At 65.5% G+C, this 57,671-nt stretch carries 45 protein-coding genes (2 of these 45 cut by a window edge); 25 read left to right on the top strand and 20 right to left on the bottom strand.

The window, feature by feature from the left end:
- From DND132_RS13315 to aprB, 4 genes are all read right to left on the bottom strand, one after another.
- On the bottom strand, window positions 1-1,133 hold the 5' portion of the coding sequence (locus DND132_RS13315; protein ID WP_014323275.1) for an FAD-dependent oxidoreductase. The gene continues 1,135 nt to the left of window position 1, outside the view; 1,133 of the gene's 2,268 nt are visible here — the first part of the coding sequence; the start codon lies at window positions 1,131-1,133; its stop codon lies beyond the left edge, outside the window.
- Window positions 1,134-1,136: 3 nt separating this feature from the next.
- A complete protein-coding gene (locus tag DND132_RS13310) occupies window positions 1,137-2,417 on the bottom strand; it encodes a CoB--CoM heterodisulfide reductase iron-sulfur subunit A family protein (protein ID WP_274377778.1) in 1,281 nt (426 codons plus the stop codon).
- Window positions 2,418-2,536: 119 nt separating this feature from the next.
- Window positions 2,537-4,534: an adenylyl-sulfate reductase subunit alpha gene (gene aprA / locus DND132_RS13305; RefSeq protein ID WP_014323273.1), complete on the bottom strand. Its 1,998-nt coding sequence runs from the start codon at window positions 4,532-4,534 to the stop codon at window positions 2,537-2,539.
- Between the two features lie 62 nt (window positions 4,535-4,596).
- Entirely contained in the window at window positions 4,597-5,097 is a 501-nt protein-coding gene (gene aprB, locus DND132_RS13300) for an adenylyl-sulfate reductase subunit beta (protein ID WP_014323272.1), read from the bottom strand.
- Window positions 5,098-5,711: 614 nt separating this feature from the next.
- Here aprB and sat point away from each other — a divergent pair.
- The 3 genes from sat (at window position 5,712) to DND132_RS13285 (ending at window position 8,793) form a co-directional block, all read left to right on the top strand.
- Window positions 5,712-6,998 (top strand): sulfate adenylyltransferase, encoded by a 1,287-nt coding sequence (sat, locus tag DND132_RS13295; protein WP_014323271.1) that lies wholly within the window; start codon window positions 5,712-5,714, stop codon window positions 6,996-6,998.
- 257 nt (window positions 6,999-7,255) lie between these two features.
- Window positions 7,256-7,852 carry a tetratricopeptide repeat protein gene (locus DND132_RS13290; protein ID WP_190275287.1) on the top strand — a complete coding sequence of 199 codons (597 nt, stop codon included), beginning with the start codon at window positions 7,256-7,258 and terminating at the stop codon, window positions 7,850-7,852.
- Between the two features lie 98 nt (window positions 7,853-7,950).
- The gene (locus tag DND132_RS13285) at window positions 7,951-8,793 is read left to right on the top strand and encodes a DMT family transporter (RefSeq protein ID WP_014323269.1); all 843 of its coding nucleotides are present in this window, start codon (window positions 7,951-7,953) and stop codon (window positions 8,791-8,793) included.
- Here the strand turns inward: DND132_RS13285 and DND132_RS13280 are convergent.
- Complete coding sequence (locus tag DND132_RS13280; protein WP_014323268.1) at window positions 8,732-11,416, bottom strand: chemotaxis protein CheW; 2,685 nt, start codon at window positions 11,414-11,416, stop codon at window positions 8,732-8,734. The genes DND132_RS13285 and DND132_RS13280 overlap by 62 nt on opposite strands.
- Window positions 11,417-11,640: 224 nt before the next feature.
- The gene (locus DND132_RS13275) at window positions 11,641-12,081 is read right to left on the bottom strand and encodes a glycine zipper domain-containing protein (RefSeq protein WP_014323267.1); all 441 of its coding nucleotides are present in this window, start codon (window positions 12,079-12,081) and stop codon (window positions 11,641-11,643) included.
- Window positions 12,082-12,316: 235 nt separating this feature from the next.
- Between DND132_RS13275 and DND132_RS13270 the strand changes: the two genes are divergently transcribed.
- From DND132_RS13270 to DND132_RS13255, 4 genes are all read left to right on the top strand, one after another.
- Window positions 12,317-14,125, top strand: coding sequence for a chorismate mutase (locus tag DND132_RS13270; RefSeq protein WP_014323266.1), 1,809 nt, complete (start codon window positions 12,317-12,319; stop codon window positions 14,123-14,125).
- The gene (locus tag DND132_RS13265; RefSeq protein WP_014323265.1) at window positions 14,094-14,399 is read left to right on the top strand and encodes a hypothetical protein; all 306 of its coding nucleotides are present in this window, start codon (window positions 14,094-14,096) and stop codon (window positions 14,397-14,399) included. Before DND132_RS13270 ends, DND132_RS13265 begins: the two co-directional genes overlap by 32 nt.
- Window positions 14,400-14,515: 116 nt before the next feature.
- Complete coding sequence (locus DND132_RS13260; protein WP_014323264.1) at window positions 14,516-16,438, top strand: aconitate hydratase; 1,923 nt, start codon at window positions 14,516-14,518, stop codon at window positions 16,436-16,438.
- A 66-nt stretch (window positions 16,439-16,504) separates the two neighbouring features.
- Window positions 16,505-18,406, top strand: a complete 1,902-nt coding sequence (locus DND132_RS13255; RefSeq protein WP_014323263.1) for a SurA N-terminal domain-containing protein — start codon at window positions 16,505-16,507, stop codon at window positions 18,404-18,406.
- Window positions 18,407-19,121: 715 nt separating this feature from the next.
- On the opposite strand, the gene DND132_RS13250 is transcribed toward DND132_RS13255, so the two are convergent.
- From DND132_RS13250 to DND132_RS13240, 3 genes are all read right to left on the bottom strand, one after another.
- On the bottom strand, window positions 19,122-19,691 hold the full coding sequence (locus DND132_RS13250) for a class I SAM-dependent methyltransferase (protein ID WP_014323262.1): 570 nt from the start codon (window positions 19,689-19,691) through the stop codon (window positions 19,122-19,124).
- A gap of 86 nt (window positions 19,692-19,777) precedes the next feature.
- Entirely contained in the window at window positions 19,778-21,118 is a 1,341-nt protein-coding gene (locus tag DND132_RS13245) for a trypsin-like peptidase domain-containing protein (protein ID WP_014323261.1), read from the bottom strand.
- A 1-nt stretch (window position 21,119) separates the two neighbouring features.
- A complete protein-coding gene (locus DND132_RS13240; protein WP_014323260.1) occupies window positions 21,120-21,965 on the bottom strand; it encodes a zinc metalloprotease HtpX in 846 nt (281 codons plus the stop codon).
- 224 nt (window positions 21,966-22,189) lie between these two features.
- Here DND132_RS13240 and DND132_RS13235 point away from each other — a divergent pair, with 224 nt between their 5' ends.
- From DND132_RS13235 to DND132_RS13215, 5 genes are all read left to right on the top strand, one after another.
- Window positions 22,190-23,518, top strand: coding sequence for an ATP-dependent 6-phosphofructokinase (locus DND132_RS13235; RefSeq protein ID WP_014323259.1), 1,329 nt, complete (start codon window positions 22,190-22,192; stop codon window positions 23,516-23,518).
- Between the two features lie 115 nt (window positions 23,519-23,633).
- Window positions 23,634-24,947 carry a cytochrome ubiquinol oxidase subunit I gene (locus DND132_RS13230; protein WP_014323258.1) on the top strand — a complete coding sequence of 438 codons (1,314 nt, stop codon included), beginning with the start codon at window positions 23,634-23,636 and terminating at the stop codon, window positions 24,945-24,947.
- 24 nt (window positions 24,948-24,971) lie between these two features.
- Window positions 24,972-26,021, top strand: a complete 1,050-nt coding sequence (gene cydB / locus DND132_RS13225) for a cytochrome d ubiquinol oxidase subunit II (RefSeq protein ID WP_014323257.1) — start codon at window positions 24,972-24,974, stop codon at window positions 26,019-26,021.
- 433 nt (window positions 26,022-26,454) lie between these two features.
- Window positions 26,455-27,021: a TRAP transporter small permease subunit gene (locus DND132_RS13220; protein ID WP_014323256.1), complete on the top strand. Its 567-nt coding sequence runs from the start codon at window positions 26,455-26,457 to the stop codon at window positions 27,019-27,021.
- Window positions 27,022-28,347 carry a TRAP transporter large permease gene (locus DND132_RS13215; RefSeq protein WP_014323255.1) on the top strand — a complete coding sequence of 442 codons (1,326 nt, stop codon included), beginning with the start codon at window positions 27,022-27,024 and terminating at the stop codon, window positions 28,345-28,347. It begins immediately after the preceding gene.
- Between the two features lie 546 nt (window positions 28,348-28,893).
- Here DND132_RS13215 and DND132_RS13210 read toward each other — a convergent pair.
- Window positions 28,894-30,039, bottom strand: coding sequence for a TRAP transporter substrate-binding protein (locus DND132_RS13210; RefSeq protein ID WP_014323254.1), 1,146 nt, complete (start codon window positions 30,037-30,039; stop codon window positions 28,894-28,896).
- A 233-nt stretch (window positions 30,040-30,272) separates the two neighbouring features.
- Here DND132_RS13210 and DND132_RS13205 point away from each other — a divergent pair, with 233 nt between their 5' ends.
- Window positions 30,273-30,734: a LexA family protein gene (locus tag DND132_RS13205; RefSeq protein ID WP_014323253.1), complete on the top strand. Its 462-nt coding sequence runs from the start codon at window positions 30,273-30,275 to the stop codon at window positions 30,732-30,734.
- A gap of 210 nt (window positions 30,735-30,944) precedes the next feature.
- Here DND132_RS13205 and DND132_RS13200 read toward each other — a convergent pair whose 3' ends face one another.
- Together DND132_RS13200 and DND132_RS13195 are read right to left on the bottom strand one after the other, a co-directional pair.
- Window positions 30,945-31,277: an STAS domain-containing protein gene (locus DND132_RS13200; protein ID WP_014323252.1), complete on the bottom strand. Its 333-nt coding sequence runs from the start codon at window positions 31,275-31,277 to the stop codon at window positions 30,945-30,947.
- A 19-nt stretch (window positions 31,278-31,296) separates the two neighbouring features.
- Window positions 31,297-33,891, bottom strand: coding sequence for a SpoIIE family protein phosphatase (locus DND132_RS13195; RefSeq protein WP_014323251.1), 2,595 nt, complete (start codon window positions 33,889-33,891; stop codon window positions 31,297-31,299).
- 163 nt (window positions 33,892-34,054) lie between these two features.
- Between DND132_RS13195 and DND132_RS13190 the strand changes: the two genes are divergently transcribed.
- Both DND132_RS13190 and DND132_RS13185 read left to right on the top strand, forming a co-directional pair.
- Window positions 34,055-36,583, top strand: coding sequence for an ABC transporter ATP-binding protein/permease (locus tag DND132_RS13190; protein WP_014323250.1), 2,529 nt, complete (start codon window positions 34,055-34,057; stop codon window positions 36,581-36,583).
- Window positions 36,584-36,824: 241 nt separating this feature from the next.
- Complete coding sequence (locus DND132_RS13185; RefSeq protein ID WP_014323249.1) at window positions 36,825-37,154, top strand: carboxymuconolactone decarboxylase family protein; 330 nt, start codon at window positions 36,825-36,827, stop codon at window positions 37,152-37,154.
- A gap of 198 nt (window positions 37,155-37,352) precedes the next feature.
- Here the strand turns inward: DND132_RS13185 and DND132_RS13180 are convergent, their stop codons facing one another.
- Together DND132_RS13180 and DND132_RS13175 are read right to left on the bottom strand one after the other, a co-directional pair.
- Window positions 37,353-38,915 (bottom strand): glycosyltransferase family 2 protein, encoded by a 1,563-nt coding sequence (locus DND132_RS13180; protein ID WP_014323248.1) that lies wholly within the window; start codon window positions 38,913-38,915, stop codon window positions 37,353-37,355.
- Window positions 38,896-41,028: a glycosyltransferase gene (locus tag DND132_RS13175; RefSeq protein WP_014323247.1), complete on the bottom strand. Its 2,133-nt coding sequence runs from the start codon at window positions 41,026-41,028 to the stop codon at window positions 38,896-38,898. The genes DND132_RS13180 and DND132_RS13175 overlap by 20 nt, the downstream gene beginning before the upstream one ends.
- 155 nt (window positions 41,029-41,183) lie before the next feature.
- Here DND132_RS13175 and DND132_RS13170 point away from each other — a divergent pair, with 155 nt between their 5' ends.
- Window positions 41,184-42,614: a sigma-54-dependent transcriptional regulator gene (locus tag DND132_RS13170; protein WP_014323246.1), complete on the top strand. Its 1,431-nt coding sequence runs from the start codon at window positions 41,184-41,186 to the stop codon at window positions 42,612-42,614.
- An 85-nt stretch (window positions 42,615-42,699) separates the two neighbouring features.
- Here DND132_RS13170 and DND132_RS13165 read toward each other — a convergent pair whose 3' ends face one another.
- Window positions 42,700-43,872, bottom strand: coding sequence for a pyridoxal phosphate-dependent aminotransferase (locus DND132_RS13165; RefSeq protein WP_014323245.1), 1,173 nt, complete (start codon window positions 43,870-43,872; stop codon window positions 42,700-42,702).
- 442 nt (window positions 43,873-44,314) lie between these two features.
- Between DND132_RS13165 and DND132_RS13160 the strand changes: the two genes are divergently transcribed.
- From DND132_RS13160 to DND132_RS13150, 3 genes are all read left to right on the top strand, one after another.
- Entirely contained in the window at window positions 44,315-46,564 is a 2,250-nt protein-coding gene (locus tag DND132_RS13160; protein WP_014323244.1) for a vitamin B12-dependent ribonucleotide reductase, read from the top strand.
- Window positions 46,565-46,848: 284 nt separating this feature from the next.
- Window positions 46,849-48,327, top strand: coding sequence for a metal-dependent hydrolase family protein (locus tag DND132_RS13155; RefSeq protein WP_014323243.1), 1,479 nt, complete (start codon window positions 46,849-46,851; stop codon window positions 48,325-48,327).
- A gap of 167 nt (window positions 48,328-48,494) precedes the next feature.
- Window positions 48,495-49,508, top strand: coding sequence for a DUF362 domain-containing protein (locus tag DND132_RS13150; RefSeq protein ID WP_014323242.1), 1,014 nt, complete (start codon window positions 48,495-48,497; stop codon window positions 49,506-49,508).
- 136 nt (window positions 49,509-49,644) lie between these two features.
- Here DND132_RS13150 and DND132_RS13145 read toward each other — a convergent pair whose 3' ends face one another.
- Window positions 49,645-50,976: a M48 family metalloprotease gene (locus DND132_RS13145; RefSeq protein WP_014323241.1), complete on the bottom strand. Its 1,332-nt coding sequence runs from the start codon at window positions 50,974-50,976 to the stop codon at window positions 49,645-49,647.
- Between the two features lie 162 nt (window positions 50,977-51,138).
- Here DND132_RS13145 and DND132_RS13140 point away from each other — a divergent pair, with 162 nt between their 5' ends.
- A complete protein-coding gene (locus DND132_RS13140; RefSeq protein WP_014323240.1) occupies window positions 51,139-51,855 on the top strand; it encodes a glutamine amidotransferase in 717 nt (238 codons plus the stop codon).
- Here DND132_RS13140 and DND132_RS13135 read toward each other — a convergent pair.
- The gene (locus DND132_RS13135) at window positions 51,837-52,637 is read right to left on the bottom strand and encodes a type 2 periplasmic-binding domain-containing protein (protein ID WP_014323239.1); all 801 of its coding nucleotides are present in this window, start codon (window positions 52,635-52,637) and stop codon (window positions 51,837-51,839) included. The genes DND132_RS13140 and DND132_RS13135 overlap by 19 nt on opposite strands.
- Before the next feature lie 121 nt (window positions 52,638-52,758).
- On the opposite strand from DND132_RS13135, the gene DND132_RS13130 reads away from it, so the two are divergent.
- The 4 genes from DND132_RS13130 (at window position 52,759) to era (ending at window position 56,125) form a co-directional block, all read left to right on the top strand.
- Window positions 52,759-53,151, top strand: coding sequence for a 3D domain-containing protein (locus DND132_RS13130; RefSeq protein WP_014323238.1), 393 nt, complete (start codon window positions 52,759-52,761; stop codon window positions 53,149-53,151).
- Between the two features lie 93 nt (window positions 53,152-53,244).
- Entirely contained in the window at window positions 53,245-53,469 is a 225-nt protein-coding gene (locus tag DND132_RS13125; RefSeq protein ID WP_148266999.1) for a hypothetical protein, read from the top strand.
- Window positions 53,470-54,796: 1,327 nt separating this feature from the next.
- A complete protein-coding gene (locus DND132_RS13120) occupies window positions 54,797-55,207 on the top strand; it encodes a DnaJ family domain-containing protein (protein WP_014323235.1) in 411 nt (136 codons plus the stop codon).
- Between the two features lie 9 nt (window positions 55,208-55,216).
- A complete protein-coding gene (gene era / locus DND132_RS13115) occupies window positions 55,217-56,125 on the top strand; it encodes a GTPase Era (protein ID WP_014323234.1) in 909 nt (302 codons plus the stop codon).
- Window positions 56,126-56,206: 81 nt separating this feature from the next.
- Here the strand turns inward: era and DND132_RS13110 are convergent, their stop codons facing one another.
- Entirely contained in the window at window positions 56,207-56,464 is a 258-nt protein-coding gene (locus tag DND132_RS13110) for an EF-hand domain-containing protein (protein ID WP_014323233.1), read from the bottom strand.
- A 26-nt stretch (window positions 56,465-56,490) separates the two neighbouring features.
- Window positions 56,491-56,784 (bottom strand): metal-sensitive transcriptional regulator, encoded by a 294-nt coding sequence (locus DND132_RS13105; RefSeq protein ID WP_014323232.1) that lies wholly within the window; start codon window positions 56,782-56,784, stop codon window positions 56,491-56,493.
- A 100-nt stretch (window positions 56,785-56,884) separates the two neighbouring features.
- Between DND132_RS13105 and DND132_RS13100 the strand changes: the two genes are divergently transcribed.
- Window positions 56,885-57,499 carry a TorD/DmsD family molecular chaperone gene (locus tag DND132_RS13100; RefSeq protein ID WP_014323231.1) on the top strand — a complete coding sequence of 205 codons (615 nt, stop codon included), beginning with the start codon at window positions 56,885-56,887 and terminating at the stop codon, window positions 57,497-57,499.
- On the opposite strand, the gene DND132_RS18880 is transcribed toward DND132_RS13100, so the two are convergent.
- A protein-coding gene (locus DND132_RS18880; RefSeq protein WP_014323230.1) for a rhodanese-like domain-containing protein crosses the window boundary here: on the bottom strand, window positions 57,496-57,671 show its 3' portion. It continues 832 nt past the right edge of the window; 176 of the gene's 1,008 nt are visible here — the last part of the coding sequence; its start codon lies off the right edge, out of view; its stop codon occupies window positions 57,496-57,498. The two genes, DND132_RS13100 and DND132_RS18880, sit on opposite strands and share 4 nt — an antisense overlap.

Genomic DNA, 57,671 nt, shown 5'->3' with positions numbered 1-57,671 from the left:
ATGTAGGCCACGGCGTCGGGGGCGAGCTCACGAACGTAGTTGGCCTGCTTCAGGGCGACCAGGGAGGTCAGCTCCGAGGAGTAGGCCAGGTGCTTGGCGGATTCCTTGTCCTTGTAGACGAAGCCCTCGCAGGCCTCCTCGTCGGAGTTCTCGTCGCAGGGCAGCTCTTCCTCGCAGGCCGCGCCGCAGGGATCGTAGGAGATGCCCTTGGTCAGCAGGGAGGTATCCACGATGAAGGCCACGGAGGACGGGGTCCGGCCGTCGGCGGTCTTGATGCCGCCGTTCTTGGCCATGGCCTCGAACTCGGCGGTGGTGACCACGTTCTTGATGGAGCCGTAGCCCAGCGGGGCCAGGAACTTGCCCTTGCCCGGGACCCAGCCGGTGGCCATGACCACCGCGCCGATCTCGTATTCGGTGCCCGCGATGGTGGCCTTGTACTGGGCCGGGGCGCCGGCCAGGGATTCCAGGACCGACCCGGTGAGGACCGAGATCTTGTCGCTGGCCTCGACCTTGGCGATCAGGTCGTTGATGTTGATCTCCTGCTCACGCTCGGAATAGGGCGCGCCCAGGGGGAAGGACTTGTACATGGTGGCGGCCTTGCCGCCCAGGGTCTCGGCCTTCTCGACCAGGACCACCTTGTAGCCCAGGCTGGCGGCGTTGAGGGCCGCATTCAGGCCGGTGAAGCCGCCGCCCACGACCAGCACGGTCTTGAAGGCGTCGGGCAGCTCCGGCTGGGGAATCCGGCTGTTGACCAGTTTGGTCATGCCCATGTTGCAGTAGTCTTTGGCGATGATTTCCATCTGGCCGGGGAACTGGGGGTCCTCCTGATAGGACCACACACACTGCTCGCGCAGGTTGACCCGCTCCACCTGGACCTTGTCGCCGAACTTGAACACGTCCCACTTGGCGCGGGGCGAGCAGGCGCAGACGACCACGCCGTCCAGGCCCTGTTCGGCGATGTCGGCCTCGATCATGGCCTTGCCTTCCGGGCTGCACAGCACCGGGTTGGACTTGGCCGAAGCGACAACGGAGGAGTGTTTGCCGTTGGCGCAGAACTGGGCCAGTCCTTCGACATCCAGGTTGGCCCCGATGTCGCAGCCTCCACAGATATATACTCCAAGCTTTTCAGCCATTGCTTACCTCCCTACCACGGTTTGAATCGCCTTCATCGCGGCTGCGGTGCCGGACTGGGCGGTCTTCATGACATCGAGCGGCTGCTTGGCGCAACCGGCGGCGATGATGCCCTCGCCGTCGATGACGAAACCGTCGGCGTCGATGGCCCCGGCCGGGACTTGCAGACCGGCGCAGCTGGCCTGCATGCCGGTGGCGAGCACGACCATGTCGAACTTCTCGTCGGTCTTGATGCCGGTCAGGGCATTTTCCACGGTGACGATGGGGTTGCCGGCGGCGTCCTCGACGATGGCGGCCACCTTGCCCTTGACCAGGCTGAGCTTGTCATCGGCCTCGGTCAGGGTCTTGAACTTGTCGTACCGGCCCGGCGTGCGCAGATCGATGTAGAAGATCGTCGCGGCCGCGTCGGAGCGCTCGCGCACGTAGCGGACGTGCTTCAGCGAGGCCATGCAGCAGATGTACGAACAGTAGTTCAGGTGGTTCTGGTCGCGGGAACCGGCGCACTGCACGAAGGCGATCTTCTTGGGCTCGGCGCCGTCGGAAGGCCGCTTGATCTTGCCGTTCGTCGGGCCGTTGGGCGCGCACAGCCGCTCGAACTGCATGTTGGTGACCACGTTCTTGAGCTTGCCCCCGCCCAAGTTGGTCAGGTTGGCCACGTCGTAGGGCTTCCAGCCCGTGGCCACGACGATGGCGCCGACGGCCAGGTCGATGGTCTTGGACGCGTCGTCCAGGTCCACCGCGTCGTACGGGCAGGCGTTCTTGATGGCGGCCAGCTCGGTCTCGGAGGCGTTCTTAGCGTCCACCACGTAGCGCATGGGGAACATGAAGGGATGGGTCTTGTAGGCCAGGCCGCGGGTACCGGTACCGAAGTCGAATTCGGAGCTGACACGGGTCTTGGTGGCCTTCTCGCAGTCGCCGCAGGCGGTGCATTTTTCATTCACGTAGCGCGGGCGCTGCGTGATCTTCACGTCGTAGTTGCCGGCGGAACCGGAAACCGACGTGACGTCGGCCATGGTGATGACCTTGACGTTGGGGTTGTTTTTGATGCGCTGAAACTGAATCTCCAGACCGCAGGAGGGGGGGCACAGCTTGGGGAAATACTGATTCAGCTGCGCAACCCGTCCACCGAGGTAGGGATTGGTTTCAACGATGTACACCTCGTAGCCGACTTCGGCGGCTTCGAGGGCGGCGGTGATTCCTGCGAACCCTCCGCCTACTACGAGAATACTGTTATTCGACATTCTCTTAACTCCTCCCGAATAAAGTTGAGGCTCAAGCCAAAAAATGGCCTAAACCCGGACCGGGAGCGGTTTTCCCGGCCCGGATTCAGACCATTTTAGCCCCGGTATTTTTAAGAGAGCGCGGGTCCGGGGACCCGCGCTCTCGGGGTGATCATTACCTAAGCTTAGGCGTCGGGGATGATCTTGACGTAGGGCTTCTTGAAGACGGTGGTCACGCCGGTGGCGGGATCGTAGGTGGAGTTACAGAAGCACTTCCACTTGGAGTCGTCCAGGCCCATGAAGTCGCCGCGGTAGTAGAAGCCCGGGTAACGGGATTCCTCGCGGAACTCGATGTGCTGCATGTGCAGGCGGACGGTCCACAGGCGGTGGAACTGCTCCCAGCAGCGCATCAGCTCGTGCAGGTCACGGGCGGCGAGCTTCTTGGAGTCTTCTTCCATCATGCCGAGCAGCCAGAAGCCGGTGTTCAGCAGAGCCTTGGAGGTCATGTACAGGGTGCCGACGCCTCCGCCGTATTCATCGGTGCACTTGATGAGGCGCATCATGAAGTTGTGCGGGGTGATGTAGGCCGGGTTCACGACGGGATCGGTGGAACCGCCCTTGTTCTCCAGGTAGGTGTACATCGGCTGGTAGATTTCCTTAGCCATGTCGGCCGGGGTTTCCTTCAGCGCGGGCTTGAAGTCCTTGTGGTCCACGCACCAGCGCACCATCTGCTTGCCGACGATACGGCCTTCAGCGTGGGAACCGGAGGAGAACTTGTGGCCGGAAGCGCCGACGCCGTCAGCGCAGGTGAACAGACCGTTGACGGTGGTCATACGGTTGTAGACCTTGCCATTGTCGGCCTTGACTTTGTAGATCTCGGGGACCCAGGCTTCGTCCGGACCGGAAACCCAGATGCCGCAGCAACCGGAGTGGGAACCCAGGAGGTAAGGCTCGGTGGGCATGATCTCGGAACCGCGATCCTCGGGAGCGCAGTTGGTGGCGGCCCACAGGTTGGCCTGGCCGACGCACATGTCGAGGAAGTCTTCCCAAGCTTCGGACTCGAGGTGCTTCCACTCGGGGCCGGACAGGTCGCCGTTGACGGTCTGCAGCAGAGCGGTTTTGGTGTCCATGAAGATCGGGCCGCGGCCTTCACGCATTTCACGGAGCATCATGTGGTTGCGCAGGCAGGTGGGGATGATGTGACCCTTGGCGTAGCCGCGATCCTCGTAAGGCTTCAGCATGGCGCGGTTGGTCTCGCAGTAGTCCTCACCCTTGTAGTTGGTCGCCTTGGCCTTGAAGAGCAGGAACCAGGCGCCGACCGGGCCGTAACCGTCCTTGAAGCGGGCGGGGACGAAGCGGTTTTCCATCATGGTCATCTCGGCGCCGACCTGAGCACACATGGTGTAGGTGGAACCGGCGTTCCAGACGGGGTACCAGGCGCGGCCCATGCCCTCACCGGTGGAGCGGGGGCGGTACACGTTGACGGCGCCACCGCAAGCCACGACAGCGGCGTTGCAGGTGAAGACGTACACTTTGTTTTCACGGGTGGAGAAGCCGACGGCACCGGCGATGCGGTTGGGCTCGTTGGCGTCCAGCAGCATCTTGACGATGAAGACGCGCTCCACGTAGCGGTCCTCGCCCAGGGCGTTCTTCGCGGCCTCGGCGACGATGCACTTGTAGGACTCACCGTTGATCATGATCTGCCAGCGGCCGGAACGGACGGGATCGGAACCGGTGCGGATGGCCAGGCCCTCGGCCTTGGCTTTGGCGCCGTCGAGGTTCTTGCCGTCTTTCTTGACCCAGACGGGGAGGCCCCACTCTTCGAAGAGGTGGACGGAATCGTCAACGTGGCGGCCCAGGTCGAAGATCAGGTCTTCGCGGACGATGCCCATGAGGTCGGTGCGGACCATGCGGACGTAGTCGTCGACATCGTTCTGACCCATGTAGGTGTTGATGGCGGACAGGCCCTGGGCAACGGCGCCGGAACGCTCGAGGGCGGCCTTGTCGCAGAGCATGATTTTCAGGGACGGATCGACCTTGTCGGCCCAGCGCACGGCCTCGAAGGCGACGCCGCAGCAGCCCATGCCGCCGCCGACCATGAGGATATCAGCGTGCTGTTCGATGATTTCCGGCTCGGCGAGAGCAACACCCTTGGAGGCTTCTTTGATGGGAAGCAGAGGCATAATATTTCTCCTAGTATTTGAAGTGATTCAAGTTGTCTTGGATAAGATTGCGCGAACCGGTCTTAGACCAGGCTGGCGTAGTCTTCCAGCTTCCACTCTTTCTTCAGGTCGGCATCAGTCACGGAAGCCTGCTCCATGATGGCGGCCTTGGGGGCGGCCAGGGCGGTCTCGGTGAAGAGGAGCTCGGAGTCCAGATCGCCGGGTTCGGGCTTGCCGTCGAAAGGCTTGATGGAACCTTCAGCGGTGGTGCGGATGGGGAACTTGAAGCGCTTCACGCTGCCATTACGGAATTTGATGGTCCACATGATGTCTTCAGCGGAACGCATCGGGATGGAGGTACCACCCATAGGGGCGAAGTCGGCGTACGGACGGGCTTCAATAGCGCCCTGGGGGCAAATTTTCACGCAGGAGTAACATTCCCAGCAGGCGGACGGTTCCTGGTTGTAAGCCTTCATTTCGGCGGGATCCAGGATCATCAGATCGTTGGGGCAAATGTACATGCAAGCGGTCTTTTCGCCACCCTTGCAGCCGTCACATTTTTCCGGGTTAACAAAGGTCGGCATAACTTCTCCTCCTAAATAGGGTTTTATTATTCACAATAACCGACATCCTCTACCTAAAAACAAAAATCGACACCCGTTGCAAACCGGGCGGAATTTGGGATTAGCAAGACGAAACACCCTTGTCAACGTGAAAGTGAATTTTTGAACAAGCGTACATCGTCAACCGTGTCTCGGGGATCGGCCCCATGGCCGGGAAAAGCCCGGCCAATAGGCCTTCCGACCCGGCGCGGACCGGCGCCAGGCAACGAAAAAACACCTGTTGAAACCTTTACCGTTTTTAGTTTAAACGAACAATCAATTGCAAGCCTTTTTTCATTTTATACGGTAATATTCTAGTGACAACACAATGTCCTGAAAAGACTGACCAAAAATATTCCCAGTACCCCCTAATTCTCTAGACTTTCTCCCGAAAAGGTCTACCCGGCCCCCGAAGGGACCGACCGGGTCCAAAATGTTGCGGGACGGGCGGAAAAAAGCGCTTGACACGACTTTCACAAACAGCCAATAAAGGCGGACCCTATAATTGGGAATTACTCATGGTTTTGCAAGCGGCCGAGGCGGCTCGCCATGAATTAAGGCAATGGAATCACTGACAAACTATTTAGGAGGCTTACATGTCCAACCTCGTAGCACCTCACGGTGGTAAAGGTCTCGTTTGCTGTCTGCTCGAAGGCGCAGCGCTGGAAGCTGAAGTCAAAAAGGCTGCTGGCCTGAAGACCATCGACATTTCCGACCGCGCCAAGGGCGACCTGATCATGATGGGTATCGGCGGCTTCTCTCCGCTGAACGGCTTCATGAAGAAGGCCGACTGGGCCGGCGTCTGCGAAAAGTTCCTCATGGCCGACGGCACCTTCTGGCCCGTCCCCATCACCCTCGACACCAATGACGATGACGTCAAGGTTGGTGACGAGGTGGCCCTGAAGGCCAAGGACGGCATCGTCTACGCGACCATGAAGATCGAAGAAAAGTACGAGATGACCGAAGCCGACAAGAAGTGGGAATGCGAACTGGTCTACAAGGGCCAGGGCGAAGATTCCGCCGACGACAAGTTCTGGGAAGTCGCCATGGAAGATCACCCCGGCGTCCAGATGGTCATGGCTCAGGGCAAGTACAACCTGGCCGGTCCCGTCAAGGTCCTGTCCGAGGGCGACTACGCCAAGCGTTTCCCGGGCGTCTACCTGACCCCCGCCCAGATCCGCGCCGAGATGGAAAAACGCGGCTGGTCCAAGGTCGCCGCTCTCCAGCTGCGCAACCCCATGCACCGCTCCCACGAGTTCCTGGCCAAGATCGCCATCGAAGTGTGTGACGGCTGCGTCATCCACTCCCTGATCGGCAACCTGAAGCCGGGCGACATTCCGGGCAGCGTGCGCATCAAGTGCATCCAGACCCTGATCGACGGCTACTTCGTGGCCGACAACGTCATCAACGCCGGTTACCCCCTCGACATGCGTTACGCCGGTCCCCGCGAAGGTCTGCTGCACGCCACCTTCCGCCAGAACTACGGCATCAACAACATGCTGATCGGCCGTGACCACGCCGGCGTCGGCGACTTCTACGGCCTGTTCGAGGCCCAGGAGATCTTCGATCGCATCCCCTACGCCAAGGAAGCCTGCCCCGAGCCCGGCAAGGCCCTGCTCTGCCAGCCGATGAAGATCGACTGGACCTTCTACTGCTACAAGTGCGACGGCATGGCCTCCATGCGCACCTGCCCGCACACCAAGGAAGACCGCGTCATCCTGTCCGGCACCAAGCTGCGCAAGGCCCTGTCCGAAGGCGCCGAGGTTCCGGATCACTTCGGGCGTGACGAAGTCCTGGTCATCCTGCGCGAATACTACGAAGGCCTGACCGAAAAGGTCGAGGTCAAAATGCAGAAGGCCGCTTCCGGTCAGGACATGAAGTAAGTCCGCCGGTCGGTTTTCGACTGACCATTCAAGGGGAGGTTGCGCGAGCAGCCTCCCCTTTTCGTTGGTCGGCGGAAAGCCGACCGGGCGGCGGCGCGGAATGCGGGCTCCCGATGCGTCGAGGGCCGCTGTCGCGCGCCAGCGGCGGCCGAATCGCTCAAGGGAGTGGCGACGGGAAGGCCTGGGGTGTTGCCGGGAGGGCCTGCGGGATGGTATCCCCTTGGGAAAACGGGTCATCACAACTCGACGTGGTCGCCATGAAGCTATTGATCCTGTGCCTGACATTGCTGTTGCCGTCCTGGGCCGTTGCTCAGGACATCCCCCGGGTATGTCGGGAGGCCGAGGCCCTGTCCACCGCGCCCGACGGCGACCCGGCCGAGGAATTGCGGCTGTACGAGCAATGCCTGGACCAAAACCCGGCCCCCAGAGTGCGCGCCTCGGCCCTGTTCAACATGGGCGTCACGTACCAGGACCTGGGACAGTGGCGTCAGGCCCTGGACCGCTACGCCTCGGCCGTGCGCGTAAATCCCGGGGACTATCAATCCTACAGCAACATGGCCTGGATTCTCGCCACCTGCGTCGACGACTCCGTCCGGGACGGCAAGCGGGCCCTGGAGTTCTCCCGCAAGGCCTGTTCCCTGTCGGCCGACCTGGGGACGCTGGACACCCACGCCGCCGCCCTTGCCCGCAACGGCCGGTTCGACGAGGCCGCCTCCCTGGAGCGACAACTCATCGAACAGGCGCGCAAGATCGAGGGATTCCCGGCGGAGCTCACAGCAGAGATGGAGCACCGCCTGGCCCTGTACGCCTCGGGCGCGCCCTACACCGAGGCGACGCGCTCCACGACCTACTGACCGAGTCCAACCGAGCCGACGCTTCAAAAAGGATTTCGGTCGGTTCCCTGCATTTCCCGCTTGTCGCGCACGGGTTTTTCCTGCACCAAGGAACGACCATGACCGACAAGACCAGGGCCATACTGCTTATGGCGGCCACGGCGCTCATCTGGAGCTCCGGGGGGCTGGCCATCAAGCTGGTGCAGTGGCATCCCATGGCCATCACCGGGGTGCGCAGCGGCCTGGCCGCAGCCACGCTGGCCGTGCTGTTCCGGGGGCGGCTGACCTTCCGTTTCTCGGCCGTGCAGTGGGGGGCGGCCCTGGGCTATGCCGGGCTGCTGATCACCAACGTGGCGGCCACCAAGCTGACCACCTCGGCCAACGCCATCCTGCTGGCCTACACCGCGCCGGTCTACGTGGCCCTGTTCGCGCCCTGGCTGCTCGGGGAAAAAACGCGCCGGTCCGACTGGGTGTTCATCGCCGTGACCGTGGGCGGCATGGCCCTGTTCTTCATGGACCGGCTCTCGCCCACCGGGCTGTGGGGCAACCTCCTGGCCGTGGGCACCGGGCTGTCCTACGCCGCCTTCACCCTGTGCATGCGCGCCCAGAAGGACGCCTCGCCCGTGGAGTCGGTCATCCTCGGGCACGGCCTGACCGCCCTGGCCGGGCTGCCCTTCCTGTTCGGCGCGCCGCCCTCCCCCGGCGGCTGGCTCGGCCTGCTCTACCTCGGCGTGATCCAGCAGGGCGTGTCCCTGGCCCTGTACACCTGGGCCATCAAACGGCTCGGGGCCCTGGAGGCCATCCTGATCATGATGCTCGAACCCATCCTCAACCCCGTGTTCGTGGCCGTGGGCTACGGCGAATTGCCCGGCCCGTGGGCCGTGGCGGGCGGGGTTCTGGTCATCGGCGCGGTGACCCTGCGGGGGGCTTTGGCCGCCCTGCGTCAGCCTCGTCGTCCTTGAGCCCGCAGATCAGGGCCTTGACCAGCCGGGTGGGATCGATGACCACCAGCAAATCCTTCTGCTCGCTGTGCAGCTCGGGCTTGATGATGCAGTCCACGTACCCCTTCTGCGAATCCAGCACCGAACTGGCCCGGTCCACGCGGTCCATGCAAATCTCCGGAATCTCGCCAAGGGCGTCGACCACGATGCCGATGTTGGCGTTGTCGGCCCGGACCACCACGATGGGGGCCTTGGGGTCGAACCGGACCGAGGGCAGGCGCAGCTGGGTGCGGATGTCGATGACCGTGATCAGCTCGTCGTTGTGCACGAACTTGCCGATGACGTAGTCCGGCGTGCCCGGCATGGTGGTCAGCCCGCTCGGGGTGACCGCCTCGTCCACGTGGATCGCGTTGATGCCCAGCCACTTGTCGCCGATGTAGAAGGTGGCCAGCTCGATGCAGTCCGCGCCCGTGGCCCGCTTGTGGCTCACGCCCATGCCGATCTCGCGGCGGCGGACCACGGTCCGGCTCCGCTCCGAGACCTCGGCCAGGGGCTCGAAGACCATGGCGATGACGTCGTTCTTGTAGCCGTCGTCCACCTTGTACTCGCGGTAGCCCGCGCTGCACCGGGCCCCGACCGCGTAGTAGGAGCCGTCGAACTCGATGATCCGGGAGCCGCCCTCGCCCCGGGCTAGGCAGGAGAAGCCGGTGTCCACGCCCAGGGTCCCGCCCACCTCGAACCGTGGGCTGGTGCAGCTGATGACCTTGCCCTTGCGGTCGGCGAACACGCCGAAGCACCCCTCGAGCACGTCGCCCCGCTCGCTGCGCGGCAGGGAGTCCATAAGCATCTCCCGGAACTGCGGCTCGGAGTCGAAGACGATGCCGATGCCGCCGACCACCCGTTCGGGCCGCGCGATGTCCGTGATGGCCGCGCCGTAGATGTAGGTGTGCCGCCCGCCGTAGAGGCTGGTGGCCTCGAAGGGCGAGACCGCATAGTCCTGGGACCCCTTCAGGGACAGGGTCACGCGGCTCAGGTCGTCGGACAGGGCGTTGCCGACGATGCGCGACTCGCCCGGATCGGACACGGCCAGGATGCGGCCGCGCTCGTCGTAGACGAAGAGGTTGGCGTAAACCGTGTACAGCCCGTTGATGTAGCCGAGGATGGCCCCGATGGTCTCGGCGTCCAGGGTGGAGATGGAGGGCTGGGACAGAATCTTGCGGAAGGCCGAGGTCAGGGCCCACCATCGGCAGTCGTTGGCCCGCTCGTAGAGGTTGCGGTCCATGATGTCCACGGCCAGGGCGGCCTGGAACTCGACGTCGTTGAGGATGCCGGAGACCACGGTCTCGTGCAGGTTGCCGATGGACTGCTCGAAGACCATCTTGGTCCGCGCGCCCGCGTCCGAGATGTTCCACAGCAGGACCTTGCTCTGGGCGTCGCTCTCCCGGACGTTGCCGTTCCAGACCGTGCGCTCCAGCTCGCGCTGGATGTTCTCGGCCTGGACCGGGATGGAGCGGAGCTTTTCGGAAAAGAGCCGGGGGTCGTTCATGACCGCCTCGAGGATGGCCTGGTCCACCTGCTGGCGCAGCCCGGCCGACCCGGACTGGTTGAAGGCGTGCTCCAGCGGGATCATCACGTGGCCGTACCAGCCCAGGCCGAAGAAGCCCTGGTACCCCTTGGTGGCGCAGGTCTTGGCCAGGTACTGCCGCCCGGCGAAGCGGGTGATCGTGAACTTGGCCTCCACGTCGAAGTCCAGGACCGCGCCCAGGGGCACGTGGTAGGCGTCGCTGCTGGCGATGACCCGGCCGGTCCTGTCCAGCAGGGTCATGACCGACCAGTCGCCCTCGCTGCCCAGGTTGCGGAAGACCCCCTCCATCTCGTTCTGGAAGCGGAAACAGAGGCAGAGCACGCCGAGCGGGGCCGAATCGGCCTCGTTGGTCTCGGCCACGCGGTAGGCGTAGAGGAGCGAATCCCCCCGCCCGGCGAGCAGGTCGCTCTCGCGGAAGACCTCCACATACTCGGCGGCGGTGGTCAGGGACTCGGCCACCAGGGGGTCGGCGGAGTGGCGGATGTCGTTGTCCCGGTCCAGCTGGGCCAGCACGTTTCCCTCGGTGTCCATGAGGATGATATTAAAATAAACCGTATACTTGGCCACATACTCACGGAATCGGGCCACCAGCCGGTCCACGTGCCCGGCGAGCAGGTCCGCGAGTTCGCGCTCCGCCTCCGAACCGGGCGCGGCCTCGGCCAGTTGACCGTTCAGGTCTGCGGCGGTGCGCAGGAACTCGCGGATGTCGTCGTCCGTGGCCAGGAAGCCGATATCCGCCGTGCGTTCGAACAGGTTGCGGATGACGATGTCCACGGCCACCTGGGCCTTGCCCGCGAGCTCCTGGGTGGTCTTTTTCAGGGTCTCCAGGCCGAGCTGGCTGAGCAGTTCCGAGGTCAGCCGTAAAAATCCCTGCCGGGTGCCGGTCATGTCCGTGCCGGTCCCGCTCATTTGCCCAAGGATGGTCAACAAGTCCCACTGGTTGCCGAGGTTGTGGAGTTCCTCCCGATAGCCCTCCACGTCCGCCATGTGGTTGATCAGCCCGGCCAGAGTTGCCGGAATTTCAACATCCTTGTACTGCAATGTGTCCGATGTCCCCATACGGCCCTCACAGAATCACAAAAATGAAAATTAATTGCCGAATGCCAGCGATAACACCGCGTCATTTGTTCAAATTCGCAATTGTCAGGTAGCATCCTTCACATTCCCCGTCCATGAGTAAGATGGGGAAAAAATGAAAAGGAGCGGGCGCGGCGGCCGGAAGGACAAAAAAAGGGCCGCCAGCTGGCGGCCCTTCGGGGTCGGTCGGTTTCCGGTCGGACCGGCTACTGCTTCAGGTGCCAGACGCCCTTGTCGTCGCGCCAGGCCTTGGCCATGATCGTGTCGCCGTCCTTCTGGTCCTTGATGTACACGTCGCGGTAGACCTTGTTCTCGGACATGTACGGCGGGGTCGGGGTGGCGGCATAGCTGGCCCCGGTGTCCGGGTTGGTCCAGGTATGGGGTTCGTCGGACCTGCCGGTCTCCAGGGTCTTCTGGACCTCGGCCTCGTCGCGCTTGTCCCACTCGTTGCCCGCGATGTAGCCGACCAGCGTGCCCACGCCCGCGCCCACGGCCGCGCCGAGGAGCTTGTTCTTGAACGTCAGGGCGCCGATGGTCGCGCCCGCCAGGCCGCCCACGGTGGCCCCCTGCTGGGCCTTGTTGGCGGCGCAGCCGTAGCCCGCGGCCACGAAACACGTCAGCAGCGCGGCTATCAGTACTTTCCTCATGGCTATTACCTCCATGGAATTGAAGTGCAGTGCGAAACGACGCCGGGCCGGGCCCGATGGACCGGGAGCGTCTCATTGCAATGTGCCTCTTGCGGCCCGGCTTGTCCAGTGTGGAAACCTAAAGGCCGCTCGGGCGCGCCGGTCAACCGGGTCTTGCATATCGCGCGCTTTCGGGCTAGAGAAGCCTTTCCCGTCGAGGCGGGAACCATAATCTACATAAGGAAGACGGCAAGACATGATCAAGATCCGCAAAGAAGACGGTCCCCTGGAGGACCGCCCCCGCAGGGACGCCGAGGGCGTCTCCGACGAATCCCCCCGCAACGGCGCGGACCGCCCGCGACGCGACGACCGCCGCCCCCCGCGCAAGTTCGACAAGCGCGGCCCCGGACGCGGCCCCCGGCGCGACAACCGCGACTTCTTCGGCCGCAGGCCCGAACCCCCGGTCCAGGACGACGACGGTCCGTCCAAGGCCGAGATCGTCACCGGCCAGCGCTGCAACGACATCGCCGAAATCGACGACCAGATCCTGGGCCTGCTGGAAAAGCGCGCCTTCCTCATCCGCAAGGAAGGGGCCTGGCGCAAGTCCCGGCAGAAATCCCTGGTGGACCCCCAGCTCGAAAAGCTGCTGCGCGCGGCCTTCGACCGCTCGGCTGGCCGCCTGGGCCTGGACGCCAAGCTGACCAAACAGCTCTTCACCCTGCTCAACCAATTTTCCCTGGCCGACGCCCGCAAGAAGTTCGAGGGCGAGGGTTACAAGCTCGCCCCGCGCGTGGAGCCCATCTCGGCCGGACTCAAGGGCCCGCGCTCCTTCCGCTACACCCGGATGCTGCTGGCCATGGCCGCCTCCTCCGGCGCGTCCGCGACCCTGTCCCCGGTGACCATGAACGCCCCGAACAAGGACCTGGCCAAGGCCCTCAAGCAGGTCGACGCGCCCATCCACTGGGACGACGACTTCATCCGCAACGACGGCGGCCGGACCCTGGAATTCGAGGGCAAGATGGTCTTCGTGGGCGAGGACAAGTTCAATTTCTACATGCTGCTCTGCCTGGCCCTGGGCCACGCCGGGCGGTGCAAGTTCACGGGCAAGCCCTCCCTGCAGCTGCTCGACGCGGCCTCCCTGAACAAGGTCCTGCCGTCGCTCGGCGCGCGGTTGGTGCCCATGAACCCGAACAACCCCGGCCTGCCCGTGCGCCTGGAGTGCGGCGGAGCCATGGACGAGTCCGTGACCCTGCCCGGCAACGTGGACCCGGATTTCGCGGCCGCCCTGACCCTGGCCGCATGGTCCTTCCCCGGCGGGCTGACCATCAAGGGGCTGACCCGCGAGGCCCGCGACCGCGTGGCCGAATCCGTGGCCGTGCTCAAGGCCTGCTCCATCAAGGCCGACCTCGCCAAGGACTCGGTCTCCGTGTCCGACGGCGTCCCGGTCATCGAAGCCCAGCCGCAGTTGCCCCTGTCCGTGCCCCTGAACGCCATGCTCCTGGCCCTGCCCGCCCTGAGCGGCGGCCGGATCAACGTCGAGGGGGCCTGGCCCCGGAACGAGCAGGCCGACCGCGTGCTCGACCAGCTCAAGGCCCTGGGCCTGCGCATCGACGTGGCCACCGAGAACATCGTGGCCACCATGGAGGGCGAGCTGCCCGCCTCCGCCGACATCCCCCTGGGCGCGTCCCCGGACCTCATGCCCATGGCCCTGGCTCTGGCCCTCAAGGTGGGCGACGCCCGCCTTTCCGGCGCGGACAACGACGTGGCCGTGGAGCTCCTGGACCGCATGGGCGCGAGCTACGAGATCGACGGCGACGTCATCGCCCTCAAGCCCGGCCGTCCCGGCTGGGAGGGCACCTGGTTCAGCCCGGACCCGCTCTGGTCCATGGGCTGCGCCCTGGCCGCCTTCGCCGTGCCCGGCATCGTCCTCGAAAACCACGGCGAGGTGACCGCCACCTGGCCGGAATTCTGGAACTTCTACAACTCCCTGCCCACGGGCAAGATGAAACCCAAACCGGAACGCGAGCAGAAAGATGACACACGCAGACGAATCAAAATCCGGTGAGAAACGGCTGAGCGACGACATCGACGTCCTTGAGGCGGAGGTTGCCCAGCTGACCCTGGAACTGGAAAAGACCAAGCGGGCCGTGCGCGACCTCATGGCCGCGGAGGACCCCGTGGCGGGCATCTACCACCACGAGGAAATCTTCCGCGCCCAGCAGGACAAGCTGCGCCTGGACGTGGAGATCCAGTTCCGGACCAACAAGATTCACCGCATCAAACTCGGCATCACGGACATGGAACCCTCGGAAGGCGTCAAGAACGGCTTCCTGTTCTGAGCCCCGCGCCGATCGCAGCAGATGACCCCGTACCGGGGGCGTCCGGGAGGTGAGAGACCCGGCGACCGCGCGCCCGGACGGCTTGGAGAGAGACCCAACGTATTCTAGGAGAGAGCATGGGCAAGAACATCACCCGCAAGATCATCGAGCAGCACCTCGTCTCCGGGGAAATGGTCCCCGGACGGGAGGTCGGCCTGCGCATCGACCAGACCCTGACCCAGGACGCCACCGGGACCATGGCCTGGCTGCAGTACGAAGCCATCGGCATCGGCCGGGTCCGCACGGACCTGTCCGTCAGCTACGTGGACCACAACACCCTGCAGATGGGCTTCCGCAACCCCGACGACCACCGCTTCCTGCGCACCGTGGCCGCCAAATCGGGCGCGGTCTTCTCGCCCGCGGGCACCGGCATCTGCCACCAGCTGCACCTGGAGAACTTCGCCAAGCCCGGCGCCACGCTCATCGGCTCGGACTCCCACACCCCCACGGCCGGCGGCATCGGCGCCATGGCCATGGGCGCGGGCGGCCTGTCCGTGGCCCTGGCCATGGCGGGCGAGCCGTACTTCATCCCCATGCCCAAGGTCGTCAAGGTCGAACTGACCGGCGAGCTGACCGGCTGGACCCAGGGCAAGGACGTCATCCTCGAACTGCTCCGCCGCCTGACCGTCAAGGGCGGCGTGGGCAAGGTCTTCGAGTACGCCGGTCCCGGCGTGGCCTCCCTGTCCGTCCCGGACCGCGCGACCATCACCAACATGGGCGCGGAGCTGGGCGCGACCACCTCCATCTTCCCGTCCGACGAGACCACCCGCGACTTCCTGACCAAGATGGGCCGGGCCGACGACTGGACCGAACTGGTCGCCGACCCCGACGCCGAGTACGACGAGATCATCACCATCGACCTGTCCGCCCTGGAGCCCCTGGTGGCCCAGCCGCACATGCCGGACCAGGTCTGCAGGGTCAAGGACCTGGCAGGCAAGAAGATCGACCAGGTGGCCATCGGCTCCTGCACCAACTCCTCCTACTCCGACCTCAAGAACACCGCCCAGATCCTGGCCGGGCACGTCACCCCGCCCGAGACCGACCTGATGATCTCCCCCGGCTCCAAGCAGGTCCTCAAGATGCTCTCCCGCGAGGGGCTCATCGAACCCCTGCTGGACGCGGGCGCGCGCCTGCTCGAATGTTCCTGCGGCCCGTGCATCGGCATGGGCGGCTCGCCCATCTCGGCGGGCGTGTCCGTGCGCACCTTCAACCGCAACTTCGAGGGCCGCTCCGGCACCCAGGACGGCCAGATATTCCTGGTCTCGGCCCAGACCGCCGCGCGCCTGGCCCTGGACGGCGAGTTCACCGACCCGGCCGGTTGGGGTCCCGCGCCCGAGCGCGTCACCCTGCCCGAGGACGTGCCGTCCATCCGCGAACTGTTCGTCTTCCCGCCCGAGGACGGCTCCGCCGTCGAGGTCCTGCGCGGCCCCAACATCGTGGCCCTGGAGGACTTCGAGCCCCTGCCCGAGACCGTTGAGGCCAAGGTCCTGCTCAAGGTCGGCGACAACATCACCACCGACCACATCCTGCCCGCGGGCGCGCAGATCACCGCCCTGCGCTCCAACATCCCGGCCATCAGCCAGTACATCTTCTCCCGCGTGGACGAAGGGTTCGTCGCCCGCATGAAGGAGCACGGCAAGGGCGTCATCCTGGGCGGCGAGAACTACGGCCAGGGCTCCAGCCGCGAACATGCGGCGCTCGGCCCGCGCCACCTGGGCGTCAAGGCCGTGGTGGTCAAGTCTTTAGCCCGCATCCACCGGGCCAACCTGATCAACTTCGGCATCCTGCCCCTGCTCCTGGTCGATCCGGCCGACTACGACAAGCTCGAACAGGGCACGGACCTGACCATCCCCGCCTCGGAGATCACCCCCGGCGGGACCGTGAACATGGTCGCCGGAAACGGCGTAACCGTCCCGGTCACAAATGATTTGACCGAAAAGGAACTACAGATTATCCAGGCAGGTGGCCTCCTGAACGCCGTTCGGGAAGGCAAATCCTAAGCCCGGCACCATGGTGCCTCCCCCGACCGGGGAGGCACCCTGTTCATCATAGCTATCGGAGCGAAAATGTTAGAAGTAATGCGCGAAAATGCGTCCGGATGGATCGTCAAGATCCTCTTCGCCATCATCATCATCGTCTTTGTCTTCGCCTTCGGCATGTCCGGGCTGAACAGCTCCGGCGACCCGACCGTGGCCACGGTGAACGGCCAGGCCATCACCCGGGCCGAGTACGAGGCCATGTACCAGCGCGCGGCCGAAAACCTCCGCCGGACCAACCCCGACCTGCCCCCGGCGCAGACCCGGTCCCCCGAATTCAAGCAGATGGTCCTGGGTGAACTGATCAGCCAGAAACTCCTCCTGGGCGAGGCCGCCAAACTCGGCATCCGCGCCTCGGACAAGGAAGTGGCCGCAGGCATCGGCGCCGTGGACGCCTTCAAGGACGCCAACGGCAACTTCGACCAGCAGCGCTACCAGACCGCCCTGCGGGATATCCGCATGACCCCCGGCGACTTCGAGGAGAACTACCGCCGCGACCTGACCATGGAAAAGGTCAAGGATGCCGTGGGCGTCCCCGCCGACCTGTCCGAGAGCCAGGCCCGCCAGATCTTCGACTGGCTCGGCGAAACCGCCGCCATCGATTACATCGAGGTCCTGCCCACCGACTTCCGCAACGAGATCAAGATCGGCGAGACCGAAATCGAGGCCTACTACCAGGCCAACCAGGACCGCTTCCAGATCCCGGCCCAGGTGACCCTGCGCACCCTCGCCTTCACCCCGGCCAGCCTGGCCAAGTTCCAGACCGTCACCGACGACGAGATCAAGGCCTACTACGCGGCCAACAAGGACTCCCTCGAAGAGCCCGCGCAGGTCCACGCCCGCCACATCCTCGTGGCCGTCAAGGAGTCCGACTCCCAGGCCGACCAGGAAAAGGCCAAGGCGCGCATCGACAAACTCTACCAGGAAGCCAAGGCGGGCGCGGACTTCGCCGAACTCGCCAAGAAAAATTCCGACGGCCCCAGCGCCCCCAACGGCGGCGACCTGGGCTGGTTCGGCAAGGGCGCCATGATCCCGGACTTCGAAAAGGCCGCCTTCGCCCTGAACAAGGGCGGGGTTTCCGAACCCGTCCGGACCCAGTTCGGCTGGCACATCATCATGGTCGAGGACAAGAAGGAAGGCACCACCAAGACCTTTGACGAGGCCAAGGACGAGATCAAGGCCCGCCTGGCCGAGGAAAAGGCCTCCGACCAGGCCAACGACCTCCTGGACCAGGCCACCGACCGGCTCGTGTCCGGCATGTCGCTGACCGACATCGCCTCCGAACTCGGCCTCGAAACCGTGACCACCGACCCCATGCCCGCCCAGTTCCTGGGCCAGGCCTTCGGCATGAACGCCGACGCGGCCAAGGCCGTGTCCGGCCTCACCCCCGGCCAGGCCTACAAGAGCCCCGTGGCCGTCAACGGCGGCTACATGCTCGTCGAAAAGGTCGAGGACATCGCGCCCTCCATCATGGCCCTCAACCTCGTCCGCCAGACCATCGTCAACACCCTCGAAAACCAGAAGGGCGCCGAACTGGCCGGACAGGAAGCCGAAAAGATCCATGCGGCCCTGACCGGCCCCGACGCCGAGGCCGCCGCCAAGCAGTACGCCGCGCGCATCAAGACCTCCAGGCCGTTCAACCGCCAGGGCAATATCCCCGAACTCGGCCAGAGCGAACCGCTCACCAAGGCCGCCTTCAACGCCGAAGACAACGGCTGGTTCAAGCTCGTCTACACCATGCCCGGCGGCGGCGCCGTCGTGGCCCGGCTCAACAAGCGCATCCCGGCCCCGGAAAAGACCTGGGAGGAACAGAAACAGTTCTGGCTCACCCAGGCCGGTCAAAACTACCGCCGCGAAGCCGTGGCCGCCTTCATGGACGACCTGAGCAAAAACGCCCAGATCGACATCACCCGGCCCGACATCCTCAAATAACGCGGCCGGTCCATCCGACTCACCAAAGGGCTGCCCTCACAAGGGCAGCCCTTTTTTCGCGCTCGCCGGATGGGCCAAGGACGAACCAGCGGAGAATGCCTCCGGCGGGCCCTCGCCGGGCGGGCGCCTCCGGCGGCCAGAGAACCCTTTGGAAAGGGTTCTCTGGACTCTCCCAAACTTTTTGTGTGCCTGCGGCAGGAGCGTGCGGACGCGGGTGGATGTGCCGGGTTGGATGGGGTGGGAAGACCGTGCTGCTTCGCGGAGGGATTGGCGGGGAGCGGCCTGGCAGTGTTCCGAAGTGTTCGCGCCGCCCAACGCCGCTGGCGGGCTCAGGCGGAACCCATCAAGCCGGTTTTGCGGCGTTGGTAGAGGGCGGCAGAGCGGTCCTTTTTAACGAACGGTTCCCTTCTTAAACAAACCCCCGCGATTTTGGGCGGGGGAAACGGCGGAAATTGTTCCGCGAAGACACACGTTCGCCCACCCGTTTTCCCCGCCCGAAATCGCCCCCAGGCACGGCGGAAGGCGCCCTGAGCGGGGCTTCCGTCGTCGCACGCCCCTGAGCGCAGCGAACATGGGATTCTCAAGGCCCTCGGCCTTAAGCGGGGCCGCGTCGGGTCTTAGACCGAGCTTGCTCGGTCATAGAGCCGTCGACAGCAGCGATAGGGCAGCGCCCTGGTCGCCCCGTAGGGGCCGCCGGAGGCATCCCCCCAAGCCGCTACCCCGGCATTTTCACGACCGCATAAAACCCGTTCGACTGGTGGCCGTGCATGGTCTCGTAGACGACTTCCTCGAAGACGAGGGTTTCGAAGCCGGAAAAGAGGGCTTCCATGTGGTTGCGGTCGTGGTGCCGGAGGGTGCCGCCGTCGTCCACGTCGAAGACGCCGTAGAGGCCGTATTTCCGTTGCCCGAGCTGGTAGCGGTCGAGGTTGCGGCGGTCGCGGTTGAGCAGGAAGTCGTTGACGTGGAGCAGGCCGCCGGGCTTGAGGACGCGTTTGAGTTCGAGCAGGGCCTCGGCCTGGACGCGGGTCTCGGTCATGCAGGTGAACACGGCGAGCATGAGGGCGGCGTCGAAGGTGTCGTCTGCGTAGGGCAGAGGTCCGCCGGGGTAGGCGTGGAGGTTGAGTTCGGGGTGTTCGGCCAGGCCGCGCCGGATGAGCGGCTCGGAGAAATCGATGCCGGTCAGGTCGGCGTATCCGGCCTTGGCCAGTTCGGCCATGATCCGGCCGTAGCCGCAGCCGAAGTCCAGGATGCGGGCGTTGCGGTCGGGCACGTGTTCGGTGAACACGTCCAGGCGGAACGGGGTGGTGAAGGTCTTGGCCGCGCAGGCGTCGGTCCAATAGCGTCTAGGGTCCGGAATGGGAAGGCTCCTTGCTAGAGGGTCATTCGGACGGTGTAGAGGTTGCGCCCGCGCTGGACGCGCATCATGACCGTTTTCTGCATGCGGTTGCGCAGGAAGGCGTTGAGCAGGTCGATGCCCGAGGCCAGGCTGCGGTTGCCGATCTGGTGGATGATGTCGCCCTGCATGAGGCCGAGCTTGGCGGCGGCCGAGCCGGGGACCACGGTGGTCACTTCCGCGCCCGGTCCCTGGGGCCGGTCGGCCAGCTCGAAGCCCCAGCGGCTGCGCACGAGGTTCAGCGCCATGGCCTTGTCCAGGACCTGGGGCCGGAGGTGGAGCCGGATGGTGTGGCCTTCGCGCAGGGTGACGAGGTTGACGGATTCGGACTTGGTCACGCTGAACAACCGGGTCAGGTAGTCGCTCTTGTCGGCCAGGGTGCGGCCGTTGAAGGACAGGACCACGTCGCCCGGCTTGACCTGGGCGTCGGCTGCCGGGGTGCCGGGGTAGACCTCGGTGACGAGCATGCCGTCGAGGTTCTTGAGGTCGAAGTAGCGGGCCGCGGCCTGGTCCACGTCCTGGCCGAACAGGCCGAGCCAGATGGGCGCGACGTGGCCGGAGTCGAGGAGTTCGGCGATGACGTGCTTGGCCTTGTTGATGGGGATGGCGAAGCCGATGCCCTCGGCCCGGGCCTGGATCGCGGTGTTGATGCCGATGAGTTCGCCGTTGATGTTCAGGAGCGGACCGCCGGAGTTGCCGGGGTTGATGGCCGCGTCGGTCTGGATGAAGCTGCCGTAGGCCCCGCCGTTGGTCTTCATGGGCCGGTTCAGGGCCGAGACCACGCCGGTGGTCACGGTGTTGGAGTAGCCGAAGGGGTTGCCGATGGCGATGACGGTCTCGCCGATGAAGATGCCGTCCGAGTCGCCCATGGCCACCTGGGGCAGGTCCTCGGCCTTTTCGAGCTTGAGCACGGCCAGGTCGAAGTCGGCGTCCGAGCCGACCAGGTCGGCCTTGAACTCGCGGCCGTCCTTGAGGCGCACGGCGATGTCGCCGCCCGAGGCGATGACGTGGGCGTTGGTCAGGACCAGGGCTTTCTTGCCGTCGATGATCACGCCCGAACCGAGGCTCTGGGACTGGCGGGGGCGCTGATCGTAGAACCCCTTGAAGAACTGGTCGAGCAAGGGATCGCCGAAGGGCGAGCCGGTGCCGGGCCGGGCCTCGGAGGTGACGGTGATGTTGACCACCGAGGGGCTGACCGCCTCCACGGCCAGGACCACCGGGGTGCGGCGGTCGGCGGCGCGGGCCGGTGCGTAGGCGAGGCCCGCCGCGAGGAAGAGGAGGAGGAAGAGGGAGAGACGCAGGGGGGGAACGGGTCGCATGCTACCTGCCTTGGGCCATGGCCCGGAGGCGCGCGATGCGGTCCTCGATGGGCGGGTGGGTGGCGAACAGGGACGCGGCCCTGCGTCCGCTGAACGGGTTGACGATGAACAGGTTTTCGGTGACCGGGTTGCCCTGGAGCGGAATCCGCTGGGAGGCGGCGTCGAGCTTGGACAGGGCGTCGGCCAGGTCGTTCGGGTTGGACAGGCGCGCGCCGGTGGCGTCGGCCAGGTATTCGCGGGACCGGGAGATGGCCATCTGGATCAGGGTGGCGGCGATGGGTGCGAGCAGGGCCATGGCCAGCGCGGCCAGGGGGTTGCCGCCCTCGTCGTCGCGGGAGAAGCCGCCGAAGATGGCGGTAAACTGGAGCATGTTGGCGATGAACACGATGGCCCCGGCCAGCACGGCCGCGATGGTCTGGATGAGGATGTCGCGGTTGACGATGTGGCCGAGCTCGTGGGCGAGGACTCCGCGCAGTTCGTCGGGGTCCAGGATGTTGACGATGCCGCGCGTGACCGCGACCACGGCGTGCTGCGGGTTGCGGCCCGTGGCGAAGGCGTTGGGCGCGTCCTGGGGGATAAGCACGATGCGCGGCTTGGGGATGCCCGCGGCCTGGGCCATCTCGCCGACCACCCGGTGGATGTGCGGGGCGTCGCCCGGCGACAGGGGCTGGGCCTTGTACATGCGCAGGACGATCTTGTCCGAGTACCAGTAGCTGCCCACGTTCATGAGCATGGCGAACCCGAAGGCCAGGAACAGGCCCGCGCGTCCGCCCATGGCGCCGCCCAGGGACATGAGCAGGCCGGTGAGCAGGCCGAGGAGGAGCAGGGTTTTGAGCTGGCTGGTCATGGTGATGGCAATCCTCCGACATCCGTCGTTGTTTTCGATCCCAGTAGATAGGAATTCGGCGGCAAAGGTCAAGGCCCGACGGGAGCCCGGACCGGACCGGGTGCCGGTTGCGTGAGTTCGTGTTATCGTATTGAGAAAAAACGGAGATACCGTTTGCTCGCAGGAAAAAATCGTTATAATACGGTTAGGCAATGGACCATTGCTGAATTTTGGAGGTCGAGATCATGAAAGCATGCAATTCCGAGAGCCCCACGCCCAAATCCACGGAGATTTCCACGGTCGGTCCGGCCAAGATCGCCAATCCCATCGCGTTCGGCCGGTTCGTCGAAGAGGACGACGCCGTGCTGGTGAACATCTCCCGCCGGACCGTGGAAGGCAACCCCAAGAGCCGCAAGAAGCCCGAGCACATCTATTTCGAGCCCGCCGGTCCCCGTGACAAGATCTACTACGACCCGAGCAAGACCAAGTGCGCGGTGGTCACCTGCGGCGGGCTGTGCCCCGGCCTGAACGACGTCATCCGGGCCATCGTCATGGCCGCCTGCCACGAGTACAAGGTCCCGTCCGTGCTCGGCATCCAGTACGGCCTGGCCGGGTTCGTGCCCGAGCAGGGCTACGACGTCGTCGAGCTGACCCCGAGCTTCGTCTCGCGCATCCACGAGTTCGGCGGCACGGTGCTGGGCTCCTCGCGCGGGCCCCAGGACCCGGAGGTCATCGTGGACGCCCTGGAGCGCATGAACGTCTCCATCCTGTTCATGATCGGCGGCGACGGGACCATGCGCGCGGCCGCCACCGTGGTGGCCGAGATCGAGAAGCGCGGCCTGTCCATCTCCGTGGTCGGCCTGCCCAAGACCATCGACAACGACATCAATTACGTCTCGCCCTCCTTCGGCTTCGACACCTCGGTGGAGACCGCGGCCATGGCCATCAAGGGAGCCCACGTGGAGGCCACGGGCGCGCCCTGGGGCATCGGCATGGTCAAGGTCATGGGCCGGGACGCGGGCTTCATCGCGGCCCAGAGCGCCCTGTCCTGCCAGGAGGTCAACTTCTGCCTCATCCCCGAGGACCCCTTCGACATCCACGGCGAGAAGGGTTTCCTGGCCGCCCTGGACGAGCGCATGAAACGGCGCGGCAACGCGGTCATCGTGGTCGCCGAGGGCGCGGGCCAGGACCTGCTGGCCGCCTCGGGCAAGGCGGACGCCTCGGGCAACGTGCAGCTCAGCGACATCGCCGCCCTGCTCAAAAAGGAAATCCTCGAGCACTTCGGGAAACAGGGCATCGAGGCCACCCTGAAGTACATCGACCCGAGCTACATCATCCGCTCGGTCCCGGCCAACGCCAACGACCGCATCTACTGCTCGTTCCTGGGCATCCACGCGGTCCACGCGGGCATGTCCGGCCGCACCGGCCTGGTCATCTCCCGCTGGAACGGCCGCTACGTGCACATCCCCATGGCCGTGGTCACCAGGGGCAAGAAACGGATCAACACCTGCTCCAACTACTGGCGCGCCGTGCTCGAATCCACAGGCCAGCCCGTGACCATGAAAAACGATTAATTGGGAACAATAATTATTCTTGATTTGTTCAAAAGATGGATGTATGCAGCTTTGAACGTTGGGTATTTTTTAACGGTTTGAGGTATATCAGAGCAATATCCACAAGGGGGTTTGTATGGATGTGCTGATGCTTTCCCGGCTGCAATTCGCCGCAGCCACCATGTTTCACTTCATTTTCGTGCCGTTGACGCTGGGGTTGTCGATCCTCATCGCCTGCATGGAAACGGCCTATGTGCGCACCGGCAACGAGGTGTACAGGAAGATGGCCAAGTTCTGGGGGAAACTTTTTCTGGTGAACTTCGCCCTGGGCGTGGTCACCGGCATCACCCTGGAATTCCAGTTCGGCACCAACTGGTCCCGCTACTCCATGTACGTGGGCGACATCTTCGGCTCGCTCCTGGCCATCGAGGCCACAGCGGCCTTCTTCCTTGAATCCACCTTCATCGGCGTCTGGCACTTCGGTTGGGACAAGCTCTCGCCCAAGGCCCACGCCACCGTGGCCTGGATGGTGGCCGGCGCCTCCAACCTGTCGGCCATCTGGATTCTCATCGCCAACGGCTTCATGCAGAATCCCGTGGGCTACGTCCTGCGCAACGGCCGGGCCGAGCTGACCGACTTCTGGGCGGTCATCACCAACAAATACGCCTGGCTCGAATTCTTCCACGTGGTCCCGGCCTCCCTGCTCCTGGCCGGATTCTTCATCGTGGGCATCTCCGCGTGGCACCTGCTGCGCAAGAGCAACACGGAATTCTTCAAGAAATCCTTCAATCTGGGTATCTCCGTGGCCCTGGTCTTCGCCCTGTTCACCGCGGCCGAGGGCCACATCCACGGCAACAACCTGTCCGACACCCAGCCCGCCAAACTGGCGGCCATGGAGTCGCACTGGGAGACCCAGACCCAGGCGCCCATGTATCTCCTGGTCATCCCCGGCGATGACGGCAACCTGCTCCAGGCCCTGCCCCTGCCCGGCGTGCTGAGCTTCCTGGCCTACAACGACTTCAACGCCGAAGTGAAGGGCCTGAGCGACTTCCCCAAGGAGGACCGGCCGCCCGTGGTCCTCTCCTTCCTCTCCTTCCGGCTGATGGTCGGCCTGGGCACCCTGTTCATCCTGGTGGCCGCCTTCGGCTTCCTGATTCGCAAGAAGGTGGACAACTACCCGCTCTTCCTCAAGGCGCTGCCGTTCTGTATCCCCCTGCCCTACATCGCCATCTGGGCGGGCTGGACCCTCACCGAGGTGGGCCGCCAGCCGTGGATCGTGTATGGGCTGATGCGCACCTCGGACGCGGTCTCCCCGGTGGGCGGCGCCGAAGTGGGCTTCACCCTCGTGCTCATGACCCTGCTCTACGCCCTGCTCGGTGCCGTCGGCATCTGGCTGATGATCAAGCTGGCCAAGAAGGGTCCCGAGGACCACACGCCCATCCAGGTCTAATTCAGCGAATAAAGGAGAAAATCTATGACTACTTTGATGGAAACCGGTTCGCTGCACTATTACCTGGCGATGATCTGGTTCGTCCTCTGGGGCGTGCTCTGGGCCGTATACTTCATCCTCGACGGCTTTGACCTGGGCGTGGGCACACTGCTGCCCTTCCTGGCCCGGACCGAAACCGAAAAACGGGCCATGTTCAACGCCACCGGTCCCTTTTGGGACGGCAACGAGGTCTGGCTGATCGCGGCGGGCGGCGTGACCTTCGCCGCCTTCCCCTACGCCTACGCGCAGATGTTCAGCGGCCTGTACCTGGCGCTCATGCTGCTCCTGTTCACCCTGATCGTGCGCGGCGTGTCCTTCGAGTTCCGCTCCAAGGTCGAGAGCGATACCTGGAAGAAGATATGGGACGCGGCCCACGCGCTGTGCTCCTTCCTGCCCGCCCTGCTGCTCGGCGTGGCCTTCGGCAACATCTTCCAGGGCATCCCCCTGGACGAGACCGGCTTCTCCCAGGCCGGGCTGCTCGGCCTGCTCAACCCCTACGGCATCGCGGGCGGCATTCTGTTCGTGACCATCTTCATGATGCACGGTGCCCTGTGGCTGTGCATCCGGACCACCGGCGAACTCAAGCAGCGGGCCGAGACCATGGCCACCAAGCTGTGGCCCGGCGTGGTCGTCCTGACCGTGCTCTTCCTGGCATACACCGCCATGTCCACCCAGTTGTTCGCCAACTACATGGTCTACCCGTTCCTGTTCGTCATCCTGCTCCTGCCCGTGGCCGGACTGGTGCTCATGCGCACCTACCTCGGCGCGGGCAAGTACTGGATGGCCTGGGCCTCCTCCTGCCTGTACATCGGCGGCACCGCCCTGTTCGGCGTGGTCGGCATCTTCCCGGCCATCATCCCGTCCAACCCCAACCCGGCCAACAGCCTGACCATCATGAACTCCGCGTCGAGCCCCCTGACCCTGGAGATCATGCTCGTGGTGGCCCTCATCTTCGTGCCCCTGGTCATCGGCTACCAGTCCTGGGTCTACAAGCACTTCGCCACGGCCATGTCCGAGGACGACCTGCACTACTAGCGGCGACCCCGCCCACCGCAACGACCGCCCGGTCCGGCACCCGCCGGACCGGGCTTTTTGTCGGCCGTCCCCCCGTTCCGGGGGGGACAGGCACATGCGGAAGGGCATTTTTCATGATTTTCATGGAAAAACCGTTTCAAGACCGGTTTTTCCCGGTCCGCGGGCCTGATTTTACCGCTCCGGGACCGAAATCCCGCTCGCGAAGCCTGGCAGGGGCCGCCCGGACCGCCCGGCAAGCCCCGGCGGGCCTCACTTTGCGCCGCCGGGCTCCCCCGCATTGTTTTTACAACCCACGGCACTTCTGCTAGGTTGCACCATTCCCTGCACCGGGACCTTGGGCATGGAGGCCGAAACCTTCGGGCTTTGGCCTGGCAATGCTTTCATATAATTCGTTATCTGGCGAATCGTCGCCGCTTTTCAAGGAAGGATTCCGATGGCAATTCTGCTCGGCTTGGTGCGTTGCATCGACCGGCTCAACGAATGGGTCGGCAAACTGGCGGGGGTCATCTCCCTGCTCATGGTCGTGGTGGTGACCGGGGACGTGATCATGCGATACGCGTTCGATACCACCTTCGTGGCGGTCCAGGAACTGGAATGGCACCTGTTCGGGGTCATGTTCCTGCTCGGCGCGGGCTATACCCTGCTCAAGGACGAACACGTGCGTGTGGACGTCTTCTACCAGCGCCTCAACCGCAAGGCCAAGGCGTGGATCAATTTTCTCGGCGTGCTCTTCTTCCTGCTGCCCGGCTGCTACCTGGTGCTGGACACCTCCTGGAAGTTCTTCAGCATGTCCCTGGCCATCCACGAGGGATCGGGCGACCCCGGCGGGCTCCCGGCCCGCTACGTGCTCAAGGCCTTCATCCTCATCGGCTTCGCCCTGGTGGCCCTTCAGGGCGTGTCCATGGGCATCAAGGCCTTCATGGAGATCATCGGCAAGCCCATCCAGCCCGCTCCAGGCACCACGGAGAAACCGGTTTCGCCCGAAGGGGAGGGTGCCTAGATGATGGAAGCGCTTCCCCTGATCATGTTCGCGGTGCTGACCGTCCTGCTGATGATCGGCTTTCCCGTGGCCTTCACCCTGCTCGGCACCTCCCTGGTCTTCGGCCTCATCGGCTTCGAGAGCTGGGACTTCTTCAACCTCCTGCCCATGCGCATCTGGGGGACCATGACCAACCAGACCCTGCTGGCCGTGCCCCTGTTCATCTTCATGGGCGTCATGCTCGAACGATCAGGCCTGGCCGAGGATCTGCTCGAGACCATGGCCCTGCTCTTCGGGCGCATGTGCGGCGGCCTGGCCGTGTCCGTGGTCATCGTGGGCATGCTGCTCGGCGCGTCCACGGGCATCGTCGGGGCCACCGTGGTGACCATGGGCCTCATCTCCCTGCCGACCATGCTCCGGCGCGGCTACCAGACCGAGCTGGCCACGGGCGTGATCTCGGCCTCGGGCACGCTCGGGCAGATCATCCCGCCGTCCATCGTGCTCGTGCTGCTCGGCGACATCATCGGCGTGTCCGTGGGCGACCTGTTCATGGGCGCGGTCATCCCCGGCATGCTCCTGGTCGGCCTGTACTGCATCTACATCATCATCTACTCGCACTTCCACAAGACCTGCGCCCCGTCCATCCCGGACGAGGAATGGGCCGAAATCCTGGCCGCCGGGCTGGGCAAACGGGTGGTCAAAGCCCTGCTGCCGCCCCTGCTGCTCATGACCTGCGTGCTCGGCTCCATCTTCGCGGGCGTGGCTTCGCCCACCGAGGCGGCGGCCGTGGGCGCGACCGGCGCGGTTCTCCTGTCCATCGTCAACGGCCGGTTCACCTTCAAGCGGCTGCACGAGACCATGATGACCACCACGGTGCTGACCTCCATGGTCTTCATCATCCTGGTAGGCGCGGGCGCCTTCGGCCTGGTCTTCCGGGGCCTGGGCGGCGACCACGTCATCCGCCAGTACATCACCCACCTGGCCTTCGACAAATGGACGGTCATGTTCATCATCATGACGATCATCTTCGTCATCGGGTTCTTCCTGGACTTCATCGAGATCACCTTCATCCACATCCCGGTGCTGGCCCCGATCATGCATGACTTCGGCTTCAACCCACTGTGGTTCGCCATCCTGTTCGCCATCAACCTGCAGACATCGTTCATGACCCCGCCGTTCGGCTTCTCGCTCTTCTTCCTCAAGGGCGTGGCCCCGCCGTACGTGCGCACCAGCCACATCTACAAGGGCATCATCCCGTTCGTCCTGCTCCAGCTCTTCGGCATGGGGCTGGTCATCGCCTTCCCCTCGCTGGCCACCTGGCTACCGTCGGTGGTCTTTGGGGATTAGCGGCTTGCGTGAGCTGCCCGTCCGCACATTCTTTCCGGCGGTCTTTCGTCCTCACGCAGACGGCTACGCCGCGGCGAAAGCCCACCGGAAGAAAATGCACAGCCGCCCCACTCTCCCAAGCCTATTCCGAGGCCGGGAGAGCGGATCATAAAAAGACAAGAGCCCCCGCCGTACCCACGGCGGGGGCTCATTCATTTCTCCGGCCCTCGCCATCCCCACGGCGGGTGTTCATCTTTCCACCCTCCGTTGCGCAGCAACGGACCACCTCCCCCCGCCCCTGCGGCACCAACGCAGCGCCGTGCCGCCGCCCTCCCGCGCCCGCACGCCCCCCCCCACGCCGCATCAAGGCTTTGGAGAGTGGTGGAGATGTGCATTTTCCGAGGGGGGCGGCGACCGCAGCGTAGCCGTCTACGTGAGGATCGGCGCCCCCCCTCGGAAAATGTGCAGATCCGCCGCTATCCGAAGCCGCCACTCCGGCACGAGGCGCAAAAAAAGGCGCGGCCCCCGAATGGGGGACCGCGCCGTTTTTGCGCCGATGTGCCGGACTTACACGCCGATGGACATGGTGTCGAAGTAGGTGCGCGAGGAGACGTCGGCCCAGGAACCCCACTGCTCCTGGAACTTGTTGAAGCCGGCCGCGACCTTGGTGGCCATGGGCGACTTGGTGGCCTCCTCGGCGACCACTTCGCGGGCCAGGACGCGCAGGTCGGCCAGGGTCTGGGGGGACAGCTTGCGGACCTGGACGTGGTGCTTTTCCACGAGTTCCTTGAGGGCCGCGCCGTTCTGGGCCTCGAAGTCGCACAGGGCCTGCATGTTGGTCTGGGCCGCGGCGGCCTCGCAGATGGCCTTGAGGTCCGAGGGCAGGGCGTTGAACTTGTCCTTGTTGAACATGACGTCCAGGCAGCTGCCGCCCTCGTGCCAGCCCGGGGTGTAGTAGTACTTGGCGGCCTGGTAGAAGCCCATGCGCAGGTCGTGCAGGGGGCCGACCCACTCGGTGGCGTCGATGACGCCGCGTTCCAGCGAGGTGAAGATCTCGCCGCCGGGCAGAAGAACCACGGTGCCGCCCGCGCGGGCGATGACCTTGCCGCCCAGGCCGGGGATGCGCATCTTGAGGCCCTTGAAATCGTCGATGGAGTTGATCTCGCGGTTGAACCAGCCCGCCATCTGCACGCCGGTGTTGCCCATGGGGCGGCCGATCAGGTTGAACTGGCCGTAGACCTCGTCCCACAGGTCCATGCCGCCGCCGGAGTAGAACCAGGCGTTCAGACCCTGGGCGTTCAGGCCGAAGGGCACGGCGGAAAACCACTGGCACGCCGGGTCCTTGCCCGCCCAGTAGTAGGGGGAGCCGGAACCGCACTCGGCCGTGCCCTGGGACACGGCGTCGAACACGCCCAGGCCGGGCACCAACTCGTTGGCCGCGTAGACGTCGATCTTCATGCGGCCGTTGCTCATGGTCTCGACCCGCCGGGCCAGGTCGTCGGCGCCGGTCTGCAGGATCGGGAACTTGGGCGGCCAGGTGGTGACCATCTTCCAGTGCACGGTCTTGCCGACCTGGGCCGGGGCAGCGGCCTGGTTGGCCTCGCCCTGGGGCGCCGCGGCCTTCTTGGTGTCGTCGTTGCAGGCCGCCAGCAAGGCGGTGCCGCCGGCAAGTCCGGCAATGGCCGCCTTGCTCAGAAATTCACGTCGCTTCATCTTTCCTCCGATGTGGAAACGATTCTATCGGCCTTCCAGGGACCGCATGTAGTGGTATAGCGCCAGAAAACGTGCATGATTTCGGCGACAATTGCAAGCCGCCAACCCCCGGCCCGCCACGCTTTTCCCGCCCCAGCGCCCCCTGCCCGCACCACAATTTGTTTTGTCAAGATTGACATTTTCCCCATTTTCTCGGAAAATGTTTTATCAAAATTGACAACGAGGTGTTCCCGATGGCTTTTTGTCTGCACGGCGCGGTGGGCGCGGACGGCCGGGCGTGGGCCATATGCCGGCCCTGTTTCGGGACGCGGCTGGCCGTGCCCCTGGCCGGGGAGTCGGTCCCGGCGGGGTTTCCGTCGCCCGCCGAGGAGTATCTGGAGAAGCGGCTGGACCTGAACGAGCACCTGGTGACGCGGCCCGAGGCGACCTATTTCGTGCGCGTGTCCGGGGATTCCATGATCGGGGCGGGAATCCACCACGGCGACCTGCTGGTGGTGGACCGCTCCCTGGACCCGAGGCCCGGCAACGTGGTCATCGCCCTGGTGGAGGGGGAATTCACGGTCAAGCGGCTGAGGAAGTCCCCGCTCGGCCTGGAGCTGGCCCCGGAGAATCCCGAGTATGTGGCGATTTTGCTATCCGAGGAGACGGACTTCCTGATCTGGGGGGTCGTGTTGCATGTCATTCATACGATTTAGCGGGTTGCCGTCTCCGCAAGCATGGAGAAGGCCGCCGGGAGGCCCCGAAGCGATGCGCGGGCGCAACCCCGCACCCGGCTCGAAGGCAAGGGGCGCGGCTCTTCCCCAGCGCCTCGTGCCGCGGGCGCGGTCCAGCGCGGAGCCGCAGGCGCCCGGAACACGGGCCCGATCCGCAAGACGGCTCACGCCCGGCCCACGAGGAGGGGGCGCCTACAGCGCCCCCAAGGCATCGATCCGCGTGGGGTAAAGCGGAAAGATCTTGTCGTATCCCGAGACCTCGAACACTTCCTGGATGTAGTCCTTGACCCCGCAGATGGCCACGGTGCCGGAGTTCTTCTTCAGCCGCTGGTAGGCCAGGACCAGGACCCGCAATCCCGAGCTGTTGATGTAGTCCAGGCCGGTGAAGTCGAACAACAGCCTGGTGGTGCCGTTTTCCAGCAGGGCCAGGACCTTGTCCTCCAGGGCCTGGGTGCCCTCGCCGTCGAGGTTGCCGTCCACGGCGAGGATGACCACCCCGCCCTCTTCGATCTGATTCAATGCCATTCTCTCCCTCCGTATGGGACTAGCCCTGCACCGGGCAGTGGGTCTTGCCGATGTTCTTGTGCAGGGTCAGGACGTTCTTGCCGTTTTCTCGCTTGTAATGGATGCCGTGCACCATGTTCTTGATCAGGTGGATGCCCAGGCCGCCCACGGGCTTGGTGCGATCCTCCAGGGGCACGTCCAGTTCGGGCTCCGGGGCCTCCAGGATGTTGAAGGGCTCGGAGTCGTCCTCCACCCGTATGATCAGGTCCTCGCCCTGCAGGACGATGGTCGCGTCGATGGGATGCTCGTCGAAGTCGGCGTACCCGTAGGAGATGATGTTGGTGATCAACTCGTCCAGGACCAGGGTCAGGTGGAAAATGATCTTGGGGTGCAGGCCGTGTTCGATGCCGAATGCCTCCACCTTGGGTTGGAAGCACTTGAAGCAGTTCTGCTTGTTGGTCATGCGGAAGGATATGGAATGTCGCGCCATGGACTTGCCGTCCGCTTCCCTCTTGACCACGACGACGGCGATGTCGTCCTCCTGGCCGTTGCCCTGAAAGGCCTCCACCGCGGCCATCATGGCCAGGCGGATGCCCTCGGCACTTTTATGGGCGCTCTCCCGGATGATGGCAAGCATTCTCTGTTTGCCGAACATCTCGCCGTCCGCGTTGCGGGCCTCCCAGACCCCGTCCGTGGCCATGACCAGGACCTCGCCCCCTTCGAGGGTGGTCCCGCTGGTCGCGTAGGCGTAGTTCTCGATGACGCCGAGCGGGATGCCCTCGCCGTGCAGCTCGCCGAAGACGTCCGTGGCCGGATTGTAGCGGATGGCCGGATCGTGCCCGGCCCGGACCCACTGCACCTGGTTCGAGTCCGCCGTGAGCTGGAGATAGAACAGGGTCAGGAACCGTCCGGTGCCGTCCAGGTCGCGGCTGAGCACCCGGTTGATGGTCCCCACGCGCTCGTGCGGGGCCATCTCGATGTCGGACAGGGTGTGCAGCTGGCCCCTGGCCGTGGCCATGACCAGGGCCGACGGCACGCCGTGGCCGGACACGTCGCCGATGACCACGGCCAGGCAGGGGGCGTGGTCGGCCGGGCAGACCTTGAGAAAGTCGTAGTAGTCGCCGCCGGTCTTGTCGCAGTAGAGGATGCCGCCCGAGATGTCGTACCCGGCCAGTTCGGGCTCCGCGCCGGGCAGGAGCAGCCGCTGGACCTCCTGGGCCACCTCCATGACCCGGTTGAGGTGCATGAGCTCCTTGAGCTGCGGGCCCATTTCGTTGATGGAATTGATCAGGTCGTCGCGTTCGTCCCCGGTGTGGTGCTCGATGCGCGCGCCGAAGTCGCCCCGGGTCAGCTTCCTGGCCACCTCGACGATGGCGTAGATGGGCTTGGTGATGGCCCGCGAACCGAACCAGGCGATGAGCCCGGTGATGATCAGCATGGCCCCGGAGACCACCGAGGACATGGCGCGCACCTCGGCGAAGAGGCTCTGGAGGGAGGCCGCCACCTCGTCGGGCAGTTTGGCCGCCACGGTCTTGGGCGCGATGACCAGCAGCGAGACAACCTCGGTGGAGGCGAAGGCGCACAGGGACGGCTCGCCCTCGTAGGAGACGTCCACCACGCCGGAGTCGCGAGTGTCCATGGCGTGGAGCAGGACCTCGTAGCCCACGGGCTCGTCGAAGGTCAGCCACTCCTGCTCCACGGCGCTCATCCAGTGGTGACGGCCCTGCTCGTTGGGCTCCCGCTGGACCAGGATGGGCAGCCCCTTTTCCGTGGGGCTTCCCTCGGGGATGCGCTCCACCAGGAAGGTGCGCACCTCGCCGCCCCAGCGGGCCTCGAGCTGTTCGTCCGCCATCATGGAGTGGGTCGGGATGTCGATGGACACGGCCCCGAGAAAGCGCCCGGACGCGTCGCGCAGGGGGTAGACCACCTTGTTGACCACGTACCGGGTGGCCGGGTCCACGCTGTGGAACCACTGGAAGGCGTTCGCCTCCCGGACCTTGACGTACCAGTCCTGGGTCCTGGCGTCGTACATGGCGGGCAGCCTGCCGTGGCCGGGATAGGTCATCATCACGCCCGACTCCATGGCCACGTTGATCCAGAACGGGGCCTGGGGCAGGTTTCGGAAGATGGCCCGGATCTCGGGCATGGCCAGGAGCAGGCGGTGCATCTCGGGCTCCACGGCCCGCTCGTCGAGCATGTGCGGCAGGTGGAATGTCGGATGGTCGAAGCTGACCTGGATCAGCTGCTGGCGGTTGCCCATGGTCCGGCGGCTGTACCCCTGACGCCGGGCCGCGTCGGGCGGGGTCAGATCCGGATCGCCGAAGTCGTTGGCCAGGAAGGGCTCCGGCCCGTCCTCTGGCGAAGGCAGGGCCAGGACGCCGTCCACCACGCGGGCCACGCCCAGGGTGGCCAGGCGCATGACCTCGGAGCCGCGCTCGAGCAGATCGAGCAGGGAGGAGGCCGTATACCGGAACTCGTCGGACACGATGCCGAGCAGCTCGCGCCGGGTCTGGTCCCCGGTCTCCTTGATGACGTTGTTGGAGGCCCGGCTCATGAGTCCGCGCGAGACGAAGATGGGCCCCAGGCTGAAGGCCAGGAGGACCACGAAGAATTTGACTCGGATGGATATCTTCATACGTTTTCCGGACGCCCTGCCGCCGCGGCGCCGTACATGACGTTTGACCACAGATGGGGGGCAAATGTCCACCGCCCCGCACCCCATTTCCATTATAATGCTTGGAAAACCAGTCCGGACCGTTTATACCCGAACTGTCCCGAACCCGAAAAATGGATGGCTTATGCCGCACCCCAACGACCAGAAACGAATCACCAAAACCTCCCTGTATTCCTGGGTCCTGTACAAGAGCGTCCCGCTCCAACTGGCCGTGGTGGGCATCATCGTGGTCACCGTGGCCATGCGCGTGGTCCCGCTGGAAATGCAGAAACGGATCATCAACCAGGCCATCGGCATGAAGGACGTCTCGGCCCTGTGGCGGTACTGCGCCCTGTACATCGGGTCCGTGACCCTGGCCGCGATCCTCAAGTTCGCCATCAACCTGATGCAGGTCCAGATCGGCGAGCGCGCCCTGAAGACCATCCGCGAGCGGCTCTACGAACACCTCCTGTCCCTGCCAGTGCAGTTCTACCGCCGCACCTCGCCCGGCAACGTCATCTCCTACCTGATCACCGAGTTCATCCCGGTGGCCACCTTCATCGGCCAGGCCGTTGCCGTGCCCGCGGTGAACATCCTGACCTTCCTGGCCATGGCCGCATACATGATCAACCTCAACCCGACCATCGGGTTGATCTCCATCTCCATCTACCCGGTGGAGCTCTTCGTCCTGCCGCGCGTCCAGAAATACTTCCGCCGGGCCAACCGCCGCCGAATCAAGCACACCCAGGCCCTGTCCGGCCTGGTGGGCGAGGCCGTCTCCGGGGTGCACGAGGTCCACTCCAACGCCTCCATCCCACTGGAAAAGCAGCGCTTCAGCAAGGTCCTGAACAAGCTCTACAAGGCCACCGTACTGCAGAACGGGATCAAGTTCGCCATCAAGTTCGTGAACAATTTCTTCATGAGCCTGGGCCCGTTCGTGCTCTTCCTCATCGGCGGCTGGTACGCCATCCAGGGCCGCTTCGACGTGGGCGCCATCGTGGCCTTCCTGTCGGCCTACGAGAAGCTCTACGACCCGTGGAAGGAGCTGATGGAGTTCTGGCAGGTCTACCAGGACAGTTCGGTGCGCTACCAGCAGATCATGCGCGCCTTCGACCACGCGCCGGAGTTCAAGCAGGTCACCGAGGGACGCGCCCCCTACCTTCTGGACAACGACGTGGAGATCCGCAATCTGTCCTTCGTGGTCGGCGGCAACGTCCGGCTGCTGGACAACGTCTCCCTCAAGGTCAAGGGCGGCGAACACGTGGCCCTGGTCGGCTTCTCGGGCTCGGGCAAGTCCACCCTGGCCCTGTGCGTGGCCCTGCTCTACAAGTACACCAGCGGCTCGGTCCTGCTCGGCGGGCGCGAGGTCTCGGAGCTGACCAAGCAGGACATCTCCTACAACCTCGGCATGGTCGCCCAGCACCCGTTCATCTTCGACGGCACGGTCAAGGAGAACCTGCTCTACTCCTGCCGCTCCCTGGCCATGCAGGGCGGGCACTGTCCGGGCGGCGACGAGCCCAGCCTGGACGACCTGATCAAGATCACCCAGCAGGTGGGGCTGTTCACCGACGTCCTGGCCTTCGCCCTGCGCTCCCGCCTGGACCCCGAAGCGGACAACGCGGCCCTCAAGGAGGCCATCCTGGCCTCGCGCAAGGAGTTCCAGGAGGGTGAGGCGGGCATGTACGCGGACGTGGCCGAGCACATCGAGTTCTTCGACACGGACTCCTACTCGCGCTACATGACCGTGGCCGAGAACATCGCCTTCGGCGCGTCCAACGCCGAGCCCTTCGACCAGGAGCACCTGCACGCCCATCCGGAATTTCTGAAGTTTCTCGACGACCACGGGCTGATGGCCCACCTGACGGTCCTCGGCGAGACCCTGGCCAGGGTGGTCACGGACGAGCTCGGCCCGGAGCCCTCCCACGAGGACTTCGCGGGCAGCCCCATTACCGAGGCCGAGTACGGCGACTACCAGAAGGTGGCCAACCGGCTGGATTCGGGCGAACCGCTGTCCGAGCAGGAAAAGGCGCTGATCCTCAAGCTGGCCATGGGCTACACGCCGGGCATCCACAAGCAGGTGGTCCTGGACAAGGGGTTCGCCAACCGCGTGGTCCACTCCCGCCGGGACTTCATGGACCTGGCCACGGAGCGCTACCCCGGCGCGTTCACCTTCTTCGCCCAAGACAAATACATCGACGCCCTGAACATCCAGGACAACATCCTGTTCGGCCGCGTGCGCACCGACGCCCAGGGGGCCGAGGAGGAGATCAACCACCGGATCATGCAGGCCCTGATCATGCAGGGGGCCCTGGAGCCGGTGGTGGAGATGGGGTTGAATTTCCAGGTGGGCTCCATGGGCGACCGGCTGTCCGGCGGCCAGCGCCAGAAGGTGGCCCTGGCCCGGACCTTCCTCAAGGCCCCGCCCGTGCTCATCCTGGACGAGGCCACCGCCGCCCTGGACAACAAGTCCCAGGCCCGGGTGCAGAACATCCTGACCAACAACTGGAAGGGCAAGTCCACGGTCCTGGCGGTCATCCACCGGCTGGACATGCTGCCCTATTACGACAAGGTGGTGGTCCTCAAGGCGGGCCGCATCGTGGAACAGGGCGAATACCGGGCGCTCCTGGATCGAAAGGGCGCGCTCTACACCCTGATCCACGGCACGGAGGACTAGCCCCTTTCCGACGGGAAAGCCGAAACAACCGATTCCGCGCAACGAAGCGGAATCGGTTGTTTATTTGGCAAAAAACGTAACAAAATTCTTCAAAATAGAAATTTTTTCCTCTTTTTTCCACTTTACAGGTCGATTTTTTGAATGTACCCAATGGGCAACCCAATCGGGACTCTCTCCCTCTCATAGGCCCGGTCCAGGAGACGTTCTCCTGGACCGGACTCTACTCACCAAGGAGACCGCTATGCCGGAACCCGCTGAAAAAGCGACCGAACTCTTTCGCCAGATGAACAAGAACCGCCGCAACGTCTTCAAGGCGTACCAGGGGTTCACCGCCGCCATCAAGAAGGGCAGCGCCATCGAGGACAAGTACCAGTCCCTGATCCTGATCGCCTGTTCCATCCTATCCCAGTGCGACATGTGCATATCGCTCCACGTGCAGAACGCGGTGACCTGCGGGGCCACCAAGGACGAGATCATCGACGCCGGCCTCCTGGCCGTGGCCATGGGCGGTTCGCCCAAGATGATGTACATGCGCTACGTGTACGAGGAGCTCGACAAGCTCTACGAATAGGGATCGGTCCCCCCACACGCGAACAAACGGCGCGCCATGCACGGACATGGCGCGCCGTTTTTTTTCGCGAAGCCCCCCCCTCCTCCGCGCCCCAGGCGCATACGCGGGAGGCAAGGGGGCGAACCCCTGCCCGCCGGAGGCGACGTCACCCGGCAAACGCCGCTGAGCGGCCTTCAAAACCTGATTTTCCAGGACGTCCTACAGAGAGTCGAGGTATTCCAGCTTGCCGAGCAGGTCGCTTTCGAGCAGGGCCTGTTCGGCCTTGAGGGCGGCGGCGATGTCGGCGCGGGCGTGCATGACCTGCATCTTGTACTTGTTGCCCAGGGCGTTGCCCAGTTCCGGGGCGGAGATCAGGGAGGCCGCGCCGGTCCGCTTCTTGTGGCGCACGGCGAGGTGTCCCTGGCAGACCGGGAAGCGGCCCGCCTCGCACAGGCGCAGGTCGTGCTCCATGTCGTCGTACTGGGACGGGGAAAGGTGGATGGCGAAGTCGCCGGAGTCCAGGAGCACGTCCGTGCGGAAGAGGTGGCAACAGCCCGTGACCGAGGCGCAGGGGCGCAGGAAGTCGAAGTCGCCGGTGTCCAGGGTCTGGGCGTGCAGACCGGTCAGGCCGAAGGGGTTGGGGTCCAGGCGGGTCAGGTCGGCATGGGCCTCGGGGTCCATGGACAGGTGGCTGTCCGCGCTCTGGATGCACAGGGGGTTGGCGTGGTCCACCACCTTGCAGCCCCAGACGCCCGCTTCGGGGTAGCGCGAGACCGCCGCGCCGAGCCGTTGCAGCCAGTCGGCGGGCAGGTCCACGTCGTCGTCCAGGTAGCAGACGAAGTCGTGCGCACGGACCGCGTCCAGGTGGAGCAGCCAGTTGCGCGCGGCGGCCGCGCCGATGTTCACGGGCAGGGAGACCGTGGTCAGGCGGTCCGCGCCCAGCCGGTCGGCGAACTGCCCGGCCCGGCGGGCCAGTACCTCGGCGGTGCGGTCCGTGGAGCCGTTGTCCAGGACGAAGAGCGAGGCGTCCGCGAGATCGGCGGTGAGCAGGGTCCCCAGGGTGGCGTCCAGTTCGTCCGCCTTGTTCCAGGAGTAGAGCAGCACGGCCGTGCGGCCCGGCAGGGGCGCGCGCAGGGAGGACACCCCGGTCAGGGCGTCGTGGGCGCGCAGGGCCAGGCCGACGTTCCACGGGGCCGTGCGGGCCGCGTCCAGGAGCGCTTCGGGCGCGGGCGGCGCGGGCGGGGAAAAGAGGGTCCGGGCGCGGTTTTCGGCGGCGGCAAGGAGCGGACGGACCGTGTCGGGGGCGTCCATGTTCAGGATGTGGAAGACGAAGTCCGGCTCGTTCTCCACCGTGCCCGCGACGACCGCCTGTTCGCGCCAGAAGAGGTTGGCGGGCTCACGGGCCACGGCCCGGTCCAGGAAGGCACGGGTCCGGGCGAAGTCGCGGGCGGCCAGCAGGTCGCGGAGCGGCGCGGGGTCGGCCGGGGCGCGCCAGTGGTCGGCCAGGACGCGCAGCCGGGCCGCGTCGTCCGGGTCGAGGAGCGCGGCGGCCGGGGCGGCGTCGAGCACCTCGGCGGCCAGCCCGCCGTCCAGGGGATGGTTCGCGGCCAGGGTGCGCAGGGCGTCCCGGACCACGGGGGCGGCGGCCCGGCCCGAGCGCAGGCCGTGGGCGGCCACGTCGAGCAGGTGGCCCTTGCCCGTGAACCCGAGGCGCAGCAGCCCCTTGAGATCGTCGGGCAGGGCGCGCCAGGCGGCGCGGCCGTCAGCCTTGGGCGCGCCCATGGGTATGCTCCTCGATGTCGGCGGCAGGTTCGGCCGGGGGCTCGGCCACGGTCATGGCCTCGATGGGCAGGGGCTCGTACAGCCGCTCGCCCATGTACACGCGCATGAGGTTGCGCCCCTTGGCCTCGGGCGTGAACAGGGTGCGCACCACCCGGCGGCCCGCCAGCCCCAGGGCGTACCGCTTGAGCGGGTCCTCGGCCAGTCGGCGCATCCGCGCGGCCAGGCAGTCCGCGTCCTCGGAGGCGCAGAGGAAGCCGTCCACGCCGTCGCGGACCACCTCGGGGATGCCGCCCACGCTGGTGCACACGGCGGGCAGGCCGAAGTCGAACCCTTCGAGCAGGACGTTGGGCAGGCTCTCCAGACGCGAGGAGACCACCAGGACGTCGGCGAAACGCAGCTCGTCCAGGACCTCGGCGTGGGAGAGCTTGCCCGCGTTGCGGTAGCGTTCGCGGACCCGGGGGGTGAGGACGTCCTCGAACCGGCCGAGTTCGCCGTCGCCCACGCCCACGCCCACGAACTCCAGGTCGCGCGCCCCGTCCCGGCAGAGCCGGTCGGCGGCCTTCAGAAAGACGTCGAACCCCTTGATGTGCGCGCCGTTGCCCACGTAGATGAAGCGCGTGCCCCGCTTCTTGCGCGGCTTGGGCTCGCCGTGGTCCGGTTCCGCATAGGCGTTGTAGACCACGTTCAGGAGCCCCCCGCGCACCCAGTGCCTGCGCAGTATCTCGGCGCAGCGGACCGAGTTGGCGATGACCCCGTCGCTGAGCGCGGTCCACAGGAAGAACACGGCGTTGGGCCGGGAGATGACCCCCCGGTTGATGAACAGTTTGCACTTCGCGCCCAGGAGCCGGGCCAGCACGCCCATCTTGTAGGCCCGGTTGTGGAAGGTGTGGACCACGTCGATGGACCGGTCCCGGACCAGGGCCTTGAGAAACTTCCCGGCCCGCACGTAGTCCCGGAACCCGTCGAAACGGACCACTTCGACATTGGTTCCGTCCAGGCCGTCCAGGGCCTGGTTGAGGGCCGAGTCCGGGGCGACCAGGGCGTATACCTTCACGCCCATGTCGGCCATGGCCTTGACGTTGTTGATCATCTGGCGGCTGCCGCCGGACAGCTTGTCGGAGTCCGTGGCGTAGAGGACGGCGTTCACCTCCGGCTTCTTGCGGTATTTCTTGAAGAAGAAGCGGGAGGAGAGGGTGCCCGAGTACATGCGCAGCCGGTGCTGGATCCAGCGGCCGTCCTTGGGGGCGCCCACGCCGATCCGGTTGAGACGGAACGGGTCCGTGCCCCGGGCGTTGGCCCAGCGCTCCAGGGTGAAGGCCCCGACGTACCCGGCCTCCTTCAGCTCGGCCTCGGCCACCGGGTCGAACTGGCCCCACGGCCAGCAGAAGAGCTGCTCGTCCCAGCCGTTCAGGGCGCGGATGCGTTCCAGGCTCCGGCGGAAGTCCCGGCGGCAGAACGCCCGGCGCTCGGCCTCGGACCGCTTGACGAAGCGCGGCCCGCCCAACCCTTCGAGCACGGGCCAGAACCCGTCGTAGACGTAGGCGCTCCCGGCCTTGAACAGGGGCCAGCCGTCGTGGTGGCCGGGATAGATGGACCAGCCGCCCCAGTGCGCCCCGGCCGCCCCCATGGGCGGCTGCGGCACGAGGTTGATGAACGCGGCCTGGTGGTGGCAGCCGTGGGCGAAGACCTCCATGCCCTTGTCGAGCATGGCCCGGTACTCGGCCTCGTTGATGAACTGGGAAAAATCGCCGTCCAGGAGGGCGGCCCGGAAGGCCTGGGGCATGGGCAGCATGGCCGGCGCGGTGTCGGCCGTGCGCACCTCGCCGGGCACGGTGAAGTCCGTGAGCGCGAAGAAGGTCCCGGTCATGCCGCGCTTCTCCAGCTCCGGGACCACGGTGGTCCAGTTGGACAGGTGGCCGTCGTCGAAGGTCAGGACCAGGGATTTCTTCGGCGCGGCCATGTCTCCGCGCGTCACGGCCAGCAGCTCGCGGCCGGAGATGGTCCGCCAGCCCGCGTCGAGCATGGCGTCCAGGTGTTCGCGGAACCGCTCGGGCGTGTGGCCGTTCACGTCGGACACGTTGTGGTAGCAGAGGACGGGTATGGATGTGCTCATCGGTTATTTTCTCGCTTGCGCTCGGGCTTCCGAGAAGTAGCAGATGGGCCGGACCAGGGCAAGGCGGGAGGGGACGCGGCCGGGAAGGTCCGGCGGTTCGGCCAACCGCGCGAACCTCTTGTAAACTTTCCGACTTGCCGATAATAGGAGTGACCATGTCGGCAAAAACAGTTCTCTTCATCGCGGAGCCGCAGTCCGTGACCGCCATTTTCCCGACCTTGCAGAAGGCCGGGCTGCAGGCGGGGCTGGCCGACAACCTGAACGGGGCCCTGGGCTTCATCAAGAAGTCCCGGCCCTGCCTGATCTTCTGCCGCCCGCAGTTGCAGGGATTCGACGCCAAGGCGTTTCTGCGCAAGGCCTCCCAGATCGAGGGGTTCCCCCCGGTGGTCGTGTTCACGGCCTCGGGCAGCGCCGAGCAGGCCACGGAATTTCTCGAACTCGGGGCGCGCGACTACTGGATAGAGCCCCTGGTCTGGGAAAAGATCCGGCTCGTCCTGCCCGACGAGGAGCCCGAGCCGGAACCCGAACCCGCGCCCTGCCCGCCCAAGGCCGACCACCGGCCGTCCGGCAACGGCTCGCCCAAGGGGCGGTTCCAGATCATCGGCCGCCACACCGCGGTCCTGCGCGTGCTCGCCCTGGCCAAGCAGGTGGCCGGGTCCAAGGCCACGGTGCTCATCTCCGGCGAGTCCGGCACCGGCAAGGAGATGTTCGCCCGCTACCTGCACCACAACTCCGACCGCGCGGACAAGCCGTTCGTGGCCATCAACTGCGCGGCCCTGCCCGAGCACCTGCTGGAAAGCGAGCTGTTCGGCCACGAAAAGGGCGCGTTCACCGGGGCCATCCAGCGCAAGCTCGGCAAGTTCGAGCTGGCCGACGGCGGGACCATCCTCCTGGACGAGATCACCGAGATGGACCTGGGCCTCCAGGCCAAGCTGCTGCGCGTGCTCCAGGAATCGGAGTTCGACCGCGTGGGCGGCGTGGACACGGTCAAGGTGGACGTACGCGTCCTGGCCACCACCAACCGACGCATCGAGGACACGGTCCGGGAAGGCAAGTTCCGCCAGGACCTCTACTACCGGCTGAACGTCATCCCCCTGGCCCTGCCCGCCCTCAAGGACCGGGGCGAGGACGTGCTCCTGCTGGCCGAATACTTCACCAACAAGTTCACCGCGGCCTACGGCCTGGCCGGCCTCGCCTTCACCGACGAGGCCAGGAAATGGCTGATGAACTACGACTGGCCGGGCAACGTGCGCGAGCTGCAGAACCTCATGGAGCGGGCCGTGCTTCTGGCGGGCGCGGGACCCATCCGGCCGCGCCACTTCCTCATGGGTGACGAGCAGTGGACCCCGGACGACCTGTCGGCCATCGACGCGGACCAGCAGGCGGCCTGCGAGGCCGCGCCCCCGTCCACCCCGGACGAGGCCGTGTCGGTCATGCCCCTGCACGAGATGGAGAAGCGGCTCATCCTCAAGAGCCTCGAAGAGACCACCGGCAACCGCACCCGCGCGGCCGAACTGCTCGGCATCTCCGTGCGCACCCTGCGCAACAAGCTCAACGAATACAAGAAAGAGGGCCTGGACGTATAGGCCCGGGGCGCAGCCCCGCCTCCCCCCACACGAAAAAGGCCGCCCATGAGGACGGCCTTTCGATATCTTTCCGTAAGGAGGCTGGCTACTTGCGCAGCAGGACCGAGCCCACCTTGGCCAGGGCCGACTTCAGGACCTCGTCGGCCACGGCGTAGGAGAAGCGGATGCACTTGTCGTCGCCGAAGGCCGAGCCGGGCACCAGGGCCACGCCGGCCTCCTCGAGGATCTTGGTGCACATGGCCGCCGAGTCCGGGGCGTCCTCGGTGTAGAACTGGTCCAGCACCGGGAAGAGGTAGAAGGCGCCGTCGGGCTTGGGGCAGGGCGCGCCCCAGCCGGTGATGATCTCGTAAGCCAGGTCGCGGCGGCGGACAAAGGCCCGCTTCATCTCGTCCACCACGTCCCACGGCCCGGTCAGGGCGGCCACGGCCGCGCGCTGGGTGATGGAGTTGATGTTGGAGGTGGACTGTCCCTGAATCTTGGTCATGGCCTTGACCAGGTCCTCGTGGGCCAGGGCGTAGCCCACGCGCCAGCCGGTCATGCAGAACGACTTGGACAGCGCGCCCACGATGGCGATGGTCTCGGGGTGGGCCTCCCAGGTCTTGGACAGGGAGGCGGGCTCGAACGGGGCGTAGACCAGCCGGTCGTAGACCTCGTCCGAGATGACGAAGATGTTGTTCCTGCGGGCCCACTCGGCGATGGCCTCCAGCTGGACCTGGGTGTAGCAGCAGCCCGTGGGGTTGGACGGCGAGTTGAGGATGAGCACCGTGGTCTTGTCCGTGCGGGCGGCCTCAAGCCCCTCCAGGGTGACCAGGTAGCCGTCCTCGGCCGTGGTCGGCACGAACACGGACACGCCGTCGGCCAGCTGGACCATGGCCGGGTAGCTGACCCAGTACGGGGCCGGGATGAGCACCTCGTCGCCGGGGTTCACCAGGGCCATGATCAGGTTGTACAGGACCTGCTTGCCGCCGTTGCTGACGATGGCGTTGGCCGCCGCGGCCTTGGCCCCGTAGAACCGGCCGTAGTAGGCGGCCACGGCCTCGCGCAGCTCGGGGATGCCGGGCACGGCGGTGTACCGGGTGAAGCCCTCGTCCAGGGCGGCCTTGGCCGCCTCGCAGACGTTCAGCGGGGTGCAGAAGTCGGGCTGGCCCACGGCCAGGCTGACGATCTCGCGCCCCTGGGCCTGGAGCTCCTGGGCCTTGGTGTTCACCGCCAGGGTGGCGGACGGCTTGATCCTCGCCAGACGTTCGGAAATTCGCATGGAAAAGCTCACTTTACTGGATGATTGATGTACGGGACCGCTGGCTTGCCAATAGACTAAAAAAAATCGGAGGTAAATCGCGTTTTCCCCCTCCCGGCAAAAAAGTTGGCCGCCCCCGTTCCGGCCCCCTCGGCCACCCCGCCTCCACCCCTCTCCGCCGGACCGTTCCGCGCCCCCGGAAAGGGACCCGGAGCGGACCGGCAACCGACAAAATCGTCCCCTCTCTCAGGACATTTTTGAAACAGGAGTGGTTCTCACCTGACCCCTGCCGCCCGGAACTCCCGGACCATGCGGGTTACCGGTTTTTTGTCCGCCAAACGGAATTTTGGCTGGCGTTTTCAGGGCGCCTTCTGTAGTCTAGACATTCTCTAGCGCCAGAGGCTTTCGGCGGCGCATCTATCAATAATTTTTAAGTATTTTAATCAGTTACAAGGGTGTCCTCATGCCAGAACTCAAAATGCCAGCCAATCTTCCGGACCCGATCATCAATGAAAACGCAAAGATAGTTTTGCAGCGCCGGTACCAGCGCAAGGATACGGAAGGGGTGGTCTACGAGACCGTCAAGGAATTGTTCTGGCGGGTGGCCTCGGCCATCGCCGCCGAAGAGGCCAAGTACGAACGGTCCACTGTCAAACCCGCCAAACTGGCCCGGGATTTCTACGACCTGATGACCTCCTACCGCTTCCTGCCCAACTCCCCCACGCTGATGAACGCGGGCACGGACCTGGGCCAGCTGGCGGCCTGCTTCGTCCTGCCCGTGGCGGACGACATCGAGGGCATCTTCGACGCGGTCAAGCACGCGGCCATGATCCACAAGTCCGGCGGCGGCACGGGTTTCGCCTTTTCCCGGCTGCGGGCCAAGGATTCGGTGGTCGGCTCCACCGGCGGCGTGGCCTCCGGCCCCCTGTCCTTCCTCAAGATCTTCAACTGCGCCACCGAGCAGATCAAGCAGGGCGGCACCCGGCGCGGGGCCAACATGGGCATCCTGCGCATCGACCACCCGGACATCATGGAGTTCATCAAAGCCAAGGAGCGCGACGGCGAGCTGAACAACTTCAACCTCTCCGTGGGGCTGACCGAGGCCTTCATGCAGGCCGTCAACGAGAAGGCCGACTACAACCTGATCGCGCCCAACACCGGCGAGGCCGTGGGCACCCTGAACGCCCGCGACGTCTTCAACATCCTGGTCCAGAAGGCCTGGGAATCCGGTGATCCGGGCATCGTCTTCCTGGACCGCATCAACCGCGACAACCCCACCCCGGCGCTGGGCGAGATCGAGTCCACCAACCCGTGCGGCGAGCAGCCCCTGCTGCCCTACGAGGCCTGCAACCTCGGCTCCATCAACCTCGGCCTGTGCTTCGCCAAGGGCAGGAACGGCAAGGACTCGGAGATCGACTGGGACGAACTCAAGCGCATCATCCACCTGTCCGTGCGCTTCCTGGACAACGTCATCGACGCCTCGGTCTACCCCCTGGACCAGATCACCGAGATGGTCGGCAAGAACCGCAAGATCGGCCTGGGCGTCATGGGCTGGGCCGACCTGCTCTACCAGCTGCAGATCCCCTACAACTCCCAGACCGCCGTGGACATGGCCGAGCGGGTCATGAAGTTCGTCCAGGCCGAGTCGCGCAGCGCCTCCAAGCAGTTGGCGACCGAGCGCGGCCAGTTCCCGGCCTACCCCGAGTCCACCTTCGGCAAGGCCAACCTCGGCCCGTACCGCAACGCCACGACCACGACCATCGCGCCCACCGGCACCCTGTCCATCATCGCGGGCTGCTCGTCCGGCGTGGAGCCGCTCTTCGCCCTCAGCTTCGTGCGCAACGTCATGGACAACGACAAGCTGGTCGAGACCAACCCGTACTTCGAGGCCGCCCTCAATTCCGCCGACGCCTACTCCGGCAAGCTCATGGAGGAGATCGCCAAGGTCGGCTCCATCAAGAAGATGGACCACCTGCCCGAGCACCTGCGCCACGTCTACGTGACCTCCATGGACATCGAGCCCATCTGGCACCTCAAGATGCAGGCCGCCTTTCAGAAATACACGGACAACGCGGTCTCCAAGACCGTGAACCTGCCCAACTCCGCCACCAAGGAAGACATCTGGGACATCTACTGGAAGGCCTACGAGTACGGCTGCAAGGGCGTGACCGTGTACCGCGACGGCTCCAAGACCTCCCAGGTCCTGTGCACCGGCGACGGCGACAAGAAGAAGGAAGCCGCCAAGCAGGGCAAGTCCATCGTCAAGGACCGCCCGGACGTCATCTACGGCTTCACCCAGAAGATCCCCACCGGCCTGGGCATGCTCTTCCTGACCGTCAACGAGGTGGACAACAAGCCCTTCGAGGTCTTCGCCACCATCGGCAAGTCCGGCGGGTCCATCACCGCCAAGGCCGAGGCCATCGGCCGCCTGGTCTCCCTGGCCCTGCGCTCCGGCGTGGAGGTCCGCGAGATCGTCCAGCAGCTCAAGGGCATCGGCGGCGAGAACCCGAAATTCATGAAGAAGCACCTGGTCAAGTCCATCCCGGACGCCATCGCCTACGTGTTCGAGTCCCGCTACCTCAGCGGCGACCACGTGGACGGCCAGGTCGCCTCCCTCAACCGCGAGCTCTGCCCCGAATGCGGCGAGCCCCTGGTCTTCGAGGAAGGCTGCCACATCTGCAAATCCTGCGCATACACCAAGTGCGGCGGCTAAGGCCGCCGCGCCTCCGGCGGCCGGGGGAAGGGGAAGGAAAAGCCCTTTTCAAAGGGTTTTCCTTCCCCTTCCCCCGGACCCCCATCCCCTTCCTTTCCTAAACTTTTCGGTGCCGCTTCGCGGGTGGTGCGGGCGCGGTTGCGTGTCCGTTGCCGGTCCGTGTCCGGCGATTTCGCTTGGCGGGTACCGGTTGCGGTCCCGGCTTGTCGCTTGACTTCCTGTATCAAACTACTGATTGTCAGACAGTATACCGATACGGCAATGCCAGACGCAAGGAGTGAGGGATGAGAAGGAGTATCTTTGGGTTGGCGGCGTTCGTGCTCCTGGTTGCGCTTGCCTCGGCGGCTTTTGCCGAACAATACGACATCCCGGCGGAAGTGACGTTGTTCAAGAACGTCAACATCTTCGACGGGGAGCGGGAGAAACTCCTGGAGGATTACGACGTCCTTGTGGTCGGGAATCGTATCAAGAAGATAGCCGAGGAGATCGAGGTGGCCGACACCTATGAGATCGACGTCAAGACGGGCGGCCTGCGGCGGGCCGAGGCCGGAAAGACCCATTCCTGCGATTTCATGTCAAGCGGCGCCGTGGACGTCATGATCTACGATCCCGTGAAGATGGAGAGGCATGCGGTCAAGGTCAACGTCATCGACGGGAAGGGGCGCACCCTGATGCCCGGACTCATCGACGCCCACTGGCACACCATGTTCGCCGTCAGAACCATCAGTACCATGATGAATACCGACCTGGGCTATCTCGCCATCGCCGCCGCCGAGGGGTCGCGGGAGACGCTGCTGCGCGGCTTCACCACGGTACGCGACGCGGGCGGCAACGTCTTCGGCGTCAAGCGGGCCATCGACGAGGGGCTGGTCGACGGCCCGCGAATCTATCCTTCCGGTCCGTATATCGGCCAGACCTCCGGGCACGGCGATTTTCGCGGCCCGAACGCCGTGCCTGAAAAGCCGACCGCCTCATACAACTACTTGCAGCGGACGCATTCGTTCATCGCGGACGGCGTGCCGGAAGTGATCAAGCGCACCCGCGAAATCCTGCGCATGGGGGCCAGCCAGATCAAGGCGCATGCCGGTGGCGGCGTCAGCTCCGCATACGATCCGCTGGACGTCACGGAATATACCTTCGAGGAGGCCAAGGCGGTCTGCGACGTGGCCAGGACGTGGAACACCTACGTCATGATCCACGTCAACACCGATGCCGCCATCAGGCAGTGGGTCGAGGCCGGGGCCATGTCGGTGGAGCACGGGTTCTTCATCGAGAAGGACACCGCGAAGCTCATGGCCCGAAAGGGCGTATGGTGGAGCATGCAGCCGCTGATGAATGACGAGGACGCCTTCGTGTTCGACAATCCCCGCAGCCAGGCCAAATACGAACAGGCGGTCAAGGGACTGGACACCGCTGTCGAGTATACCAAGAAGTACAAGGTCAAGACGGCGTTCGGCACCGACATGCTGTTCGATCCCGCCCTGGCCGCCAAGCAGGGCAAGTTCCTGGCCAAGCTCAAGCGGTGGTACACGCCCTTTGAAGCCCTGAAGATGGCCACCCGTGACAACGCCGAACTGCTCAAGCTCTGCGGACCGCGCGACCCGTATCCGGGCGAACTGGGCGTGGTCAGGGAAGGCGCCCTTGCCGACCTGATACTGGTGGAGGGCAACCCGTTGGAAAATCTCGACCTGGTTGCGGATCCGGACAACAACTTCCTGGTCATCATGAAGGATGGGAAGATCTACAAGAACACGGTCCACTGATCCGCCCGCGGGCGAACCGGCGGCCGGGACGGCCGGATTATGGCCTGCACCCGCTGGTTCCGTCCCCGGCGCACGTGCTCCCGGTCCTTGGGGAGGGGGACCCTTCGGCGTGGTCCGCTTTACAGATGCCGGGGTTGTCCGTAATCTGCGAACGTGGAGGACCTGCTATGCGATCTCTTGAAACACGGATGAACCGGCGGCGCTGCGTCAAGGCCATCCTGGGCCTGGGCGCCGGGTTGCTGGCCGGGATCGGACCGGCCGGGGCGGCCGAGTCGCGGCCGCGCGCCAGGGTCGTGCTGGTCCGCACCGACAACCGGGTGGCGGGCATCGAGACGGCCCTGGCCGAGTTCGACCTGACCGGCTTCCGGGGCGCGTCCGTGGCGCTCAAGGCCAACTACAACAGCGCGGACCCGTTCCCGGCCTCCACCCACCCGGACACCCTGCGCACCCTGGCCCGGACCCTCAAGGACGCGGGCGCGGGACCCATGACCCTGGTCGAACGCAGCGGCATGGGCGACACCGCCTCGGTCCTGCGCCGCATGAACGTGAACCACACGGCCGAGACCGTGGGCTTCGACGTGGTGGTCATGGACGGGCTCGGCGCGGACGGCTTCGTGCGCCGCACCCCGCCGTGCACCCACTGGAAGCGCGGCTTCCTCCTGGAACGCCATTTCGCCGAGGCGGACAAGGTGGTCCAGACCTGCTGCCTCAAGACCCACCAGTTCGGCGGGCACTTCACCATGTCCCTCAAGAACGCCGTGGGCGCCATCGCCAAGCACGACCCCGAAAGCGGCTACAACTACATGGCCGAGCTGCACGGCTCCCGCCTGCAACGCACCCTCATCGCCGAGATCAGCCAGGCCTTCCGCCACGACCTGATCCTCATGGACGCCATGACCGCCTTCGTGGACGGCGGCCCCCATCGCGGCACCGAGGTGGCCTTCAACACCATCCTGGCGGGCACGGACCCCGTGGCCATGGACGCGGTGGGCGTGGCCATCCTCCGCCTTAGCGGCACCACCCCCGAGGTCCAACGGGGCCCGATCTTCGCCCAGGAGCAGATTCGCCGCGCCGTGGAGGCCCGCATCGGCGTGACCCGCCCCCAGGACATCGACCTCCTCCCCCTGGGCCCGGACGCCGACGGCTTCGCCGAACAGATCCGCCGACAACTGCTGGCTTGACCAAACAAAAAGGAGCCCAAGGCTCCTTTCAACGCCCCCGCCATGGAGCGACCCGGATGCCGCAGGCATCCGTAGCGGCTCTCTCTTCCCGTCGCACACCCGTCCCCGGAATAGATTTGGGAGAGCGGGCCAGCCGCTATTTCACGTACCCCCATTCGACGAGGCGGTTGTAGGCGTGCTGCGCCTGCTCCCCCTGGTTCACCTGCTTGAGGAAGGCGTAATACTCCTCGGCCGCCTCACGGCGGCGACCCATGCCCTCCTGGGCCATGCCCTTGTAGAAGCCCGCGTAGGGGTTGCCGGGCAGGGCCTTGTCGTAGGCCTCGAAGCTGGCGTAGGCCTTGTCGTACTCCTTGGCCTTGAGCTGGAGCACCCCGGCCACCTGGCCCGCCTGGGCCTCGCCGGGATAGACCTCCCTGGCGTGCTCGGCATAGGGCAGGGCCTTGTCATATTTTTCCTGGGCGATCAGGATCTTGGACATGAGCAACAGGCCGGTGTAATCGTTGGGGGCCAGGCCCAGGGCCGTGTCCATCTTCTCTTCCGCCGGGCCGTATTTCTTTTCGCCGCCGAGCTTTTCCGCGTCCTGCATGTCGCGGATGGCCGGGCCGAGCTTGCGCAGGTCCGCGGTGTTGTCCATGTACCGCTCGCGGTAGAAGGCGTACTTCCGCGCCCCGTAATACTGCTTGCTCACGGCCTGCTTGGCCGTGGCCAGCCGCTCGGAGCTCATGGGGTGGGTGGCGAACATGACCTCCAGGGCGCTGGGCTCGCGGGAGTGCTGCTCGTTGAGCATCTCCATGAGCCCGACCATGCCCTCGGGGTTGTAGTCGGCCTTGGTCATGTATTCCAGCCCCAGGGCGTCGGCCTGGCGCTCGTCGTCGCGGCTGTAGGAGGCCAGGAGCAGCCCGGCCCCGAGCCCGCCCAGGCCGCCCGCCAGGGTGCCCCAGGCCCCGCCGTACTTGGCCCCGACCACGGCCCCGCCGATGCCCGCCAGCCCGCCGATGACCATCTGCGAACTCATGCGCGAGGCCGTGTGCCGCGCGTTGACGTGGCCGATCTCGTGGCCGAGCAGCCCGGCCATCTCGGCCTCGTTGTCCACGTTCAGCAGGATGCCGCGCGTGCAGGCCACGGTCCCGCCGGGAAAGGCGTAGGCGTTGACGTAGTTGGCGTTGACCACGTGGAAGTTGTAGGGCATCTGCGGCCGGTGGGAGACGTCGGCCAGGGAGCGGCCCACGCCGGAGACGTAGTCGTTCAGGAAGGTGTCCTGGGTGGTGCCGTAGTCGTTGGACAGCTGCTGGGGCGCGGCCTGGCGGTCCATCCGGATCTCCTGCTCCTCGCTGACCAGCATGAACTGGCTCTGGCCCGTGACCGGGTTCTTGGCGCACCCGGCCACCCCGGCCCCGACCACGGTCATGGCCCCGGCCTTGAGAAAGTCCCGCCGCGACAGACGGGAACGGATCGTCATCGGTTTCATGGTCGTCTCCCTCCGGTTGTCCCTCTTGTACCGCAAACCCGCGTCCCGATTCAACCCCAAGGGGGTGATCCGGGATGCCCACCGGACGGTGTTGACACCCCCTGCGGCATGGGCCATCATCCCCTTAGCATCGCAATTTAACTACATTTTCGTGGGACAAAAATGGAAAAGATACTGATCGTGAAGGCGGGCGGCACCTTTGCCGACTACGCTGCCGAACGCGGCGATTTCGAGGACTGGGCCGCCGCCGGAATGGGGCTGGCCGAGCACGGCTGGACGAGCGTCAACGCGCAGGCCGGGGAACCCCTGCCCGATCCCACGGAGTTCGCGGGCGCGGTCATCACCGGGTCCCACGACATGGTCACGGACGCCCTGCCCTGGATCGCGGAGACCTCGGCCTGGGTACGCCGGGCCGTGGAGGCCGGGCTGCCCCTGTTCGGCATCTGCTTCGGCCACCAGCTCATGGCCGATGCCCTGGGCGGCCGGGCCGACTACCATCCGGCCGGGCTGGAGATCGGCACGGCGGACATCACCCGCACCCGCGCATCGAGCGAAGACCCGCTGTTCCGCGACCTGCCCGAGGTCTTTCCGGGCCACGTGACCCACGCCCAGACCGCGTTGCGCCTGCCCGAGGGGGCCGTGCTCCTGGCCACGGGCAGCCACGATCCGCACCAGGCCTTCCGCGTGGGCGAAAACGCCTGGGGCGTGCAGTTCCATCCTGAGTTCGACGCCCCGGCCATCCTTGAATACATCGCCCGGCGCGAGCCGGACCTGACGGCGTCGGGCCGGGACGCGGCCGCCATCCGGGCCACGGTGCGCGACACCCCGGACTCCGCCTCCCTGCTCAAGCGGTTCGCCGACTACTGCCTGGCCCGCTGACCGGCGTCCCCGGACAGGGCCGGGCCGTCCGGCGCAGCGCCGTCGTGCCAGTAGTCCCGGCCGCGCAGTTCCCGGAGGGCCTTTTCGAGAAGCGGCACGATGTCCGCGTTCTTCATGTTCACGTAATGGTAGAACGGCACCTGGTACACGACCGGGTCCAGGCGGCGGATGCGGGCGTAGCGCGCCCGATCGCCGTTGAAGACGACCTCGGCGCTGCTCCTGCTGGCCAGGGCCATGTCGATGCGCCCCTCCAGAAGCATGCCGAACAGGGTCTCGTAATTGTTGACCTGTTCCAGGCGACGCCCGGCCATGACCCTCTCGGCCCAGAGGACCCCGCGCACCGCGCCCACGCGCAGGACGTCGAGCAGCTCCGGCCGGTAGTCCCCGAGCCGCTGCCTCCCGACCACGTAGGCCGCCCCGTTCAGGTCCAGGAGCTTGACGTCCACCCGGATCAGGGAGGGATATTGCACATCCAGGTCCGGAATGCGCCCGGCGTCGCCGTCGATGACCCCGTCCACGGCCTGGACCAGGGAGCGCTTCTGGGGCAGGGGCACGAACTCCACAGGCAGCCCGGCCCGCCCGTAGACCGCCTTGAGCCGTTCCATGGCCTCCACGTGGATGTGCGCGCCCGGCGCGTAACCTATGCGGTAGGGCCCACGGGCCGGACCCGGCGTCGCCCAGAGCAGACACAGGCCGAGGCACGCGGCCAGGAGCGCGGCGAGCGGGATACGGCCGGTCGCGGCCCGGCGGAGGGTCCGGCTGTGGCGGTGGACGGGATTCATTGCTCGTGACCCTAACACAGGGATATCGGGGCGGGCAAAGGGAACCTTGACGGAACCGGAGGAATCGCGGCGGTCTGGCCCCGGCTTGCCCATTGGCGCGCGTCCGGTTACAAGGGTATGAATGAAGCGTGCCCTCATCCTCCTGCTCGCGGCCGCCCTGCTCGCCCTGCTGGGCTACGGCATGAGCCAGCCCAACCGGGTGTTATGGAACAGCCTGGAGGTCACGGTCACGGCCTACAACTCCACCCGCGCCCAGACCGACGGCGACCCGCACCGCGCCGCCTGGAACAACCGCCTCAAGCCCGGCATGAAGGCCGTGGCCGTCTCGCGCGACCTGATCCCGCTCGGCCTGGACAACCAGGCGGAGATCTGGATCGAGGGGTTTGAAGGCCCCTACCTGGTCATGGACAAGATGAACCGGCGGTACCGGCGGCGCATCGACGTCTACTTCGGCAAACGGGTCAAGGCGGCGCGCGAATTCGGCCGCCGCAAGGTGCGCATCTACTGGCGCTAGCGGCCGGATTCCGGCCCGCATTGCCGAAAAAGCGAATATGCTATACCATGCACCCCAAACCAAGGGGCTGCCATGCGTTCCAAAGTGATTCGAATGGCTGAGGCGCATCTGGCCGGGATGGCCGTGATCGACCGGGGTGAGGTCATGATCACGGAGACGCCGTCCACGGTCGAGGTCGGGTACATGGGCCGGTTCATCGAGCTGCCCATGTCGCGAACCGTTGCCGACGACGCCGCCCGCTACCTCATCGGGGCGGCGGTGTGCGCGGACTCGCAATGCAGCGGACGCTACCTGTACGCGGGACCGATCATCGACTGACCAGAGACAGTACAAGCTCCCCAACCCCCGGTGCGGCGGACATCCCCCAGGATGGACCGCCGCACCTTTTTGGGGGTGCGGCGGGCGGCCGCGACGCATAAGAGCGGCGCGTCTGCGGCGCTTGCTCCAAAGCATGCGCCTGCGGCGCGAGAGCCGGGAGGGAGTAACTCCTTGAATTTGTCCGCGCATCCGCGTCCAGACTTTGGGGTGTCATCCCTACATCGTGTTTCGCCTTTACGGCGACTTCCTTTTTTACTGGCGCAGAAAAAAGGAAGCAAAAACTGCGCTGCGGTGCTGCCGCGCGCCGACGGACCCAAGAGCCCGTAGGCGGCTCCCGCTGGTTTGATGGAAAGTCTGCTGCGCAGACGCAATAAAACCTGCGCTTCCGCCGCCGGACACGGGCTCTAGGGTCCGCCGCCGATTACCGCTCTTCGGCTGCGAGGAGTGGGCCAACGCCAATGGCCGGGTACGAAGAGGTGGGGTGCGGGAAGGTTGGCCGCGCTGGCGCGACAAGGGTGTGGCAATGCGGGAGAATGGCTGCGCTTGCACTGTGGGATTGTGGCGAATCACCTTGGCGGCGGTCCTGAAAAACCAACACTGGAACTCAGGTGAAACGCGTCGAGGGAGAAGTAGAAAAGCTCACCGCATCCCATCCCCCTTTCATGGCTCTTCCAACGCAAACTCCCACTTTCAACCCTCATCCCCGCCCACACTCCCCCAACTCGCACCCCCTGGAGCGATTCGGGTGCCCCCGGCACCCGACAGCGGCTCTCTGTCCCGCACCCCAGCACGCCCCGCCGCGTCCCCCCGCACCTCTTCCCCGCACCGTCACAGCCCTGGAGGGGGCGCGTAGAAGCCGACCGCGAAGGGGTGGCGGCTCCAGTCTCGCCGAAGCGCGGTCTCCCCCAAAAGGGACCATCCCGCTCCGGGAGACGCTCTATACCTTTGATCAGATGGAGCCGCCCCGAGCGGATCGGATTCTTGCGACCCCTCCCCGGGCGGCCGTGCTACCCCCCAAGGCCCTTTTTTTCGTCTATTTTTTTGGGCCAGCAAAAAAATGGACCCCGCCGGGAGGGCATGGAGCAATGTGTGGGGCGCAGCCCCGCACGACGGCTCTCGGAGGGAGGAGCGCAGCTCCCTCCCGGCTCTCGCGCCGCAGGCGCGTTCCTGGGCGCGACGCAAGGCGCGACCCGGAGCAAGCGGGCGCAGCCCGTAAAGCGGCTCTCTCCGCATTTTCCCCTTTCCATGAACGCATGGATGGATTGCCCCGCCCCAGGGGCAATCCACCCTTTGACTTCCCCCTATGGAGTGTGGGAAAATCCCCCCCATGTTCAACGTCACGGCCCTGATCGCCGAGGAACTCATCCGCAAGGCCGAAAAAGAGGGCAAATTCGAGGACCTCGAAGGCATGGGCCGCCCGCTCGCGCCGGACGAGGCCGCGAACCTGCCGCCGGACCTGCGCATGGCCTATAGAATCCTCAAGAGTTCCGGGCATCTGCCTGCGGACATCCTGGAGGAGAAGGAGATCAACTGCGCCATCGACCTGCTCGAACATATGGACGACGAGCAGGAGCGGTACCGCCAGGTGCAGAAGTTGAACGTCATGATTCTGCAGATGAACGAGCGGCGCCGCCGCCCGGTGACCCTGGACACCTCCGGCGACTACTACCGCCGCATCGTCGAGAAGGTGCGCATCGCCGAGGAGCGGTTCGGCAAGCCCGGCAAAGAACACCAGTAAAGGAACTGCATGCACAAATTCGGTATGATCGCCCTGATCGGGCCGCCCAACGCGGGCAAATCCACATTGATGAACACCTACATCGGCCAGAAGGTGGCCATCGTCTCGCCCAAGCCGCAGACCACGCGCAACCGCATCAGCGGCATCCTGACCACGGACGACGCGCAGCTGGTCTTCCTGGACACGCCGGGCGTGCACCGGCTGCGCGGCAAGATGAACCGCTTCCTGCTGGAATCGGCCTGGAACGCCCTGGCCTCGTCCGACGCCGTGGTGGTCCTGGTGGACGCGGCCCTGTACTGCGCCAAGCCGCAGCTCCTGGACAAGGAGATCGCCCCGCTGGTCAAGCCGGTCGGCGAGGCGGGCCGCCCGGTACTGGTGGCCGTGAACAAGATCGACCGCATCAAGGAAAAGGATCAGCTCCTGCCGTTCATGGCCCGGCTCGCCGAGCTGTGGCCCGAGGCCGAGTTCGTGCCGGTGTCGGCCCTGAAGGCCAAGGGCACGGACGAGCTGCTCGAACGCATCCTGGCGCACACCCCCGAGGGGCCGCAGATGTTCCCGGAGGACCAGATCTCCACGGTGCCCCTGCGCTTCATGGCCTCGGAGATCATCCGCGAAAAGCTGTTCTATTCCCTGCGCCAGGAACTGCCCTACTCCACGGCCGTGGAGATCGAGCAGTGGGACGAGGACTCCCGCGAGGACATGGTCGTCATCAACGCGGTCATCTATACCTCGCGCCCGAGCCACAAGGGCATGATCATCGGCAAGCAGGGCGCGAACCTCAAGGCCATCGGCTCCCAGGCCCGCCAGGAGATCGCCGAGCTCATCGGGCAGAAGGTCCACCTGGAGCTCTGGGTCAAGGTCCGCGAGGGCTGGACCGAGGACCCCGGCTTCCTGCGCGCCATGGGGCTGGGAGAATAGCCCGAACGCGGGACGCCGAAACGACGAAGGGGGCGCCGTCCTGATGGACGGCGCCCCCTTCGTCATTCCGGGCGGGTGCGGCTACTCGTGGTCCTCGAAGCCCTGGGCTTCCTTGTAGGCCTCCCACTCCTCGTGGGTCACCGAGCCGTCGTGGTTGGCGTCGGCCTGGTCGAAGACCGAGGTGTCGCCGTCGGAAAAGGCCACCAGAAACTCGCCCTTGGACATGCGGCCGTCCACGTCCGCGTCCAGGGAATGGAAGCAGACGTTGTAGTTGGTCTTCGCGGCCACGGGCTGGCAGAAAAGCAGGGCGAATGCCAGTGCTAGAAACAGTTTTTTCATTCAGTTGCTCCAGATTGTTCGATACGTCAGCCTTCGATGAAGCCGGTGACCACGGAGATGAACTTTTCCAGGGAATCCTTGGCGTCCTGGCCGCTCTCCACGGACTCGGCGTAACACCTGAGCAGGTAGCGCTTGAGGATCAGCTTGTTGGCCGACTGGAGGGCCGAGCGCACGGCCCGCACCTGGACCAGGATGTCCTGGCACTCCTTGCCGGATTCGATCATGCCCTGGATGCCGCGCACCTGTCCTTCGATGCGCTTCATGCGTGACAACACGTTCTTCTTCAGGGCCTGTTCCTCGGCGCTCAGGTGGTCGTCCATCTCGTTCTCCTTTGTCTCAGGCCATGTTCCCATTGCCCTGCCGTGTTCTTTACCGTACTGTCGTAGGGTATCGTTCGCAGTATATCCGGGGGTCCCAGTCATGTCCATTTCCCACTCGAAACTCTTTCTGCTCAATGTGATGGAGCTCTGCGTCTCCGTATTTCGGGGGCCGGACGAACATGCGTGGGCCGAACTGGCCACCCATGGAGTGCCCGAACTCCTCGACCGTGTCCAGGAAATTCCCGGCTTCCCGGCCGACCCCCTGTCGGCCCTCGACGAGGCGCTTGCCCCCTATGCCGAGGCCGAAAACTTCTCGCCGCTGGAGGCGGAGTACGTCCGCCTGTTCATCGCCGGACCGGGCGGCGTCCCGGCCCCGCTGTACGAGTCCTGCCACGGCCCCGAGGGGCGGACCATGGGCAGGAGCGCCCTGGCCATGCGCGACCGCCTGGCCGAGGCCGGGCTCGAAATCTCGCTGCCCTCCAACGAGCCGCCCGACCACCTGACTCTGGAGCTGGAATTTCTCTTCCACCTCTGCGCCGAGGGCTGGTCCGGGGACCCGGAGTTCGCCGACCAGGCGGCCCGGTTCGCGGGCGAGGTCATGCTCCCGTGGGTGGGCCGCTTCCGCGACGCCCTGGCCCAGGCCGATCCCGACCCGGTCTTTTCGGCCGGGGCGGACCTGATCCTGGCCCTGCTCCCGGTCGTGGCCGAGGGCTAGTCCCTGGGCGGCAGCCTGACCGCCGAGCGGAGCACGTCCAGGAACTGTTCGTCCGGCTCGAAGTATCCCCGCTTGATCAATTCGATGCGCCACGTGCCGTCGCCCCGCGCCCGGACCAGGTAGGCCAGGGGCAGCTCGGCCTGGCCCAGGCACTCGAAGATCTGCCCGCTCT

The sequence above is a fragment of the Pseudodesulfovibrio mercurii genome (assembly GCF_000189295.2).
GTDB classification, from domain to species: Bacteria; Desulfobacterota; Desulfovibrionia; order Desulfovibrionales; family Desulfovibrionaceae; genus Pseudodesulfovibrio; species Pseudodesulfovibrio mercurii.
Note: the sequence above shows the minus strand (reverse complement) of the source record. Positions and strands in the feature narration are given on the sequence as shown.

What these genes read in the sequence shown, in the direction of transcription:
- aprA (WP_014323273.1), bottom strand. Translation starts at nt 4,534, where the DNA reads ATGCCTCTGCTTCCCATCAAAGAAGCCTCCAAGGGTGTTGCTCTCGCC.
- aprB (WP_014323272.1), bottom strand. Translation starts at nt 5,097, where the DNA reads ATGCCGACCTTTGTTAACCCGGAAAAATGTGACGGCTGCAAGGGTGGC.
- sat (WP_014323271.1), top strand. Translation starts at nt 5,712, where the DNA reads ATGTCCAACCTCGTAGCACCTCACGGTGGTAAAGGTCTCGTTTGCTGT.
- DND132_RS13290 (WP_190275287.1), top strand. Translation starts at nt 7,256, where the DNA reads ATGAAGCTATTGATCCTGTGCCTGACATTGCTGTTGCCGTCCTGGGCC.
- DND132_RS13285 (WP_014323269.1), top strand. Translation starts at nt 7,951, where the DNA reads ATGACCGACAAGACCAGGGCCATACTGCTTATGGCGGCCACGGCGCTC.
- DND132_RS13280 (WP_014323268.1), bottom strand. Translation starts at nt 11,416, where the DNA reads ATGGGGACATCGGACACATTGCAGTACAAGGATGTTGAAATTCCGGCA.
- DND132_RS13275 (WP_014323267.1), bottom strand. Translation starts at nt 12,081, where the DNA reads ATGAGGAAAGTACTGATAGCCGCGCTGCTGACGTGTTTCGTGGCCGCG.
- DND132_RS13270 (WP_014323266.1), top strand. Translation starts at nt 12,317, where the DNA reads ATGATCAAGATCCGCAAAGAAGACGGTCCCCTGGAGGACCGCCCCCGC.
- DND132_RS13265 (WP_014323265.1), top strand. Translation starts at nt 14,094, where the DNA reads ATGACACACGCAGACGAATCAAAATCCGGTGAGAAACGGCTGAGCGAC.
- DND132_RS13260 (WP_014323264.1), top strand. Translation starts at nt 14,516, where the DNA reads ATGGGCAAGAACATCACCCGCAAGATCATCGAGCAGCACCTCGTCTCC.
- DND132_RS13255 (WP_014323263.1), top strand. Translation starts at nt 16,505, where the DNA reads ATGTTAGAAGTAATGCGCGAAAATGCGTCCGGATGGATCGTCAAGATC.
- DND132_RS13245 (WP_014323261.1), bottom strand. Translation starts at nt 21,118, where the DNA reads ATGCGACCCGTTCCCCCCCTGCGTCTCTCCCTCTTCCTCCTCCTCTTC.
- DND132_RS13240 (WP_014323260.1), bottom strand. Translation starts at nt 21,965, where the DNA reads ATGACCAGCCAGCTCAAAACCCTGCTCCTCCTCGGCCTGCTCACCGGC.
- DND132_RS13235 (WP_014323259.1), top strand. Translation starts at nt 22,190, where the DNA reads ATGAAAGCATGCAATTCCGAGAGCCCCACGCCCAAATCCACGGAGATT.
- DND132_RS13230 (WP_014323258.1), top strand. Translation starts at nt 23,634, where the DNA reads ATGGATGTGCTGATGCTTTCCCGGCTGCAATTCGCCGCAGCCACCATG.
- cydB (WP_014323257.1), top strand. Translation starts at nt 24,972, where the DNA reads ATGACTACTTTGATGGAAACCGGTTCGCTGCACTATTACCTGGCGATG.
- DND132_RS13220 (WP_014323256.1), top strand. Translation starts at nt 26,455, where the DNA reads ATGGCAATTCTGCTCGGCTTGGTGCGTTGCATCGACCGGCTCAACGAA.
- DND132_RS13215 (WP_014323255.1), top strand. Translation starts at nt 27,022, where the DNA reads ATGATGGAAGCGCTTCCCCTGATCATGTTCGCGGTGCTGACCGTCCTG.
- DND132_RS13210 (WP_014323254.1), bottom strand. Translation starts at nt 30,039, where the DNA reads ATGAAGCGACGTGAATTTCTGAGCAAGGCGGCCATTGCCGGACTTGCC.
- DND132_RS13205 (WP_014323253.1), top strand. Translation starts at nt 30,273, where the DNA reads ATGGCTTTTTGTCTGCACGGCGCGGTGGGCGCGGACGGCCGGGCGTGG.
- DND132_RS13200 (WP_014323252.1), bottom strand. Translation starts at nt 31,277, where the DNA reads ATGGCATTGAATCAGATCGAAGAGGGCGGGGTGGTCATCCTCGCCGTG.
- DND132_RS13195 (WP_014323251.1), bottom strand. Translation starts at nt 33,891, where the DNA reads ATGAAGATATCCATCCGAGTCAAATTCTTCGTGGTCCTCCTGGCCTTC.
- DND132_RS13190 (WP_014323250.1), top strand. Translation starts at nt 34,055, where the DNA reads ATGCCGCACCCCAACGACCAGAAACGAATCACCAAAACCTCCCTGTAT.
- DND132_RS13185 (WP_014323249.1), top strand. Translation starts at nt 36,825, where the DNA reads ATGCCGGAACCCGCTGAAAAAGCGACCGAACTCTTTCGCCAGATGAAC.
- DND132_RS13180 (WP_014323248.1), bottom strand. Translation starts at nt 38,915, where the DNA reads ATGGGCGCGCCCAAGGCTGACGGCCGCGCCGCCTGGCGCGCCCTGCCC.
- DND132_RS13175 (WP_014323247.1), bottom strand. Translation starts at nt 41,028, where the DNA reads ATGAGCACATCCATACCCGTCCTCTGCTACCACAACGTGTCCGACGTG.
- DND132_RS13170 (WP_014323246.1), top strand. Translation starts at nt 41,184, where the DNA reads ATGTCGGCAAAAACAGTTCTCTTCATCGCGGAGCCGCAGTCCGTGACC.
- DND132_RS13165 (WP_014323245.1), bottom strand. Translation starts at nt 43,872, where the DNA reads ATGCGAATTTCCGAACGTCTGGCGAGGATCAAGCCGTCCGCCACCCTG.
- DND132_RS13160 (WP_014323244.1), top strand. Translation starts at nt 44,315, where the DNA reads ATGCCAGAACTCAAAATGCCAGCCAATCTTCCGGACCCGATCATCAAT.
- DND132_RS13155 (WP_014323243.1), top strand. Translation starts at nt 46,849, where the DNA reads ATGAGAAGGAGTATCTTTGGGTTGGCGGCGTTCGTGCTCCTGGTTGCG.
- DND132_RS13150 (WP_014323242.1), top strand. Translation starts at nt 48,495, where the DNA reads ATGCGATCTCTTGAAACACGGATGAACCGGCGGCGCTGCGTCAAGGCC.
- DND132_RS13145 (WP_014323241.1), bottom strand. Translation starts at nt 50,976, where the DNA reads ATGAAACCGATGACGATCCGTTCCCGTCTGTCGCGGCGGGACTTTCTC.
- DND132_RS13140 (WP_014323240.1), top strand. Translation starts at nt 51,139, where the DNA reads ATGGAAAAGATACTGATCGTGAAGGCGGGCGGCACCTTTGCCGACTAC.
- DND132_RS13135 (WP_014323239.1), bottom strand. Translation starts at nt 52,637, where the DNA reads ATGAATCCCGTCCACCGCCACAGCCGGACCCTCCGCCGGGCCGCGACC.
- DND132_RS13130 (WP_014323238.1), top strand. Translation starts at nt 52,759, where the DNA reads ATGAAGCGTGCCCTCATCCTCCTGCTCGCGGCCGCCCTGCTCGCCCTG.
- DND132_RS13125 (WP_148266999.1), top strand. Translation starts at nt 53,245, where the DNA reads ATGGCTGAGGCGCATCTGGCCGGGATGGCCGTGATCGACCGGGGTGAG.
- DND132_RS13120 (WP_014323235.1), top strand. Translation starts at nt 54,797, where the DNA reads ATGTTCAACGTCACGGCCCTGATCGCCGAGGAACTCATCCGCAAGGCC.
- era (WP_014323234.1), top strand. Translation starts at nt 55,217, where the DNA reads ATGCACAAATTCGGTATGATCGCCCTGATCGGGCCGCCCAACGCGGGC.
- DND132_RS13110 (WP_014323233.1), bottom strand. Translation starts at nt 56,464, where the DNA reads ATGAAAAAACTGTTTCTAGCACTGGCATTCGCCCTGCTTTTCTGCCAG.
- DND132_RS13105 (WP_014323232.1), bottom strand. Translation starts at nt 56,784, where the DNA reads ATGGACGACCACCTGAGCGCCGAGGAACAGGCCCTGAAGAAGAACGTG.
- DND132_RS13100 (WP_014323231.1), top strand. Translation starts at nt 56,885, where the DNA reads ATGTCCATTTCCCACTCGAAACTCTTTCTGCTCAATGTGATGGAGCTC.